Genomic DNA, 57,671 nt, shown 5'->3' with positions numbered 1-57,671 from the left:
ATCTTCGTTCCATTTTTGTATGGAACGGACATAGGGCTCGTCGCCGAAGGAAAGCACCAACGGGTTGCGGGAAAAAACGGTAGGGGTTAATTCCTGCACGGTCAGCCCCAAGGCCTCCGCATAAACCTGCGCAGCGGGCTCACCGTTTATCTCGATGATAAGTCGCTTCTCGGCATCGGCCTCGGTGATGACGAGCTCTACTTCGCCTGCTTCAAAATGCTGAACCTTGAACGAGGCGATGGGCGCATTGGTTTCGACAACGGCAAATACTGCCGCATCGGAAATGAATTTCCCATTGCCATCATAAACATAGGTTCTCTCGAATCGCAGATCATCGCCAGCGGAGCCGCCAATAATAGGTACATTACCTATCTGTTGGTAGAGGTTCGCAACAAGGCGCTCTTCTGCCATTGAGAGGCCATCAACTAACAGTAGGCTAAAACGCTGCAGATTGGGTCTGGTTACACTATCACGACGAATGGTTTCAGCAATTTCAGCCACCACTTCGGAGTACTCCGCCAAAGGTTGGATCATGAATGGCCGGGTGTGGAAGTCTGGACCCAAGCCAATACCGACCAATCCCGAATGTTGGAAGCCTTCGCTGCCAATCTGACCAGATGAAGTGCAACCTATACAGGCGCAGTTGAAGGTATTTTTCAGCTCCTGCCCCAGTATTTCTAAGTTGTAGTCTGGGGAGCAGAAAAAAATAACAGTATTGATGCCTTCGGTGCCTATTTGACGAGCAAATTCGGCAACGGCCGTGACCGGATCTGTCGACTCACTACTTGCATAATGGGGGTGAAAATTCACGACGTGTTCTCCCTTTTTTCAGTAGAAATCTTTGAGCGCGATCGTGCTAGGTCAACGTCGGTTATGGGCTCAACGCCGTGGCACACATTCTTAAAAAAGACTAGGCGTATGTGGCGCAAATGGCAAATAGAGCGTCTATGAAACAAGCTAACAGGGCTGGCTATGGTTGTTGTGTGACGGGAAATCAATAAATGAGTTTTTGTTGATTAATGGGATTGAAGAGAAAAGCTTTTAACAGTCGACATCAAGGCATGATGAATTCACTTGAAATATTGGCTTATTTCGTTGCAATTCATATTACCCAGAAAATGGAATAGATAATCACTATCATTAATATCTAAGTGAGAATACTATTTATGCCGTTATACCTCTCCGCGTCTAACACCCCATTTCGATCTCCTCGTTTTGCTAGCAGTGCGATGACGGCAGCGATGCTCAATGTGCTATCAGGTACTGCGATGGCAGCAGATTCGCCGGAGATAAAAGCCGATAAGAAAATGGCAGTTGTTGAAGTCTCCGATGACTGGATCCGTAGCGGAACATTAACAAAAAGACATGTTTCTCTGATTTATTTTTGCGGCAGATGAGCAGAGACTAAAAATTCAACAATCACGCTGCAGTGAGGTTGCTAGAGGCTATTGGTCAACATGATGCGCTTCATTGCCGTATTTTATGGAGGAGTTATGTTCACCCGCGCAACTTTAATCGGGCTGTCACCGCTACTACTGGTGAGTATGTTAGCAGGCTGCAGCAACGATAAAGGCCCATTTACCGATGCCGAGATCTGTCGTGCTTCTGTGGCAACTGCATTGAATAAAAACCCATCGATTTTTAGTGTGGATGATGTTAACGGCAAGCTGGTTTATGTTTCTTATCATGAGCAAGATAGTTGGAAGCATGATATTTACCGCTGCAAAATTGAAGGTGCCCAGGCGATCTGGGCAACCGCAAAAGGCCCGTGGAAGACCCGTGATACTGATGATCAGCTTACCTTTGTTATCAACGACGATAAGTTGACTGTTGTGGATACTGACGCTGCAGGTAAGCAAAGTAAAAAGCGCTATAAGTTTGCCCAGTTGAAAGTGGATACGCCCAACAAGAGCAGTATTACCAGCTGAGTATTGCACTAGCACATTGCTTTTCTTGTCTTGCCACGATGCAGTGGTAACACAACGGCAAGTGGGTTTGTATTTCACAACTCTTTCACTTGCTTGCTCTTTTTGTGATGAGTGTGAGTGACTGAGACTCGACAAAAATTATCGTCCTAGGCACAAACCGCCGACAAATGGCCGTTGTGTCTGATTAGTTATACCACTCAAACGGGCAGCTTGAGTGCAACTATTGCGTTTGAACGGCGAGCGCATTCGCTGCGGTTTACCGACAAAAAAGTCACGGTTTCTCATGAGACATTTTGGTTACCACTGCAACGTCATAACGAATAAGTCCCAAGGTATCTGTAGACGCGTGGTTGTCTAGCTTACTGATGCCAGAGGTGGTGCTCACTTAAGTTTCAGAATGTGACTTTTTTAAATAAACCATCAGGCAAAAGCCGTTAGATTAGCTAGCACATTGGTTGATGATGACAAGGCGTCGATATGAAATCTTGGTTAACAGGCTGCCTGCTTTTTTGGGCAATGCTAACTCCAGCAATGGCGGCGACAGTTACGCAAGAAGCGACCATAATCGCCCATGAACAAGCGGCTCTGGCTTTATGGGAAAGTGGTGATCCATCTGGATTCCTGCAACTGGCGGCTGACGATGTGGTGTACTTCGATCCCTTTTTATCGCAGCGGCTGGATGGTAAAGCGGCGCTGACCACTTACTATGAAAAGCTGCGCGGCAAAATACATGCTGATCATTATCAGATGCTCAATCCCAAAGTGCAGTTGCTTGGCGCTGCCGCCGTGCTGACTTTTAACTTCATCTCAACCAATGCCAAAGGTAGCCATTATTGGAACTGTACTGAAGTTTATCGACAAACAGCCAGTGGCTGGCAGATCATTCAGACACACTGGTCGTTTGCCAAAGCGCCGTAGTAATCGACTATGGCTCGAGGCGGTACCCGTCAATCAATACTGATGACAGTTTAGGTATCACTTCTTCACTGGCTTGAGTTGGCAATGGCTGCTTGCTAAGTTCGTTTGCTCTAAAGGTGAGAAATACTTGGCTCGTATTTTGGGAAACATTACATCGGCGAGAGACTTTAAGCGTTGATTATTAATCTGTGTTCTTTTATAAATAGGGATCTTAATTGGATCGAAACTAGATAGTAAGGATAATTCTTCGGTAATATTATAATTTTTTAAAAGAACCTCAGTCATATGTTTGCGAATTAATTCATTCCACTGTGATTTATTACCCCAATAATGTAAAACATACTTATCTGCAAATTTGCAGTCTAATTTTGTTTGGGCGACAGCAGAAATAGCCAATTGTTCTACAACTCCTTTTTTTTGCAAGTTGCGACACATTTGATCGCATGCAGTAATGGCCTGATGCAAGATGTCGTTGGCCTGTGATGCGGGAAGCCCAACGACGCCTGAATTATACATATAAGTTTTGTCGTTAATTTCAATGTTGGCGAATTTTTTATATTTTAAAGGCGACCAAAGTGAATTATCACGGTTTTTTGCCAGTAAACCTTCATTACAGTGAAAAATAGCATGTCCTTGTCGCAGTGCTGTAATTAATGTATCAGGTGCGGCGTAATGGAAAGTATCCGAATCAAAGAACAGAATATCTGTATCGGGGGATACCTCTGTTAATAGTTTTAATGCTTTTAGTTTAATCCGGAAATGATAGTCATATTGACCACTCCAGTCGGTAATGTTCTGTGAGGTCATAACAGTAATATGACAATATCCCGAAAGTCTAACAAAATATTCTGGGCTATCCGTTAAAATATGAATATCAAATTTTCGGGTGTCATATTTTAGTAAAGATAAAATTGAAAAGTATAGTTGTTGACATATTTCAAGTTTCTTTCCATATGCAACATAGCAGATACTAACTTTGTTATTCACAAAAATCTCCATATAAAACAATCAAATCCATGTATAATTGCTAATCTTCCATCATAAGAAAATGGTGGGTCTGTGTTCTCCCCCATTTTTATGTATGTCTGAATATCTCGTTGAACGATATTATTGACAACAAATCTTAGCGAATGCTTACCCTCAGAACTTTTCTAGGGTCACAGTTGTACTGGTATAACAACCGCACGATTGTGAGGTTGCCACCCTTGGGTTTGGCCGCTAGCATACTTAACGAATTGTGGTTTATCAAGACGTTATCTGCCTGAGTTCAAAATCATGGCGTGCATACATGTCGCTTATTAAAGGTAAATATTTGCTGGTGGCAGCACGGTAGAGGCTTTATCGCCAGTAATTCTGCCGTGAGTAAGGTAATGGCTATTGGGTCATTGCTGTCGTGTTTTTTGTAGCAACATTGGTGGTAACTCACTGTATTGCTTTGGCGTTTATCAGATGATCGGATCAAAGATAACCGCGAACAATGATAATCGAGGTGGTAGTTGGACGATATTCTAAATGCGCAGCGGCAACACTGGGACAATAGCTTTAGCCGCAACAGCGATATGTTTGGCGGTGCCGCTAGCGCACCGGCACAGTGGGCGGCGGTACGCTTGCAGCATGAAGGGAAGTCGCAGTTGCTGGAACTGGGCGCAGGTCAGGGGCGTGATACTTTGTTTTTTGCCGCTAATGGCTTTGCTGTCAGTGTGCTGGATTACTCTGCCAGTGGTGTCGCAGCCATCAATGCCAAGGCTGAGCAAAATGGGTTGGCGTCACGGATTAACCTGACATGTCATGATGTACGCCTGCCATTACCGTTAGCCGATAATAGTGTCGATGCATGTTTTTCGCATATGCTGTTTTGTATGGCACTGACAACGGGGGAGCTGCAACAGTTATCCCGTGAAGTCTTGCGGGTGCTGCGTCCAGGCGGTTTGCACATTTATACCGTGCGCCACACTGGCGATGCTGATTACGGCCGAGGCATCCATCGCGGTGATGATATGTATGAAAACAATGGTTTTATTGTGCACTTCTTCAGTCGCGACAAGGTCGCGCTGCTGGCGCAGGGATACCAGGCAGCGGCAGTAGAGGAGTTTACTGAAGGACGTTTGCCGCGGCGTTTGTTTAGGGTGACGCAGCGTAAAACCTGATCATAGCGTTAACCGTTTGCCACCATTGAGATACGTGGTGCAAGCAACACGCAACAGTGACGTGAAATTCCCTATGTCGCCGCGTTTCAGTAGTACTTCCCGGTGGATGCGGGTGAGAAATTCTGCCACCGAAATGCTGGCGTCTTTGGCAATATCTTCAATCACTTTCCAAAATACTGCTTCGAGGCGAATGCTCGTGACCACGCCATCAATCCGCACTGAGCGGGATTGCAGTTCAAACAGTTCGGCTTCTGTGCCGGAATAGATTTCACACATATTGCGCCCCCAAACTGGCCGGAAGCTCCAGCCTAATCTGGGGGCGGCAAATGTCATTACCCCTTTAGTCTAAGCTAGCAGTTTGTTGAACTGCGCTAGCCAAGCGGGATGCGCAGGCCAGGCTGGCGCGGTCACAAATAAACCGTCAGTAACGGCCTGATCGACTTCGATGTTGGCATATTCGGCACCAGCTAATGCCACTTCTGGCGCACAGGCGGGATAGGCGGAGATTTTCTTGTCTTTAATGACCTTGGCAGCCGCCAATAATTGCGCGCCGTGACAGATGGCGGCAATCGGTTTCTGCTGCTGGGCAAATGCTTGCACCAGCGCGATGACTTGTGGATTGAGCCGCAGATATTCAGGTGCACGACCGCCTGGCAGTAATAGTGCATCAAAATTATCGGCGTTAGTGCCAGCAAAATCGGCATTCAGTGCAAACAGGTGGCCCGGTTTCTCCGTATAGGTCTGGTCGCCTTCAAAATCATGGATAGCCGTTTTTATCTTGTCGCCGGCTGATTTCTCGGGACAGACCACACTCACCTGATGGCCCACCATGCCAAGTGCCTGAAATGGCACCATAAGTTCATAGTCTTCTACAAAATCACCGGCAATAATTAATACCTTAGCCATGTCGTTCTCTCCTTGTCGTTACGATTGTATCAACTTACCAAGTTCTATGGCATCCGTGGTAGTAAGAGGTTACTACAGATATTTTACTTTGGGTGACATTTTGTCCTGCGACTTTGCTCTGGCTGTAGCCATCTAAAATAAGTCTCAGTGGATATGTCATCAGCAAACCACATTGGCGGCAGATGCATTAGTCGGTGGCGGCGCACGCTCTGGCGTTCCATCGTTCCCAACAAAGAGTTGATGCAGGGTATTTGCTGGCTTTATCGCTGTTATTACCTGGCGATGGCGACTTGCGGGGCGCGGAGCTTCCTAGTGGCGCTGGTCTTGAACTGGCAGCAGAAAGGTACAGCAAAACTCGCTGACTTTTATCAGCAGCACCTTGAAAATGGCCAAATAATACCCAGATTTATAATGTTACAGCCAGTCTTCACAATGACTGAAGTTGACTGCATTTATTCACTTCAAACAGGCTTGGAGCATTATGGCGTTCAAAGATTATTATCAGATCCTGGGCGTCGCCCGTGACGCCACAGATAAAGACATCAAGCGGGCGTACCATCGCCTTGCCCGTAAATTTCACCCTGATGTCAGCAAGGAAACCGATGCAGAGTCGCGCTTCAAAGAGGTAAAAGAAGCCTACGACGTGTTGCACGATGCCCAGAAACGTGAGGCTTATGACCAATATGGCGCCGACTGGCAGGCTGCACAGCAGGCAGAAGCACAAGGTTTTCACCACTATCAGTATCAGGGCAATAATAGCGCAGGTGAGCAGCCGTTCGATTTTGATGATATTTTCCAGTCGATGTTTGGTGGCCGCGCGCGCACCCAAAGTGGCGGTCGTCATTCTCGGGCTCATTTTGATTTTCCTGGCGAGGATCTGCGAGCACGGATCCAGATCGATCTGGAAGACAGTTATCGTGGTACAACCCGTACTATTACTCTCGGCAGTGACAGCGGCGGTCAGGCTCGTACCCTGAACGTGCGTATTCCTCGCGGTGTCATGCCGGGGCAACACATCCGGCTGGCGGGGCAGGGCAATCCCGGCATGGGGAGCGGTGCTAATGGTGACCTGTTGCTGGAAGTTTCCTTCCGACCCCATCCGTTGTATCGAGTAGAAGGTCGCGATGTTTACCTGACTTTGCCGGTAGCGCCTTGGGAAGCTGCGTTGGGGGCAAGTGTTACTGTGCCATTACCGGAAGGCAGTATCGACTTGAAAATCCCGGCCAACTCGGCCAATGGTCGGCGCTTACGTTTGAAAGGCAAAGGGATCCCCGGCAAAGTGCCTGGTGACTTTTATGTGGAGTTGAGTGTGGTATTGCCAGCATCCAATAGCACTGCGGCCAAACAGGCCTACAACACTTTCAAGGAGACATTGGATTTTGATCCTCGGGCAAATTGGGGGAGCAGGGCATGAGCAAGGAATTATTGACACTATATGCGGCTGAAGTATTGGATGAGCATTGTAAATTGACGCTGGCGCAGCTATGTCGCGCCAGCCATTTGGCCCCAGAACAGATTTTCGAACTGGTGGAATACGGTGTGGTTGAGCCTTATGGCAAGCGACCAACGCACTGGCGTTTTAGCGGTGTGGCGTTAACGCGGATCCATCGGGCACGCCGTCTAGAACAGGATTTAGGCTTAAATACCGCTGGGGCGGCATTGGCGCTGGATCTGCTAGATGAACTGCAGCAGTTGCGGGCGCGCATTCGGCGGTTGGAGGGCCAGGATGATTGATCCAGTACGCTGGCAGCAGCATTCACAACGTAATTTCTGGCATTCGGCGTTGCTGTTATTGGGAATGGCGGGATTTATAGCGCTGCTGGGCTGGTTATTGGCTGGCAGCGGCGGCTTATTGCTGTTGCTGTTGGGTGGGCTGCTGTTGTGGGGGCTTCGTCGTTCGATATCGCCGTTGACCGTGATGCGACTGTACCGCGCTCGTCCGTTAATGCCTCAGCAATTCCCAGCACTGTGGCAGCTGTTGCAGCAGTTGTCTCAACGTGCTGGATTAACGCAGGTGCCGCAACTTTTTCTGCTCCCTGGGCCGTTATTGAATGCTTTTGCCATCGGTAGCCAGCAACGGCCGTTGATTGCCATTACTGAAGGTGCCTTGCAACAGCTTGACTGGCGTGAGTTAGCCGGCGTGTTAGCGCATGAGATCAGCCATATTCGTAGCAATGATCTGCAAGTGATGGCACTGGCGGATACATTGAGCCGTGGGACATCGCTGCTAGCAACCATGGGACAGCTATTACTGCTGCTCAATTTGCCACTGATTATGCTGGGGTTTGCCAGCATTAATTGGTGGACAATCTTGTTACTACTGGTGGCGCCGATGCTTAGCGTGCTGGCGCAACTGGCGTTATCCCGCACTCGTGAGTATGAAGCGGATTTGAATGCGGTGCAGTTGACAGGTGATGCCGATGGGCTCGCCAGTGCTCTGGTGCAAATTGAGCAGCAACAGCAAAACTGGTTGCAGCGGTTGTTGCTGCCAGAATCGGTAATGTCCTTGCCATCGGCGCTACGCACCCATCCGCAGACTCGCGAACGGATCTTACGTTTACAGGCACTCAAACAGCAGCCTTGGTTTTACCAGCATAGGGTGTTACCGCCTTTGTTTCACCGCCCCTATGATTAAGTGTTATCGGCACTGCCGTGGTGAGTGGTGACTCAATCAATCGTATTTTTCTAATTAAATATGTAACAAATTTGATACAAATCAGATAAACGACATATTTATCGTGCAAGACTCTACCTTCACATCTGTGTTACGCAAAACGGCCTGTGGAGGATACAACATGAGTTATAGGCATTGGCTAACCATGTCAGCATGTGCATTGCTGGCAGCTTGTGGTGGTAGCAGCAGCGATCCGGCCCCAACCCCGCAACCCTCGGAAACTGGTACATTATCATTGGCAGTCTCTGATGCACCAATGAGCGGAGTTACTGCCGTTGGGCTACATCTGCACGAATTGGTGATGACCGACAGCAATGGCGTGGAACACCGTTTTTCATTAGGTGATATGACCATGAATTTGCTGGATTATCCTGGCAAACTCAGTCACACCGTGGTTGATAATATGGCGTTGCCTGTCGGTAGCTACCATAACGTTTACATGACCGTGGTTCAGGGCGATGGCAACAACGGTTGTTATGTGGAAGATGGGCAGGGGCGTCATGCCTTACAGGTACAAGACGGTCAATTACCACTGATGGACTTCAGCGTGGCGTCTGGTCAGCACTACGGTTACACCATGGAAGTGGATCTGTATCTGGGGCTGCAACACGACAACCAGTATGACTACAGCTTGAACCACGATGGCATGTGGGCGGTCAACAACATGTCAATGGGGCATTTATTAGGTGAGATGGACCCTCAATGGGTGGCGCAATGCGAGGCCGACAATGCCGCATTGGCACCCGTGGGCAGCGTATTTACTCATCTGGCATATCTTTACCCGGCAACTGTGACTAGCATGAGCCAGATGGCGGATGTGTCTGCAACCCCGGCAACTGGCCGTACTGCGCCGATTGCGGTGGCACCGCTGCGCCAGGATGACCAGGGCAATTGGTACTTTGGCATGGGCTTTTTACCTGCTGGGACTTACCGGGTCGGTTATAGCTGTTTAGGCCATTTGGATGATCCACAAGTGGATGATACGACGAACGGCTCCTTTAGCATGTATGCCGATGCTGGCAGTGTCACCATCGATGCCGGAACAACTGGCGGTACCGAAACCGTCCATCGCTGTGGTATGGGCAATGGCGGGCACCACGGCGGATAACCTTTGCAGTTACGCTGGAAGCACAGCATTAGCTGTGCTTTTTTGTGCAAAGTACGCTCAGAAGTTGTTGTCGTTATATACCAGCAACTGATGGATGGTGTGCAGGGCTGCATCCAGTTTTACCAGACGGGTTTGTTGTTGCAGTAAGCTGAGAAATGCCTGCGCGTCTTCTAGCCCTAGCGGGCAAGGGACATTGGCAAAATCGCTGTCGGCCACCGTTAGACACAACTCGGCTTGCGAGTTGAACTCCAGATTGAGCTTACGCAGTTTTTGCCCTAACTGCTGAAGTTGTTCGACCACGGCGGGTTTGAAAAATTTGGCCGCTGTCATTTCTGACCCGGCTAACACTTTGAATTGTTTTCGAAACTCCAGCGATGCCGGTTCCCATTTTATGCCACGTTGGCCACTATTGCTGTAACCGAGGATGTTGAGATCGCGGGTAAAACCAAAGGACATTATGACGCCATATCGGTGGTAATGGCTGTAGGTGGTACGGGTGTGACTGCGGCCTTTGCTATCAGTGGTGGTCGTCGTGTGTTTATCCACGTAATGAAAATCGAACAGCTGATAGTCAAACTGATGCTGTTCGCCCTGATAATGCCCTTGGCATAACCAGTCAATGCTGCGCTTATGGTTGCCGCGATTGAACTCACAAAAACGCCGCTCAAATTCACGGGCTTTGGTTTCTGGCTGACAGGATAATTCTTGTAATTGATTATCTAACAACAGATTTTTATGCCAGATGGCATCAACCAGCCCTTTGAGCCGTTGATAGCGGGAGAGCAACAACCAGATACCGATAACTGTTAGCAGTACAAATGGTGACCAAGGGCCAAAGGGGAGTTGATATAGCGGACGAATGAGCCACCACAGGCCATTTAACATGTCAGGCGGCAAGGCATTGAGCTGACCACTGTCCAGCAGCCATAGTAGCAGCATGAGCAGCAGTCCGCCAAGCGTCATGCTCCAGGGCCAACGGTTGTTGTAGCGGATCGGCCCGTGAAAATTGAGTGCAGGTTGCAAGAGGGCATACAGGCTAGTTTCATCATCAACGCCAGCGAGTGATTGCTTCATGCTCCGTAGTAGCTGATCGATTTTTTGGTTATTAGAGGTGGTCATGGTGGTGATTAGTCAGACGTATGGCCTGATCCTGCAGATAAGCGAAACACTGGCCAGCACAGCGCTGGCCACAGGATAACGATGGGAAAATCATCACAATCTCAAAAATTGGGCTTATATTCGAATCCAGCTGATGCTTCGCTGTCATCGAAAGTGTCTAGCCGATGCTTGTGCGTAAACATGTTGTTTACCATGCTGTTGGGAAACACCTCAATGCCGGTGTTGAACAGTTCCACATTACGGTTAAAGATGCGTACTGCCGCGCCGATGTTTTCTTGCTGCTCGGTGATTTCATGCATCAGTTTGCTAAACAGTTCATTGGCCTTTAACTCCGGGTAGGCCTCAACAGCAATATTTAATCCCTTCACGACCTCGCTCATATGGCCTTCAGCTTTAGCCAAGCTTTTAGTGTCAATGGTGTCACTGGAAAGCGCTGCCAAGGAACTGCGCAGTGCGGTGACTTTTTCCAGCAAGCTTTTTTCATATTCACTGTACTGCGCCGCAACTTGCTCCAGCGATGGCAGAATCTTGTTCTTTTGTCGCTCTTGCGCAATGACATCGCTCCAAGCGCGCTGCGTGGCGTTATAACGGCCAATAATACTATTGTGGATCACGATAACTGCCAGCACTGCTGCCGCAAGTAAAATGACTAACACGAGCAGAGAACTCATTTTCTTTCCTTAAAAATGTGGATGTCGTAACTGCGGCTTACTGTAACAGATTGCACGTCAATTATTGAATCCGTATTCACTAACATATTGAATCTCTTCTGTTGTAGCGATAGTTTAAGCAAGAGAAGCCGTTACAGCACAAAATATCAGGGAGTCGATACCATGTTAACTACTGTGCCGTCAAAGACGCCGGGAGCCGAAATCTTACTGGTGCAGTCGCGTTGGCAAAATATCTGTTATCGCGGTGCATGGCTGCTGGAAAAGTTCTGGCTAATGTTATTCGGGGCAGTGACTGTCGTGTGTTGGCATTACCCGCTGTTTTTGTTGCTAACATGGGTGCTCCCAGTAGCCAGCATGCTGGTGCTGTTTGGCGTCATCACGCTCTGGCTGATGCTGTTTAACCGCGGTGATGGCAAGCTGATAGAGTTTGGCGTGCGTCTGGATAATGCCGGTATCTGTATTATTCGCTATGGTGAACCGCAATTTATTGCCTGGTCGGAACTGCAAGCATATCGCCTCGAACCCGGCTTATGCTGGCCTCGGAAATTTCAACTTAAACTCCGCGATGATAGCGTGGTGGAATTTGGTTACTTGTGCTTGTCTAAACGCCAACGCCAGCAGTTGTGTCACGAGTTGTCTTGCCGCTTGGGGCAACCACTAGACAGTTTATCTTAGGTTAGATTGAACCCAGTTACGAGCCAATGGTCAGACACTTCAACAACCGTTAATGGTACTGCCTGCCAATTGACTGAAGGAACTACACTATGCGCAATTTTGTCGGTAAATTGCTACGCGAGAATCGCTCGTTACTACTGTTCATTTTACTGATGTCGGTGTTCCGCAGTGCGGTGGCCGACTGGAATACCGTACCCACAGGGTCAATGAAACCCACTATTGTTGAGGGCGATAGAATCTTAGTGGACAAAGCTGCCTATGATATCCGCCTGCCCTTTACCCATATCTCGCTGGTAAAACTGGCCGACCCGCAGCGTGGTGACATTATTGTGTTTGACTCGGCGGCCGCAGATAAAAAGCTGGTTAAGCGCGTGGTTGCTGTTCCGGGGGATGTAGTCGCGATGGATCATAACCGTGTGTACCTTAACGGTAAGGCACTCAGTTATCATGCGCTCAATGGCGATAACACCACCACTGATGTGCAAGAAGACTTGGCAGGCATTAAACATCTGATCCGCATTCACAATGATGGCTCTACACTGTCTAGCTTCCCTGCGGTGACTGTGCCAGTTGGCTATTATCTAGCGCTCGGTGATAACCGCGATAACAGCGCTGATTCCCGGGTTATCGGTTTTATTCCGCGACAGGAGATTGTTGGACGTAGCCGTAGCGTGGTGATGTCACTGAACTACGACAATTACTATCTGCCACGGCCAGAGCGCTTCTGGCATACGCTTTGAGGCATTGGTGGTTTCAGTCAATGCCTGATAAATTACACAGGTGCCACGCCAACACTATGTTTTTAGACGTTGATGGTGATTCAGTGGCGTTATCATCACCAACGTTGAGCTTTAAACCTTGTGTCGGGAGCCTGTGTCAGCCACTGCGGCGTGGTGTCTCAGGCGGTATCAACCGTTAAAACTTGTACTTAAGCGACAAGGTCACATTCCTTGGCTCCGCGTAGGCGAGTTGGGTGTAGAAACCAATCTGGCTGTAATAGGTTTTATCGAACAGGTTGTCGATATTTAACTGGGCTGATAGATTCGAATTGATGTCATAGCGTGCCATCAAATTTACCAGCGCGTAGGCACCCTGAGTTACACGTTCGTTCATTCCCGTGCCTTCATTCGTAACATCGGTATAGCTCTCACCTTCCCAGTTAACACCGCCACCGACAGTTAAACCTTGCCAGTGATAGGTTGTAAATAGACGGAATAGTTTGTTAGGGAAGCGGGTGTTTACCGCATTGGATTCACCATCGCCATTTTGTTCAGACGCGTCGAACTGGGTGTAATTGGCGCTGATTTTCCAGTTGTCGGTGATATCGCCCACCATCTCCAGCTCGAAGCCTTTGCTGGTAACCCCTTTCGCTGCTCGGTAGGCAATGAGTTGTTCGTCAGTGGGGATAAAATCAGTGTCTTCGACAGCGTAATTTTCCTGCTCGGTGCGAAACAGCGTGACAGTAAAATGTAAGGCATCATCAAAAAACTGACTTTTAACGCCGACCTCGTAGTTAATGCCTGTCAGCGGATCCAAATAACTGCCTTTGGCATCCTTGGCGTCCTGAGGCTGAAATATTTCGGTGTAACTGGCGTACAGTGTATAGTTTTCCGTCAAATCGTAGAGGGCACCAAAATAAGGCACCACCACTCCGTTGTTGCCGTAACTATCATCTGTCAGATGGTCAACACGTTCCCAGTCGGCGATACGGCTACCCGCAATGACCTTGAAATCGTCAGTGAGCCATAGCCTAGTCGCCAAATAATATCCGGTTTGCTTGGTCGATTCTTTTTGAAAAGGCGCACGATTATCCCAACTCGGTTCCGCGTAACTACCATCCCATTCGAAAAAATTGCCCACATCGGCAGCTTCGCTGTGAGTGTAATTGTAGTAGTCAAAATCCTGCTTACTGTGGGTGATACCCAACACCAGCTCGTGCTCGCGGCCCAAGAGTGCGTACTGCCCGGTTAAACGGACACCAAAATCATCCTGCACACGTTTATTATCATAGCGGGCAGGCGATGCTCCCATCCCCATGCCGGTTTCACGGTCTGGTAAGCCATACAGGTACAGCAGCTTCATATCTGAGCTACTTTGCGTGCGATTGTAATTGAAGCGGGCGGCCCAATGGTCATTGAATTGATGTTTAAGATTCACAAAGTAGGTTTTATGCTTGGTTGCCCATGAGGTCCAGTTGGCCCCCACGGTTTTAGAACGATCCCAATCGGTACGACTGCCATCACTAAAGAAAATCGGCAGTCCACCCCATTGTGACGCGGTGGGATCGTTATCTTGATAACTGGCCCCCACACTCAGCAGTGTCTGCTCGGTTATATCCGCATCCACCACACCATAAAGCACCGATTTTTTATTACCAGCGTAGTCCACGTAAGAATCGCCGTCTTCATAGACCATCACGGTACGGCCGCGAATGGAGCCGGATTCATTCAGTGCATTACTTAAATCTACTTCCGCGTGATAGGTATTCCAGCGGCTGGCACTGACTGATGCGTAACCATCAAACACTGCACTATCGGCATGTTTACGTACTAGATTAATGGATGCCGACGGTTGCCCGGCACCGGTTAACAAGCCGGTGGCGCCACGCACAATTTCTACACGCTCATAAAGTGCGGTATCGGTTTGGGTTTCACCTGCACTTGAACCACCTGACCAGTTCACCGGAATACCATCAATTTGATAGTTATCAATGTCAAAACCGCGTGAGGAAAAGGAGTTGCGGGAACTGTCAAAGGCTCGCGATGAAACACCAGCGGCACTATTGACAACATCGGTGAGTGAACCCAGTCCTAAATCAATAATCTGCTGATCGGTGATAATACTAACGGACTGTGGGGTTTCCTGTAGCGTCAGTCCTAACCCGGTAGCGGTATCCAATTTATCATTAACGATGTATTTCCCTTCCACCAGAACCACTTCAATATCTTTCTTTTTATCCTCCCGTTGCTCCTTATCTGGCTCTTGTCCAACCGCCAGATTACTGCTGAGCAATAGCGAAATGGCAAACGAAACAAGAGAAAGCTTATGGGGGCATTTGCATGTAATAGAATGAGGACTCATAGCAGCTGGTGTTTTAGTACAAGTTTTATCCATCGGAACTTTCCTTTCATTACCTGTTTCGTCTGGGTTCATATCCAAATCAATCAAAGAGCAAAATGTGCATTCAACTCATTCACTTGGATTATCAAGGAGCAAATCATACACAATATTAAATAAATATTAATGATAATTATTATCATTTGTGATCATTGTCCAGGTTATCGCATCTGAGGTGTCACAAGGGCGTTGGCTAGGTCTTATGGCGGTAATGATTCATGACCAGCGGACGAATAACACTGTCGGGTGATGGTGGACAGATCAACGCGCCACGAGATCTGTCGCGGCCCTCAAAGCTGATAGATATGTTTTGCGCTAAGGGCTTGAGGTTTTGCCTGATGGTGAAAAAGAATGAATGCTTTCATATCGGCTGTGGGGTAAATAAAAAGCCGCCGATTGATGATGCGGCGGCTTTGCTATTGTCAGTGAGTTTGGTGTTTTAAAAGGTATATTTAACGCTAATTGTGGCGGTTCTTGGCTCGCCGGGTTGTGTCCATAACGCGGCGTAAGAGCTGACAAAGTAGTGCTTATCCAATAAGTTGTTGATTGAGGCATTCACTTGCCAGTTTGCCCCGAGGTGTTGTGTGGCAAAGATACGCACCAAGGTGTATTCCGGCAGTTCATAGTCTGGCGATACACTATCACCTAACCGTTTATCCACATAGGTGGCGTTGATGCCAGCTTTAGCACTATGACTAAACAGGGTAAATTCCTGTGTCAGTGTTAGGTTCAGTTTGTGTTTGGGAATATTCACTAAACGGCTCCCGGCCGGAATATTCACGCCCCAGTCAGGGTTGATAACATCGTTTTCAGTTTCTGCGTCGGTGTAGGCATAAGCCAGTGCTAATTGGGTGCTGTCTGACAACCAGGCATTGAGGTCGAGTTCTATGCCGCGGCTGTGGGCTTTACCTAAGGCGGCGGTGTATCCGGTGTTGACGGGATCTGCCGCCAGAATGTTAGATTTTTCAGCGCGGAACAACGCCAAGGTGCCAGTTACATTGTTGTCAAGGAGTGCGAATTTGACCCCGGTCTCCCACGATTTACTGTTTTCCGGATCAAACGGGATACCGTTAACATCGGTCCCGGAGTTAGGGCTGAAGCCTTCGGCATAACTGACATACAAACTGAGGTTATCGTCAGCCTGAAACACCAGCCCTGCGCGGGGATTGGTGGTGTTTTGGCTTTGGTGGGTCACGCTGCCATTCAGACTATTGGCAATGCGCTGTTCGAAGTGATCAAAGCGCATGCCCAACAGCATTTTCCATTGCGTCGTCAAATCCAGTTGGTCTTGCAGATAAACGCCAAACGCGCGCTGTTTTTCGTGGTCATCATTTGATATTGGCATTGCAGGTGGCGTCTGTCCGTAAACGGGGTGGTGAACGTCGATACTGTAAGTGTCGTCGCCAGGGGCCACGCGCCAGCGTCGTAAGAAGGAGTCTAACTGATAATGGTAGCCATCGGCTCCCATCAGCACATGGTGCTTAACACCTGCCTGAAACGTACCACTTAATTCAACTCTGGCTGACAGATCTTTGGCATCGTAGTCGCGCCAGCGCCGTTGTCTTGAAAGTGTGGTGCCGTCTTGGTATAGCAGTTGTCTTGAGGCCGACAATTCGGTATCTGAGGAATAGCCTTCCAGTGAAGAGTCTCGGTACCCCACACCTGTTAGTAATTGCCAGTTGTCAGCCAGTTCGTGCGTCAGACTTAACTGGTGGCCGATTGCCTGCACATGCATCGGGCCGTCAGCGGGCTCGCCATAGAAGGTTTTCCGATTGACTTGACTAAAGTCGTTATTCAGGACTACAACGCCACGATCAAACGGGATCTTTTGATCCAGCAGTTCCAGTTCGTAACTCAGCTTGGTGTGGTCGCTGATCACATAATCAATCGAAGGGGAAAAGAACCATTTCTTGGCATGGATGGTATCGCGAAAACTTCCATTATCTTCATAGGCCCCGTTAACCCTGAATGCCAACTGGTCGGTGATGGCATTGGTGTAATCGGCCTCAGCCCGATAATGGTCATAGCTGCCAGCGGAAACCTGCAGGTAACCTGCGGGAGAAAATTGGGGCTTTTTGGTGATGATGTTGATAGTGCCTCCCGGTTCACTGCGACCATAGAGCGCCGAACCTGGACCTTTCAGAATTTCGATGCTCTGAATATTTACCGTATCGCGTCTGCCACTGTAGCCGCGACCGGCACTATAACCATTGATCAGATATGCGCCTGGCAGATTCTCGCCCCCAGCAAATCCGCGTATAGCAAAACTGTCCCATAAGCCACCCAGCGTATTTTGGCGGACAATGCTGCTCGCCAGATCAATGGTGTTTTGGAAATCGGTTATTGCTTGGTCTTCCAGAGTGTCCGCCGAGATCACGGCCACGGATTGTGGCAGGGCATTCAGAGGCACATCACCCCGAAAAGGCATGCGCTGCGAGACCACACTGATGCGTTCAATATTGCTGTTGTCTGCGGCAGTCTGTGCCGTAGCACTATTGGCGGCTGTGTCCGCATGACTGATGACCGGCAGGCAACACAGCAGTATCGCGCTGCTGATGGTGCCAGATAAACGAGGGGTATTAGTCGCAGTGATTGATGACATTTTCACGGGCGTAATCCTGAAGATAGATAATCTGGTCGCAGACTTTTTTGAGCTGTGTTTCATCGTGACTTATCAGTAGCAATGCACACTGTTGCTGGCGGGCGGCCTTGACCAACAACTGAATTATTTGTTTGGCAGTAATGGGATCGAGCCTAGAAGTTGGCTCGTCGGCCACTAACAGTTTTGGTGACAGCAGCATTGCTCTCAATAACGCAATGCGTTGTAACTCGCCACCGCTAACATCGTGGCTGCTGCGTGTGAGTAGGCTGGGCGACAGCGCTAGCGCTTGCAATAATGGCGGGATCTGTTCGGCCTGTAGTCCATGGCGGCGCACCACATCCGCCAACAATGTCTGTAACGATGCGGCGGGGCTGAAGCTGCTGGGGGGATCTTGGTACAGTTTCAGCTTCTGGTGCCTTGGAATATCGGCATGCCACTCAATGTTGCCCGAGTTGGGGGCTAACAAGCCCAGCAGCGTGTCGCCCAGCGTACTTTTGCCACAGCCACTATCACCATAAAGGCCGATGATTTCGCCGTGATGGACGGTGAAAGACAGATGACGAAACAGTGTTTTGCCATTGCGTTGTTGGGCCAGATTGCGAATAGTCAGCAAGGGCTGATGACACTGCTGAGGGAGAACGTCAGACCAGTAGCAAGGGGCCGCCGCAATCAGTTCTTGGGTGTATGCGGCAGTTGGTGTCGTTAACACTGCACTGGCACTTCCTTGTTCTACAACTTTGCCATGGCGCATGACGATAATGCGTCCACCTAACTGCTGTGCAACCGCGACATCGTGGGTAATGGTCAGTAAACCACCATTCTCTGTCTGCGATTTCAGTAATTGCACAATGCCGTCGCGCTGACCGGTATCCAACCCTTTGGTGGGTTCATCGGCAATAATCATGCGGGCGCCAGCAGCCGTGGCGGCAGCAAACGCTAAACGCTGGGCCATGCCGCCGGATAACTGTGATGGCAATTTATGTTGAATGTCGGCTAATCCCAACTGCTGCAGCTGAGTTTGTGTGGCTTTTTGCGCTGCTGCCGCTGAATATGCCAGTACTTCCCGGTAGACTTCGGCAACCTGTTCGCGGCCTTGCATCACCGGATCGAGTGATTGCCACGGTTCCTGCGGCAGCATTGACAGCTGGCGCCCCCAGTAGTGTCGGCGTTCCTTTGCTGTCATACATTGGCCGTTAAGCGCAATGTCGCCTTGGCAGCTCAGCCCCGCCGGTAATATGCCCATAATCGCTTGCGCTAACAGACTCTTACCTGATCCTGTTTCGCCAAGAATGGTCAGTGGTTCCCCTTGTATTAGTGTCAGTGACAGTGAATCTACCAGCGTTTCGCTGGCTGAGCGGATACTCAGGTTCTTAATGGATATCAGTTCATTCATGCTTTTTGACCCGCCAGCAGATTAAAGCCAAGCACCATTAGCAGCAGGATGCACAGCGGTTGTAACAACACCCAAGTGGCGTCTGCAAAATAGGGGAATAGCTCGACAATCATCAGCCCTAGCTCAGCTGTAGGTGGCTTAAGTCCGGCATAAACAAAACCGGTGGACGCAATCATCAAAATGGAGGTTGCGGCACCGAAGGCGGCCAGTGTCAGCACATTCCCGGAAATTGCCGGCCAGATATGGCGACGAAACTGATACCAGCGACCAAAACCTAACATCATTGAGGATTGCAATTCTGGCCCGTTGACAAGGGGTTGGACGGTCGCACGGACCACGCGGAAATATTCCACCCAGAGCGTTAAAGAAATCCCTAGATACAGCATGGTAAATGACCCAGGGGCTAATCCTGCCACTAACAGCACCAGCACCAATCCGGGCAATGACATGACGGTATTGGCGATAAAATTGATAACAGCATCAATCCGTTGGCTGCTCCAAGCCGCCATGACACCCAATGAAATCCCCAGGAATGCTGACGAGGCGACACACAACAAACTCAAGCCAAATGACAACCTTACGGCGGCCGCCAGCCGAGCTAACATATCGCGACCGAATTGATCGGAACCGAGCGGCAGTTGGGCGCTCGCGGGCGCAAAGCTGTGCTGAAGATGTTGTAGATTGGGTTGTCCATGTCCGAATAACGGTGCCATCCAGGCACTCAGCAGTAACAGTATTAAGATGGCCGCACCAGTCCATTGCCCTGGGCTCATCTGCTTTAGACGATTCTTCAGCATGTCATCTTGCTCCTTGGATCCAGCAGATAGCAGCAACCATCTACCAAGGTGTTAATCACGACAAACAGCACGCCACAGGTTAGCGCCGTGCCTTGTAGCATCGGGATATCGCGAGAGAACACGGCATGTGAAAGCCCGTGACCGATCCCCGGCCAAGCAAACAGGCTTTCGACCATGATGACGCCTTCAATAAGTCCCACCAGTTGGATCCCCATGAAGGCAACTACTGGCAACGCAATATTACGGATGCCGTGACGCCGAAAGGTCTGCTGGCGGCTAAGCCCTTTGATTCTGGAAAACAGATAGTAATCGCTGCGGATTACTCGTAGCGTGCTGTTTCTTATCACTCGGCTAGAAAGTGCTGCCAAGCTAAGTGCTAACGTCAAGGCTGGTAAAAACAGGTGGGGCAGGGAATCAAAACCGGCAACCGGGAACCATTTTAGCTGCAGGGAAAACAGTAAAATCAGGATGAGCCCTAAGCAAAATACCGGCTGTGAACGCAGAAAGGTTGAGATAAGTAGGCCGCAACGGTCAATCCATTTATTGGCCTGAAAACCACAGATAAGCCCCAGTGGCAGCGCAATCACTGCCGACAACAATATGGCCGCTGCGGCGAGTATCAGCGTATACCCTAACTGGTGTTGCAGTTCTGCCGTGATCGGATTGCCACTCACCAGACTGCTACCTAAATTGCACTGCAGTAATTCTCCCAACCAATGCAGATATTGTAGCCACACTGGATCATTCAGCCCTAGCTCTTGGCGCACGGCACTGGCGGCTGCTGCGGTCACTGCGTCGTCGCCATAGCGGCCAGCGGCAATTCTGTAGGCCATGTCTCCTGGCAACATCCGGCTGAGAATAAAAGTGATAGTGCCGACACTCCAGGCCATCATCAGCAGTTGCACGAGTCGTTTAATTAATATGCCTTTCATGGTTGTAACTCCATGTTGGCAATACGAAACGAACGTTCATAGGGGTCAAAGCTGAAGCCTTTGACGCGTTTGGCAACCGCAGATTGTTGCACGTAGTAGAGTACTGGAATTAACGGCAACGCCTCAGCCAGATGGGTACTCAGTTGCTGCACATCACGTTCATAATCAGCCCCCGTGGCATGCGTGGTTTGCTGTAATAAGTGGAAAAAAGCCGGGTCGTTCCAGTTCATCGCGCCCCAGTCACCGCCTTGGGGGGTACTAAAATCCGCGAGCAAGACCGTTAAGGGATCTGGAATATTGGCAAAATTGCGAGCCATCAGAGCCGTCTGTAATGAGCCATCGTTGTGCCCTAATGGGATGGCGCTGGCATTTTCCATCTGCACGTCAAGTGTTATGCCCAGTTTGGCCCACTGCGCTTGGATGGCGGTGGCAATCACAATCAGTTCAGGCCGGTTGGCATAAGTCACCATGTTTAATGTGAAGCGTTTGCCCTGTTTTTGTAGCATGCCGTTGCTGTCGCGTTGCCATCCTGCGGCGGCTAGCAGTGCTTGGGCCTGCTTCAGATCTGCAGCCGGTGCCGGCAACGATGCCACATGCCAAATGCCCATGGACGGACCAAAAATCTGATTAGCTTCGGCGCCGGGTTGGTGCATGATCCCTTCGGCGATGCCTTGGCGATCCAATGCCAGACTCAACGCCTGGCGTACTTCCAATGACGACAGTAACGGATCGGCGATATTGAGTTTGATAATAATGGTGCGCGGAATGGCTGTTGAGTTAACCCGTACTTCTGCTGAATTTTGCAGCAATTGCACACTGGCGGGATCAAGATTGTACACAATGTCGGCACTGCTACCTTGGACCATCAGTGCCCGGCTTTCAGGCCGATGACCGGTGATGTAGTCAACGTAAGGAATGTGGGCTTTAGCGCCATAATAGTCAGCAAAGCGACTAACACTGACCATATGTGGCGGGTCAAATTCTGTCAATTGGTAGGGCCCAGAGCCCACTAAGTTGACTATCTTGTCGCTGTGGTCAAATGACGCGGGTGCCAGAATTGCCATCGTGTAGTTTGTGAGTATGGCGGCAAAAGGGCGATAACTGGATTGCAAGCGGAACTCGACGGTATGAGCGTCAACGGCGGTTACCGCAGCAATGAGCTGTTTATCAAACGGGGTGGGTTTACTGAGGGCGATGCGTAAGCTTTTTACCACCGCGTTGGCATCCATCATCGAGCCATCGTGAAACGTTACATCGGGTCTGAGGTGAAAACGCCAAACCGTAGCATCTTGGTGACTTTCCCACGAGGTGGCGAGTCCAGGTTGTAACTGCCCGTCATTGTTTATATCCACCAAGGTTTCAACAATTTGTAAGCGACTGAAAATATATCCGGCTCTGGCCAGATCGAGGCTGATTGGCTCGAATGGCCCGCTAATGGTCAAGCGATCGGCTTGCGGTGGTTGGCTGCAGCCATAAATCACGCAGAGCAGCAGAAGAGTAATAAAACGTTTAATTAATTTAGCCATGGTCTCAGGTTAAATGGCTTGAAAACCTGAGTGTTATTTTTCTCTAAAAAGTCATACCGTGGCTATCGATTGGATCACATTATTTTTATAAAAGTATTATCACTGACAATCATAAATAATGGATGCATCTTATCTTGCTGATTTTATGGAATTAAATGTGTCATTAATGTTACGTATTTTACATTTAGTCATATCTTGTGCTTTGCCCCGCCGCCTAAATGGGGCAGGCGTACGGGGCCATTACCACGGTTTTAAAAGCGATAATCAAAGCTCAGCTTGTATTCGCGGGGGGCACCATAATAGCCAATTTCCCACAGACTGCTGATGTATTTCTCATTGGTCAGGTTGTCGACGTTTAAGCGCAATGTGGCGTTATCAGAGAGCTCCCAAGCGGTGAACAGGTTGAGTTTCGCATAGCTTTCCTGCGTTACTGTGTAGCCAGTGTAGCTTTCAACTTTGGCGGTTTTACTCTGCCATTTACCAGAAAGTCCAAATGTCAGTTGTGGCAGTAATTCCAGTGTGTGGCGCATGGAAAAATTCACCACGGTATGCGGTACCCAAGCATGGCTTCTAGCGCCGTCTTTATCTTCAATATCTGTGTAGGTCACGCCGACATTCAGCACGGTTTGTTCGTCAAGCTTGCCGGTGAGTTCCAGTTCTGCACCTTCGGAGTAAGTATCTTCTCCCACATAATAATACTGGCCAGTTTCCATATTCAGGCCCGCATAAACACCCAAGCCAAGTTGTTTAGCTTTAAACACCGCAACGTTAGCGGCCAGACGATCGTTTAACCAATTGGTTTTGATTCCCACCTCATAGTTTTCTCCCTTGGTGGGTGCCAGAAAATCACCACTTTCATCATAATAATCTTGTGGTTCGTATATGTCGGAATAGCTGGTGTAAAACATAATGGCTGGCGTGACATGGTAGGCGACCCCTGCGTAGGGGCTGATCTCAGACTCATTTAATGATGTTGCCAGAGAAGTCGCGTGACGCTCGAATTCGATGGCATTCATACCCAGAGTGAATGCCCAATCATCGAAGTTTAACTGGGTAGCAAGAAAGTAGCGGGTGAGGGTATCTTCGGTGGTTGAGTCAAGGGCTTTGGCGCCCCAAAGTGGCTCTGGAATGGCATCGAATGCATAGGGAAAGGCCGGTAATGTACCAAACGCTGGCTCTGTAGCATCTACGTCATAGTGGTATTCATCGTTGGTATTTTTTGCACGAGAGATACCAGCCAGCAGTTGGTGTTCAAAACCAAACAGATCAAAATATCCGGTTAAGTTGGCTTCAAAAATATCGGCGTTAGACTCGCTGGGAAAGCGCCCAGGCCAACCCACTAATCCTGCCCCCGTTTCTGTATCTAGTCCGGTGTTGGTATAGGCAAAAAGCAGTTTAGTGTCAGAGTCAGATTGCCGATAGTTGTAACTTAGCTGTAGCTGCCAATCTTCGGATAGCTGATTGTTATATTCGATAAAACCGTTGATATTCTTGGTGTTCCAGAAGGTCCAGTCTTGCGCGGTCGAGGCACTGACATCAAACTCTGCCATGGTGCCATCTGAGTTGACTAGTGTGAGTCCGCCCCACATGGTGCCATCGGTATCGTCTCGTTGATAAGAAAGTCCAAAGGCGATGTTGCTGTCTTCAGTTAACTGTCCATCTACTGTGCCATATACGTATTTCCGGTCGGAGGAATAGCCGCGTAGATAGGAGTTTGCGCTTTCTGCAGCGACTACGGCACGGCCAGCCCAGGATTTGTCTTCGGTTAACGGCGTGGAATAGTCCGCTTGAACGCGGTAATTTGCGTAAGAGCCGACACTGGCACCAAACTGCCCCTTGCTGTCGTTAGTCGGGCGTTTACGGATATAATTGATAGTGCCGGAACTGTTACCCACACCGGTTAACAGACCATTAGCTCCCCGAATGACCTCAATCTGGTCGTAGCCATAGGTGTCTACTTGACCCTCCACAATTCCCCAGCTGTTTGGCAAGCCGACGCCATCAATCTGGGTGCTTTTAATTTCAAAACCCCGCGACAGGTAATTGGTGCGATTGGTTTCCCAGCGCTCGACACTTACCCCAGTCACTAAGTCCAAGGCGTCATTGATGTTATCTGCGCCAAATAGCGACATGGTATCGCTATCAATCACACTGATAGACTGAGGTGTATCCTGTATGCCCAGCATCAGCCCGGTTGCACCAGCGCTGACGCGATTGTCACGGGTGCCGGTAATACTGATGCGTTCAATGTCTGTATCTGCACTATCGGCGCTAGCAACGGTACTCGCGATGGCGGTTGAAAGTAGAAGGGTGGCGGTAATGGTATTGAGTTTGAACATAAGCCTTAAGGCCTCATGGCGTAGTTAAACATGAATTTTGCGCAAATATAAATGATATTGATTATCAATTACAAACAAACTGTGAAAATTATGTGATGTTAGGTGAAAAACTGTGCTATCGAGCAAAGCTGCTGTTGTTACCGTTGTCGCAGCAGCGCAGGTTAGTGCGTTTATTGTTGCTGGCTGTCGATAGCCGTGAATTCTGACAGCATGTGGTCTGGTCAACACCGCCGCAGGTGCCTAGGCGCGGATGGACATAAAGGTAGTAAAGACAAGTACTATTGGTGGCTGACTTACTGGCCATTGTTGGCTATGATCGGCCCTCCAACTCGCTGCACTTGAGTCGCAAGTCGGGCAGGCTTGGCACAATATCACCATAACCGCCGTATAAATAAGCCGACAGCTCTCAGTTTGTTAGCAGTCACAGAGATGATGACGGTTCAAACATTTAATCCATTTAAAATCAATTTGTTATATTTGATATGTTATTGGTTATCGATAATTACGATTCATTTACCTACAACCTGGTGCAATATTTCCAGCAGCTCGGCGCATCGCCGGTGGTTTACCGTAATGACGCGCTCACGGTGGCAGAGGCATTGGCGTTGCAGCCGACGCGTTTGGTGATCTCACCCGGCCCTTGCACCCCTGATGATGCGGGCATTTCATTGGCATTAATTGAACAACTGGCGGGAAAAATTCCATTGCTGGGGGTGTGTCTCGGTCATCAAGCCATCGCGCAGGTATTCGGTGCTCGGGTCATCCGCGCTCAGCGCGTGATGCATGGTAAAACATCCACTATTCAGCACAGTGGGCAACGACTATTTCGCAACCTGCAAAAACCACTTACCGTCACCCGTTACCACTCTTTGCTGGTGCAGTCATTGCCCGCGGGCTTTGTGCTGGACGCTTGGTTTGATGACCCACAATGGGGACGGGAAATTATGGCAATTAGTCAGCCGCAGCAGGCATTGTTTGGTGTGCAGTTTCATCCTGAATCGATAATGACCCAGCAAGGGCATGAGCTATTGGCCAATTTTCTGGAAGCGACGGTTGCCTGACAAGAGCGTTGTTCGCTAACAAGCCTTTACAAGTTTCCCTGCGCGTAGCGCTCACTCATCGCTATCAATGTGATATAACTGGCGCTGTTAATAAGTCCTGTTCCGGTTGCCAACACCGGAAAATCTCACAATAAAAAGGAATGCGAATGAAAACCCTCGTGCGTCATGTAGGGCTCAGCGCCTTGGCTCTGGCGGTACTCAGCGGCTGCGCCGCCACTCAGAGCAGTGCCCCTGCGCCAGCTATTACCAATACTGTAATCAGCCAGCCATTGTTGGCTCCCCCCAGTGCCGACAAACCGCTGACATTAGAACAGATCATGGCGGATCCTGATTGGATGGGTGTCAGTGCCGCTGGTGCCTATTGGAGCGATGATGCTAAATCGGTGCTGTTTTATCGGCAGCCGAGTGCGTCACCTTTGCGGAGTTATTATCGCCTTGGCATAGCCGACGGCGTGACCGAGGAACTGCAGCTGAGCCAGCTACATCTGGCATCGCAACGCGGTGGCGTGCTGAGTCAAGATAAAAGCCGCAAAGCCTATATTTATCAGAACAACCTGTTTGTGAAACAGCTCGATAGCGGCAAGATTACGCAGCTCACCCGTCAAAGCAATAACATTGACGGTGTGCGTTTTCTGACTAACGGCGATTTGGTGTATTGGCAAAACACTCGGGTTTTCCGCATCCATCAGGGCTCCGGCATGGTGGAACAGTTGGCTGACATCCAGTTTGCTAAAGCTCCGGACGGCGTGAAAGACCCAGACACTTTTTTGGCAAAACAGAATCAGCGCTTGATCAAATTTGTTGCCAAACAGCATGACAATGCCAAGGCGCTGGAGCAATACAAAGCGCAACTGCAACAGCAAGATCCTACGCTGGCGGCCAAGCCGTTTTATCTGGGTGAAAAAGATACCTTGGCAGAACTGAGTGTGTCACCCGATGGCCGTTATCTGTTTTTGGTATTGCAGGATAAAAGTTACAAAGGGCGCACTGATGCTGACGTGATGCCTAATTACCTCGATGCTCAGGGGCACATCGGCATGGTGCCGGTGCGCGCGCGGGTGGCAGAAGACAAACTGCCGGGGCAGCGGTTTGTGGTGTTGGATCTGCAGACTCATAACCAGAAAGATGTGACGCTCGAAGGACTGACTGGCTACAACGAGGATGTGCTGGCAGCCGTGAAGGCAGAAAACGCCAAAGCGCAAGGTAAGGATTACCACAGCGAACCTAAGGTCCGTAACATCCGCTTGATTGAAGATTGGGGCTGGGAGCAAAGTGCTATTCAGTGGCAAGCCGACAAAAATACCCTAGCCGTGATGCTGGAAGCCACAGACAACAAGGACCGTTGGATTGCAACAGTCGATCTCAACAACGGCCAATTCCACACCCAGGAGCGGCTGCACGATGATGCTTGGATCAACTATGACCACAATCAGTATGGTTGGTTACCGGGCACAGATACCTTGTTTTATCTGTCAGAAAAGACTGGTTATTCACAGCTTTACTTGAAACCGCTAGGCGGCAAGGAGAAAGCGCTTACCCAGGGTAAGTTTGTGGTGAGTGATATCACCCTAAGCCCCGATAATCAGTACCTCTATTACAAGGCCAATAAGGCGCATCCCGGCAAGTACAATGTCTATCGGGTGAACTTGAACAGCGATAAAGACGAACAACTGACCCATTGGACCGGTACACTGGATTATCAACTGAGTCCCAAAGGCGATGCCTTGCTGCTGACAGCTTCGGCACTAACACAGCCGAATGAGTTATATCTGCAACCTATTGGCGGTGAACTGAAACAACTGACTCACGATACCAGCAAAGCGTTTGCCGATTATCCATGGCAGGCGCCACAGATTATTGCAGTTCCCTCAAATCATGGTGCTGGTAAGGTCTATGCAAGGCTGTATTTGCCCCAGGGGTTTGATGCTAAGCGGGCTGATAAATATCCGGCCGTGATTTTCAACCATGGTGCCGGTTATCTGCAGGAAGTGCACTATGGCTTCTCTGATTACTTCCGCGAATTCATGTTCAACAATTTGTTGGCGCAGCACGGCTATGTGGTGCTGGATATGGATTATCGTGGTTCCAAAGGTTACGGTCGCGATTGGCGAACGGCTATCTATCGTAACATGGGGCACCCGGAAGTTGATGATCTCAAAGATGGTGTGGCCTGGATGGCCCAACATGCCAATATCGACACCAAACGAGTCGGCACTTACGGCGGCTCCTATGGGGGGTTCTTGACCTTTATGTCGCTATTTACCGCGCCGGATCTATTCCAATGTGGTGCCGCATTAAGACCGGTTGCCGACTGGGCACACTACAATGCGCCCTATACCTCCAATATTCTCAACACCCCTGACGATGATCCGTTGGCTTATAGCCGCAGTTCGCCGATTGAACATGCACAGGGTTTGAAAAATCATCTGCTTATTCTAGGCGGTATTGAAGACGATAACGTGTTCTTCCAAGATAGTGTGCGGATGGTGCAGCATCTGATTGAGTTAGAGAATCCTCACTTCGATATGGCCTACTATCCAGTAGAGCACCATGGTTTCCGTCAGCCTTCCAGTTGGTTGGATGAATACCGCCGCATTTTGCGGTTGTTTGAAACTGATCTGAAGCGCTAACTGAGACAAAAAGCACATGCTGACAAACAGGCTCCTTAGGGGGCCTGTTTTTTTTCGTTCATATCCGTTGTTATCGCAATATCACTGGCGTTTCTTGGTAGGAATACATATAAAATGTATTAATGATTCGGATTTTCATTGGCTGCAGCCAAGGGGACCATTACACAGGTGGTAGCGTCGATTTCCGGCGGGCTAAAACCCGCGCCAGTGGCGGCACTGGAACAGAAGTTCCTGCAACAGCTGATTATGGGAACATCAACTAACACCCCGGTGTGGGATGACCCAGAACCGGAACTGGAAGCCGTTGCGTTTAAACTGGAAATCGAGCGGGAAGCCGCACTGGCACGCATCGCTAAGAAACAGCAGAGCAAGCTGCTCGCGCAGCAAATTAACGGCCAGTTGCACATGAGTTTGAAAGCCGAGCTGGCAAACCAACTGGCGTCAGCGGAGGTGATCCAACATTTGAGCCCGGTTTCAGATAAGCATCTGTTGTTACTGGAGTTGCTACATTCCTCAAAACTGGATCTTAGCCGCTTACGGCCGATCATCGACGGTCAGGTTTGGTTGGCCCGTGATCTGACCAACATGGTTAACAGCCCGGTATTTGGTGCCAGAAAACCTCAAAATAGCGACCTGCAGGTGACTGATCTAAAACTGGTTCTTGGTTATATCGGCTTGGATAATCTGCGTTTACTGATCCCCTTCTACCTCTGTCGACACTGGTTGCCGCTCGGCCATACCAGCCTGTTGTGGATTAATCGTAAATTATGGCGTTATGCGCAGATCCAAGGGGTGGCAGTCAGAGCACTGGCAGCGCTGCACGAACAGGATGGTGCACTGTTGTATTCCTTAGCACTGATGCGGCAACTGGGGGCTTCGGTAATCTTAGGGATCGGGGCTGCAATTTTTGAACAACTGCGTGGTAACTGGTTGCGTGAAGCCAGCAAAGCGCGGGATAAAGAGTTGTATGATGCGGTGGCGGTCAGTGAGTTCCCGGCAGCAGAGATTTGCCAGCAAGTCGCCGAGTTAGGCATGCAACTGAACTGGCAGTTACCGCAATGGCTAGGATTTGCTGACAGTGAACTGGTATTGCAATTACGGGCGTTGCAGGATCTCGCCGGATTTGAACAGATGTCGCTGACAGCGCAATTAGTCGCCAAAGCTAGCTGTTATGCACAGGGTTTGCTGCTCGAGGAAGCAAACCAATTAAGTTTCCGAGATAAACAGTTACTGCATAGTTATTATGAAATGAGCGAACAGGAACTTATCCGGCTGCAGGGGCAGAACTATCGCAAATTGACGCTGTTCTGAAATAGATGGCCGCTGGCAAGCAGGATTGACGTTTTGCTCACTCAACGCCCCAAATTTCTTTATTTTTTCATTCGGCAGCAACTTCTACCGCATAGTAACTGCTGTTATTATTATGGTTAACTATTCACTTAAAACGAATAGTTAACCATTTGTGGCTCGGCTGGTTTTTTTTGTGACTAATTATGCCTGGAAATATCGGTTAACTGCCTTTTTACTTCCTGAAATCAGATCTTTATGCACTTACCCTTCGAAGAGTTAAGCGCTGACCCTGATCAATCTGGTATTTTGATCACAATTTCGCTATTAATGTCACATACCTAAAACACCGAACCGCAGTAATACTAAACGACAAAGAGAGATTAACTGCGAAGGGACAGCGATTACAGCGCTGTCTGAAATCATAAAGGATATTCAGGAATGAGTGTGAAAATGAATCTGACCCGTGCTCAGTTTGATGAAGTTATGGTGCCTAATTATGCACCGTCTCCGGTAATCCCTGTGCGTGGTCAGGGCAGTCGGGTGTGGGATCAGCAAGATAAAGAGTATGTCGACTTTGCCGGTGGTATTGCGGTGACTTGTCTGGGGCATTGTCATCCGGCACTGGTTGGGGCACTGAAAGAACAGGGCGAAAAGCTGTGGCATTTGTCCAATGTGATGACCAACGAACCGGCACTGGCGCTGGCAACTAAGTTGGTTAATGCGACCTTTGCTGAAAAAGTTTATTTTGCCAACTCCGGTGCTGAGGCCAACGAGGCGGCACTGAAATTGGCTCGTCGTTATGCTGTAGACAACTATGGTCCAGAGAAAGACGAGATCATTGCCTTTGATAAAGCTTTCCACGGCCGCACATTCTTCACCGTCAGCGTGGGTGGTCAGGCCGCGTATTCCGATGGTTTTGGTCCTAAACCTCAGGCGATTACTCACATTCCCTACAACGATATTGATGCTCTGGAAGCGACAGTGTCAGAAAAGACCTGCGCCATCATGTTAGAGCCGTTGCAGGGCGAAGGCGGCATCATTAACGGCGATCCCGCGTTTTTGCGTAAAGTGCGTGAGTTGGCTGATAAGTACAATGCGCTGGTGGTGTTTGACGAAGTACAAAGCGGTATGGGGCGTACTGGCGATCTGTATGCTTATATGGGCACTGATATTGTGCCGGACATTCTGACCACCGCCAAAGCGCTCGGAGGCGGCTTCCCAATTGCCGCGATGCTGACGACCACTGAAATTGCCTCACACTTCAAGGTGGGTACTCACGGCTCTACCTATGGTGGTAATCCATTGGCGTGCGCTATTGGCAACGCGGTGATGGATATCGTTAATACCCCAGAAGTGCTGGACGGTGTTAAACGTCGCGAACAGTTGTTCCGCGATGGACTCAATAGCATCAATGACAAATACCATGTGTTTTCTCAGGTGCGCGGTAAAGGGCTACTGCTTGGCGGCGTACTGAATGAAAAATATCAAGGCCGTAGCCGCGACTTCCTGTTGGCCGCGATTGATAATGGCCTGATGGTACTGGTTGCCGGTGCGAATGTGCTGCGGTTTGCCCCTTCACTTATCATCCCAGAGGAAGACATTGCCGAAGGCATGGCTCGCCTGGAAAAAGCTGTCGCCCAGATAGTCGAAGCTTAAAAAGCGTTCAGGACGCAGTTACACCCTGACCTTTACGCTTTCCCCGTATCCGGCGTGCTTGTACGCCGGATATTCAGTGGGGACACAGGAGAGTTAACCATGTTGATAATCCGGCCTATTTGCCAGTCTGATTTTGCTGCTCTGCGCTATATTGCCGAAGCCTCCGGCCACGGCTTTACCTCTTTGCCCGTCAACGACGAGGTGCTGGCTGCCAAAATTCGTCGTGCCGAAGTCTCGTTCAATAAGTCTGTCAGCAAACCCTATGATGAAAGCTATCTGTTTGTCATGGAAGATACTGACAGCGGTGAAGTTGTTGGCACTTGCGGTATTGAAGGTGCCGTGGGAATGGAAGATGCCTTTTACCACTACCGTATTGGCACCGAAGTCTATCATTCGGCACAAATTGGCGTACGCAATGAAGTCGAAACGCTAACTTTGTGCCATGACTACACTGGTGCGGCAGAACTGTGCACCTTATTTCTGCGCAAGGATTACCGTAAGAGTACCAATGGCCGCTTACTGTCTCGCTGTCGTTTTTTGTTTCTGGCACAGCATCCGTCGCGTTTTGGTGACACGGTGATTGCCGAGATGCGGGGCGTCAGTGATGGGGCGGGTAATTCCCCTTTTTATGGCTGGTTACAACAGCATTTTCTCGGTATTGATTTTATTGAGGCGGACTATCTGTCTGGCCTTGGGCAAAAAGCTTTCATGGCCGAGATGATGCCCCGTAGTCCAGTGTATCTCTGTCTGTTGCCAGAGGCGGCTCAGCGGGTGATTGGCGAAGTACACACCAATACCCGTCCAGCCCTGAGTTTGCTTCAGGCGGAAGGTTTCCGTTGCCGTGGTTATGTCGACATTTTTGATGGCGGTCCAACGGTTGAGTGCAACCTGCAGGAGATCCGCGCAGTACGCGACAGCCGCTTACTGACCGTCACAGTTGGCGCGATGGCCGAAAGTGGCGATAAATACATTGTTGCCAACACCCAAGTGGCCGATTTTCGTGCGACGGCATTGTCGCTTAATCTGACAGCTGAAAGTAATCAGGTCACACTGTCCCCCCAGTTAGCCCAAGCATTGCGAGTTCAGTCCGGGCAGCAGGTACGGATTTTACCCATTTAGGAGGAACCTCATGACTCAGTTTATCAATGGTAACTGGATTAACGGTGAGGGCCAGCAGATGGTCTCTTGCAATCCAGCCAACGGCGAGCAGCTTTGGCAAGGTAATGCCGCCACTTCATCACAGGTTGATACCGCAGTTGCGGCAGCTAGGGCCGCTCAGTTTGACTGGTTCATGTTGGGATTTGAGGGGCGTTTGCGCCATGTTGAAGCATACCGGCAACAGCTGGAAGCCAACCGTGAGCTGCTGGCGACAACCATTGCTGAGGAAACCGGTAAGCCGTTGTGGGAAACCGCCACTGAGGCGGCGGCAATGATTGGCAAAATTGCGCTGTCAGCCAAGGCTTATCAGCAGCGTACCGGTGTCAGCGAGAGTGAATTGCCCGTCGCCAGAGCTGTATTACGTCATAAGCCGCACGGCGTAGTTGCGGTATTCGGCCCATACAATTTTCCGGGACATCTACCTAATGGTCATATTGTGCCGGCATTGTTGGCTGGTAACACAGTGGTGTTCAAACCTTCAGAGCTGACACCCAAAGTGGCGCAACTGATGGTGCAGTTGTGGCAGCAATCCGGTTTGCCTGCAGGCGTTATCAACCTAGTGCAAGGAGAAGTGGAAACTGGCAAAGCGCTGGCGGGGCACGACGGTATTGATGGCCTATTCTTCACTGGCAGCAGCCGTACTGGACAGCTCTTACATCAACAGTTTGGCGGCCGTCCTGGCAAGATTTTGGCGTTGGAGATGGGCGGCAATAACCCACTGATAGTCAAAGACGTTGCCGATATTAAAGCCGCGGTGCATGAGATTATTCAGTCGGCCTATATCTCATCTGGACAACGTTGCACCTGTGCCCGCCGCTTGTATGTGCAGCAGGGGGCTCAGGGCGATAAGCTCATCGACGCTCTGGTCACGGCGGTAAAAGCCATAAAAGTCGGGCCGTGGAATGCCCAACCTCAGCCGTTTATGGGGGCGATGGTGTCGGAAAAAGCTGCACAGGGCATGTTGGCGGCGCAGCAGCAGTTACAGCAGTTGGGCGGTAAGTCGCTGGTGGTGATGCAACAGTTGCAAGCTGGCACTGGGCTGGTGTCTCCTGGGCTTATTGATGTTACGGCGGTCAATGTATTGCCGGACGAAGAATATTTCGGTCCTTTGTTACAGTTGGTACGTTATCAGCATTTTGATGACGCTATCGCCATGGCAAATAACACTCGCTACGGATTATCTGCTGGATTGCTGGCCGACAGTCGCGCTGATTTTGACTACTTTTTCGCTCGCAGCCGTGCTGGGATTGTTAACTGGAATAAGCAAATCACCGGCGCTGCGGGTTCGGCGCCATTTGGCGGCATCGGTGATTCTGGCAACCATCGCCCCAGTGCGTTCTATGCGGCCGATTATTGCGCGTATCCAGTGGCATCCATGGAAGCCGATGTCTTGAGCCTACCTGCAACGCTGAGTCCAGGATTAACGCTGTAAATTTGCGAGGAAGCCATTTGTTGCTTCCTTTTTATATGTCGTCGCGGGGGCGCTATACAGCGGCGGCAGGTCAACATCAGGAGGATTTTATGCATCAGGATATCGATAACCTGTTTGCTGCCATGTGGCAGGACTATATCTCCATGACACCCTCGGCGGCAAAGGTGCATCAGCTGCTGGGGCATGGCAAGGCGATTATCAATGATCATATTGCGCTACGTACCTTTAATCTGCCGAAAGTGAAGTTGGAAGTACTGGCAGCGCATTTTGAGGCGTTGGGTTACCAGGCTTGTGGCGACTATGTGTTTGAGCAGAAAAAGCTGCGCGCCAAGCATTTTGAACATCCTGATGACACCCAACCTAAGGTGTTTATCTCCGAACTGCTGGTGGAGCAATTTAGCCCTTGGCTGCAGCAGACAGTGGCGCAACTGGTGGCGCAGATCCCTGAAGATGCCACTAGCGCCGATGATTTTCTGTATTCTGGCCGTCATTGGTCGATGGATTACGCCACCTATTCGCGTCTCCTTGAAGAAAGCGAATATGCCGCTTGGGTCGCGGCTTTTGGTTATCGTGCCAACCATTTTACCGTGTCGGTAAATCATTTGGCTGGATTCACTACGCTGCAGGCCGTGAATGATGCGTTAAAGCATGCGGGATTTGTGCTCAACAGTGCTGGTGGCGAGATTAAAGGCTCTGCAGCGGTGTTGCTGGAACAATCGTCCACCATGGCCGACCGTATTCCTGTGTCCTTTGGTGAGCGTACGATGGAAATCCCTAGCTGTTTTTATGAATTTGCCCTGCGTTATCCTAAAGCGGACGGCAAGCTTTACACTGGTTTTGTTGCGGCATCAGCAGACAAAATCTTTGAAAGTACCAACGCTAAAAGCTGACTTTAAACAGTGCTTACAAGCCTTCCATTAGGAGGGCTTTAAGCCTGTGACATACACCATAGTGCGACTACAACGGTTACCTGTTTTGAGTTGCACTTGTTATGCGTGCAGCAATTGACGCTGCTTGTTACGCTAAAAAGCGTTAATCACATACACAAAAGATGACCGCGACATCTGCTCGAGGAAAAACAGCTATACAATGCTTTCTTTGTGCTTGGGCACCTGCAAGAGTACCTTCAACCCGCCCAATGATGGACTGCGCTCAAAGGATACCTGTAACTGGTACTGTTCACAGATATCCTTAACAATGGATAGCCCCAGGCCATGACCCGCCACCTCTTCGTCCAGACGTTTACCGCGGCGGGTGAGTTTAGGCAGGTCTGTTGGTGGCACGCCGGGACCATCGTCCTCAATGGTGATCTGGATATCGCCCTGTTGCAGCCAGATACGGATCAGTACCGTTTCGTTAGCCCATTTGGAGGCGTTGTCCAATAGATTGCCAAATAACTCCATACCGTCCTCTCGGTGGATTGGCAGTCGTGGCACCTGTTCACTGATATCAAACTTATAGTTGACCTGCTTTTGGTGGTGTACCTTACCCATGGTCACACATAAGCTGTCCAAATCACGGGGGATAACCATTTGTGCTGCGGGTAACATATCGCCAGTAATGCGGGCTGCGGCCAACTTGCGCTCGATCATCTTGTGGATCTGATCCAGTTGTTGTTCCAGTGCGGCTGCGGTTTCTGGATCTTTTAAGCCTAGCACTTCCACCTGCTGTCGCATAACCGCCAGCGGGGTTTTCAGTCCATGACTGAGATTACCAAGGTTATTACGGCTGCGTTGGATCTGATTGCTGGTGTATTCCAACAGTTCATTATAGGTTTCCGCTAGTGGCTTGATCTCAGCGGGTACGCTTGCTAGCGACAACGATGAGCTCTGGCCTTCACGCAGTTTTGCCAAGGCATGCTTCATCTTGGTCACTGGTTTGAAGGACTGACGCAGGATCAAAAAGATGCCGAGGATCATCACCAGCAACGTTGTCAGATTGACGGTTAATTTAGCTCCGTAGACCTCCGTGAATACCTTGCGGCCAATACTGAGATCCTGAGCCACGGTGATCGTTGGGTTACCATGCGCGCCAGCAATGGCGGGTAGCCCTCTGGATAACAGTTGAATATCATGATGTTGCGGTCCCTTTGCCTGCCATACTCGGCTTTCCCCCGGTGCCAGCGGCGTAATATCCAGATGTTTGTCCCAAAGTGAACGGGAGCGAACTTCAATGTCGCCCAAGTTGAGCTGATAATAACGGCCGGAATAGGCGGGATTATAGAAGCCAGACAGCTGGCTTTTGTCCACCAACACTTCATCATGCCTGATGTCGCTGGCAAGTATGACTTGCTCCAGATCTTCATGGAGGCGATCGATGATGGAGTCGTGGAACGCTTGGCGTAACATCGATTCAATAAAACCAAGGCCAATAAGCGAACTGAGCAGTACAAGAGCGGTCAGCCATAAAGTGAGCTTGGTTTTTATCGACATCATGACAATTGCGTACCGTGGAAGATATAACCTTGGCCGCGGCGGGTTTCAATGGCGCTTTTGCCAAGTTTTTTACGCAGATGGGTCACGTAGACTTCAACGACGTTACTCTCTTTTTCGTCGTCAAATTGATACAGCTTATCGCTCAGTTGCGCCTTGGATAACAGTTTTTTAGGTGACATTAGAAATATCCGCAACAGCCGGAACTCCATTGCGGTCAGTTCAAAACACTGTTCATTGACGGTCACAGTCTGCTCGGTTTCATCCAAGACTACACCGCCAAAGCTCAGTTGTTTACTGGGGGTGGTTGCACGACCGTGGGTTCGGTGAATAACTGCTTGTAAACGTGCCAGCAGTTCCTGGGTATGAAAAGGTTTACCGAGATAGTCATCTGCACCAGCATTAAAACCTTCAACTTTTTCATGCCATTGGCTACGGGCCGTCAACATAATCACCGGCGTGTTAACGCCACGCTGGCGCCAACTCTGCAATAGTGCCAGTCCGTTGCCATCGGGCAGACCAATATCCAAAATGACACAATCATACTGGGTTTCTTTGATCAGATAGTCGGCATCGACTGCTTTGGCAGCCACATCAGTCACATAGCCAGCAACTTTCAACTGTTTCACCAGTTCGTTTACCAGCAAATCATTGTCTTCAACGAGGAGCAGTTTCATAAGGATGGCACTCTTCAGGTAACGGTTGACCATCATGTTCACCGGTACTGGCATTCAGATCCAGCCGCAGCAGGGTGTCCTGGTCAATTCTAATCAGTAAATCATAACGCCATTTGTCGTCTCGCTGGTAGATATGTGCGTCAACCAATTGCCCATAACAGAAATGTTGCAGTTTGGATAAGGTGGTATCGAGGGAGAGTATTTCGCCGGTGCGGACGAGTTCTTTGGCAATGTTGTGATCTGCTTGCAGGTGTAAACTGGCGACATTGGCTTGGGTGATAACAGGTAATAGCCCTGCCCAGCACAGTTGATTCAGCCAGCTCATCAACACTCCTGAAAAACAAAAAAGTGACCAAGATTTACACCTCGGCCACTTTAATAAATCAGGATTAAATCAATCTGAATCAGCGATTAACGGGTACCGTACACCACGATGGTTTTACCGTGAGCCTGGATAAGATTCTGTTCTTCCAGCATCTTTAAAATGCGGCCAACGGTTTCGCGGGAACAACCCACAATCTGACCAATTTCCTGACGGGTAATCTTGATCTGCATGCCGTCTGGGTGGGTCATCGCATCGGGTTGTTTTGCCAGATGCAACAACGTCTGGGCAATACGTCCGGCCACATCAAGAAACGCCAGATTGCCTACTTTTTGGCTGGTATTCTGCAGACGGTGTGCCATCTGCGCCGCCAGTTTCATCAGAATTTCAGGATTAACCTGAATCAATTGCTTGAATTTCTTGTAGGAAATTTCAGCAATTTCACAAGCTTGTTTCGCTCGAACCCAGGCAGTACGCTCCGCTTGTTCTTCGAACAACCCCAGCTCACCGATAAAATCACCCTGGTTCAGATAAGACAGGATCATCTCCTTGCCTTCGTCGTCTTTAATCAGAACTGCAACGGAACCCTTCACGATGTAATAGAGGGTATCAGAACCTTCACCGGCGTGGATCAATGTGCTCTTGGCTGGATATTTATGAATGTGACAGTGAGATAAAAACCATTCCAAAGTCGGATCCGGTTTTGGCTTACCAATCAGAGCCATGCCTTTGTTCCTCAATTGTTTAATGTAAAGTTAGAGTATGCTAAATAAGGATCTTGAGTCAATCGGCCCAAGTGTATCCTGTGACCCACTCTGTGCTGCAATTCCCTGCGCACTCTAAAAATTAATAACTGCTTAATAAATACAACATTCTGATACTTTAGTGACATAAGTCAATAAATACCTCTGCTTAGCCGGGTATCAGATGCCAGTCTTGTAGGGCAAATCACAACTTGTTGTCGGGATTTGACTGGGCACGAATATCTGAATGGTATACCGTTTATCTTTTACACAGATGATGGCGCTTAATACTCGACTTTGCCACCCAATTCTGGCTAACTTTGAAATCAGTTTGATATACGCAGGGATACTGCCGTGAGATATCCGCATTTATTACTTGGGCTTTTTTCAGGGCTGGCGCTGACCTTGTCGGCAAACGGTTGGGCATTTTCTATCCCGCAGCCACAGCAAGAGCTGATTGCCAGTAAAGTGGCCTATGTTCAACTTAATGCCGAAGAGGGGTCTGCAGACGCGCAATATTTGTTGGGACTGATGTATGTCTCTGGGCGGTTTGTTAAAACAGACAAGGCGCTGGGTATTTCATGGCTCAAGCAAGCGGCGGACGGTGGTGATATTAATGCACAGAAAACGCTGGCAGATTTGGCCTTTGAAGGCAAATTGATCAAGCGTGACCTGTCGCTGGCTGAACATTGGTATCTGCGCTTAGCAGAGAAAGATGATCGGTGGGCGCGTTTTCGTCTCGGATTTATTTATGCCGCAGGTGGTGATGGTGTTAGCCGTCATTGCGGTAAAGCCGTTAAATACTTCACTGAAGCGGGTGACAAAGTATCTATGGGCAATGCCGCCTGGATCTTGGCCACCTGTCCAGAGAAACAGTATCGCGATGGCGAAAAAGCGCTGCAATTGGCAACTGATTTACTGAAGCATAATCAGCAGGACCCGACCAATCTGGATAATTTGGCAGCGGCTTACGCTGAAATGGGAAACTTCACTGCTGCCGTAAAAACGCAGCGTAGGGCGATTGCGGCACTCCAGGCCAATAAAAGTAAAATCCATGATAAGGAAGGTGAATTTCAGTCGCGTCTGCAGGATTATCTGCAACAAAAACCTTATCGCGAAATCTTACCGTTGGACTGATGGCAAAAAAAATGCCCATAACGGGCGAAATATGAGAGAAAAAAGAGTCATCCACACATATGAATCGGGTTGCCGACATATCAGAGCAGAAATAAACAGATCATGATGGGGGAATCTATTTCCACCTTGACTGCCGGCTATCAGAATTTCGTCTGAAATCCCGATGGCAGACAATATAGCGGTAAGTGATTAAAGCAAACTTAATCGAGTTGAGTGGCAGGATTATTCCAGTTCCTGCTCTAAGGTGGCAATCCGCCGGTCCATCAGCGCTTTGATCAGTGGGGTGAGGATCAATTCCATCGCCAGTGACATCTTGCCACCAGGCACTACCAGTGTGTTCACTCGTGACATAAATGAGCCTTGGATCATCTGCAGATAAAAGGGAAAGTCCACTTTGTCCACACCGCGGAAGCGGATCACCACAAAGCTTTCATCAAGACTCGGAATATCCTTGGCACTGAAGGGATTGGAGGTATCTACGGTGGGAACGCGCTGGAAGTTGATATGGGTCCGGGAAAACTGCGGTGTCATATGGTTAATGTAGTCTTCCATTGAGCGCACGATTGACCCCATCACTTTCTCTTTGGTGTGGCCGCGCTCACTGGTGTCACGAATAATTTTCTGGATCCATTCCAAGTTAACAATCGGAACCATGCCAATCAGCAAATCTACGTGCTGTGCCACATTATTTTCCGGTGTTACCACCGCACCGTGCAGCCCTTCGTAATAAAGCATATCGGTGTTATCTGGAAGCGGCTGCCACTGGGTAAAGGTTCCAGGCATCTGGTTATATGGCACGGCTTCATCAAACGTGTGGAGATAAGAACGGGTTTCTCCCTGGCCACTGGCCGAGTAATCAGCAAAGCACTTTTCTAAGCGGTCGAAGTCGTTCGCTTCTGGTCCGAAATAGCTGATATTGCGATTCTCCGCTTTAGCCTTGCGGATCATCACTTCCATTTCTGCGCGGGTATAGTGATGAAAACTGTCACCTTCTACCATGGCGGCATTAATCCCCAACTGCCTGAAAATATGGCTAAAGGCAGTTGTTGTCGTGGTAGTTCCAGCGCCGGAGGAGCCTGTTACTGCGATAATGGGATGTTTTGCTGACATGATTGCTACCTGTATCTGAAGCGGTGACTGCCGGAACTACGTCGCCAAATGTTATGATACTGTAACGGCAGGCAGTTACTTATACGGCACTGGGCCGGTTCGGTCAATCTTCGCTGTTGGTGGTTCGCTGAATAATCTGTTCTCGGGAACGGATAGCGATAGATTCATCTTCCTCGCTATATTCAACGAGCAGCTCGCCTTTTTTTAACGCTTGGCGGCATCGGTCTATTGCCCGCTGAATAACGGTTTCATCAAGATCGCTAAAACTGCCATCCTCCACATGAGACAGCAGATATTCACGGATCAGGTTGTCCAGGGTGGCTGTCGGCAACTGTAGTAGCGCTTCATAGGGTACCAGCATTTTCATCCTCCAGCAGATACTGCAGCAGGCGTCGTTCTAGAAAATATTGTGGGCGCCAAGGGGTACCGCCATCGATAAAACCAACATGGCCACCATGAGGATACAACTCGTATTGTACACAGGTGGGTAAGCTCGTGGTATCTGGGATCACTGAATGGCTCATAAAGGGATCATCCGCGGCATGAATGAACAAGGTCGGTCGTGTGATATGGCCAATTAATGGCAAGGCACTGGCACGGCGATAATAATCGTCGGCACCTGCGAAACCGTGCATTGGCCCGGTAAGTTGGTCATCAAATTTATAGAAAGTGTTCAGTTGCCGTACGCGGTTACCATCCTGCAGTACTGGCAACGGAGAAAGCGCTATCTTAGCCAGCATCTTTTGCTGCAGTTGCCGCAGCAGGTAGCGTTGATACAACCGAGAAAAACCACGTTCCAGTTTGCGCGAACAGCCTGCCAGTTCAAGCGGTGCCGACACCACTGCCGCGCGGCTAAGTAGGCTGGCATTACCTTGTTCACCTTGATACTTTGCCAGTACATTGCCGCCTAGACTGTAGCCCACTGCCAATAGCGGCGACTGTGGATAACGTTGTCTGAGAAGTTTTAGCGTATGACCAATATCCGCTGTATCTCCACTGTGATAGCTACGGTTAAGCCGGTTAGGCTCGCCAGAACAGCCTCGATGATGATGCACTACCGCCGCCAGTTGTTGCCGGGCACATGCTGTTAACATACGTCTGGCATAGTGTGAGTCAGCGCTGCCTTCTAGACCGTGTAATAGCACCAGTAACGGTTGGCCGCTTGGTGGTGTTGATAGCCAGTCCAGGTCGATAAAATCCCCATCTTCTAGCTCCACCCGTTCGCGTTGTAAGGCGACCTTGGCGATTTTTGTCAGCACTGGCAAAATGGTTTGGAGATGTGGATTGCTGCCCCACCAAGGAGGCGAAAATAACGGTTGCATAATAGCTCGTGAATTACAGACTCACTGCGAGTTTACCATAGAGGTGATCCTGCTGTGCGAGCATCGGGTAATCCCGCAAATCAAGTTGCAATAGCGTCAGATAATCCCGCAAGTTAGATTGCCCCGTAGTTTGTGGTTCGGGGGTTTCATTCCATAACTGCTGCAAGATAAATTGCTGACACTTGTGTTCCAGCAGTAACTCTAATTGCAACATCTGTTGGTAGACGTCTTGGTCAACATGTGTTTTGGATAGTCGTCTGAGTTGCCGATAGGGCACCAGTATACGTTGCTGCCACTGGCTGACAACATCGTGCAGTTGCTGCCAGCGTTGCGGTGCTAGACGCAGCTGTTGATTATCCAGCTCCAGTGCCAATAACAGCAGATTGATGATAACCCCGTGCCGGTCCTGCAACTGCAAGGCTGTGACTTCTACAGCCGGATAATACTGTTCACATGCCTGCCACAATGACGACGTAAAAATGCTTTGTGATGACACGTTTTGCTCCTTGCTTAACAATAACCATCCTCAATGGCTTTATACAGAGGTGGAGGTTTGCTCTATGCCGTCAATCTGTTCCTGTAACTCTAGCCAGCTCAATTCACTCTGTTCCAACTGCTGGTTGAGTTGGGTGCGTTCAGCCAATACTTCGGTCAGTTTGGCCTTATGTTGCTCTTCATATAATTCAGTATCCGCCAGCAGGTTTTCCAGTTCAGCCAATCGTTCAGTCACTTTTTGCTGCTCATCTTCCAGCTTGCCCTGCTGCTTTTTCAGCGGTGATAGCTTTTGCCGTAACTCCGCCTCTTGGCGTTTCTGCAATTTTTTATCCTGTTGCGGTTTACTATCAGCCTGTGGTTGTGGCCTAGCGGCTTTGGCGGCGTCTAATAACCACTGGTGATAGTCTTCCAAATCGCCAGCGAAATGCTCAACTTTACCGTTGTCTACCAGATAGTAATCGTCACAGGTGAGGCGTAGCAGGTGGCGGTCGTGAGAGACAATCACCATGGCGCCTTCAAAATCCTGTAAGGCGAGTGTTAGCGCGTGGCGCATCTCCAAATCCAGATGGTTGGTGGGTTCGTCTAGCAGTAGCAGATTTGGTCGTTGCCACACCAGCAAGGCTAGTACCAAGCGCGCTTTCTCTCCGCCGGAAAACGGACGTACTGGCGACAGCGCCATATCACCCTGAAAGCCAAAACCACCGAGGAAGTCCCGCAGTTCCTGCTCTCGCTGCTCTGGTGCCAGCCGTTGCAGATGTTGCAGCGGTGAATCATCCAGGCGCAGATATTCCACTTGATGCTGCGCAAAATAACCGATATTGAGGCCGGGATTCGGCTGGTACTTACCACGCTGTGGCTCAAGTTGTCCGGCCAGCAGTTTAATAAAAGTCGATTTCCCGGCACCGTTGCGTCCCAGCAAACCGATGCGGGCTCCCGGCACCAGGTTAAGATGCACCGAGTTGAGAATAGTGGTTTCGCCGTAACCAACCGCGACGTTTTCCATCATCACCAAAGGATTGGGCAGTGCCGAAGGTGGACGGAATGCCATCTGGAACGGATTATCGACCGCCGCAGGTAGCAATTCTGTCATTTTCTCCAGTGCCTTGAGGCGGCTTTGTGCCTGTCGCGCTTTACTGGCTTTATAACGGAAACGGTCGACGTAAGACTGCATGTGCGCCCGCTCGCGTTGTTGCTTTTCATAAGCAACTTGCTGCTGTGCCATGCGCTCGGCGCGTACGGCTTCAAATGCGGTGTAGTTGCCGCGGTAGAAATTCAGCTTCTGATTTTCAACATGGATAATCTCTTCCACAATCGCATCGACGAAATCACGATCGTGACTGATCAGCACCAGCGTGCCCTGATAACTCTTGAGCCAACCTTCCAGCCAGAACATAGTATCCAGATCCAAGTGGTTGGTGGGTTCGTCCAGCAGCAGTAATTCAGAGCGGCACAGCAGTGCTTGCGCTAAGTTGAGACGCATGCGCCAGCCACCAGAAAAGCTCTTTACCGGCTGACTTTGCTGTGGGTCACTAAATCCGAGTCCTGCTAGCAGACTGCCAGCGCGGGCGCGAATACTGTAGGCACCAATGGCATCAAGCTTGCCGTGCAACTCGGCGATGGCATTGCCGTCATTACGCTGTTCCGCCAGTTTTAACTGATTTTCCAGCTCGCGAAATTCACGGTCACCATCGAGGACATATTCCAGCGCTGCCATATCCAGTGCTGGGGTTTCTTGCGCTACGGTGGCAATGCGCCATTGGGCCGGAACGCTGATATCGCCTTTATCAAGGTGCAGTTTGCCCATGATCAGTGCCAGCAGTGAAGATTTGCCGGTGCCGTTGGCGCCGACTAACCCCACTTTGTGGCCGGGGTAAAGGGTGACGGAGGCATCATCCAGCAATACTTTACTGCCGCGGATGAGTTGCGCGTGAGAAATGGTGATCATGGGTTAACGCAATAGTGATACAAGTGAAAACGCCGATGATAGCCCACATGCAGCGGCTTTCGCTATAGCGCAGATGCGGCAAACTTACGTTGACGCCACAGAATGTGGCAAAATAGCCATTAAACTCTCTGTAATTGAATAGAAAATGAGCAAATCCAGAAAACGTTTTGTTGCCGGTGCCCGTTGCCCTAAATGTCAGGCGCTCGATAGCATCGTCCTCTATAAAGATAACGGTGTGGAAACGGTCGAGTGTATTGAATGCGGTTACCATGAACAGCAAACCGACGCCAAGGTAGCTGACAAGGCCCAAGGTCAGGTTATCGGCCTGTTTAAGCCCGAGTAATCGCGGTCACGCCGCCACCGCTCTGGCGTTGCCAACATCAGGGCTTTCCTTTACTTTAGTGGCCTCATTGACGAGCTAAGATAAAGCGGCCAGACGCTGCCTGCGTGAACGGTATTGCCGTGAGTCACCGTTCTCTCTGTATAACAAGGATAACTATGCCAAGCCTTACCCGAATCCTGTTGATTGACACCCATCTACCGGGCGTGGTGGAACTGCGTCTCGACGGTCATACCAATATCTGTGGTACCAACGCCTCCGGTAAAACCACCTTGCAGCGCTTAGTGCCGGTGTTTTATGGCGAATATCCGAGCCGTGTGGTGCCATCAACCCGTGATAGTTTTGAACGTTGGTATCTGCCGCGAGAATCCAGTTACATCATCTATGAATATCAGAAAGCCGACGGCTTGCTGTATCAGGCTGTGCTGGCCTCGGCGGGTGATGGCAAGGGTGTCAATTACCGGTTTATCGCCAAGGGCTTTGAGCTTGAGGATTACATCAAGTCGCAGAATGGCGACACCATCCTGTGTCATACCATGGCGGAATTGGGACGCGAGATGAAACGGCTCGGCATCGAATACTCCAATCTGCTTAATACCCGTGAATATCGCGCCATTATTCAGAATGATCGCAGCCTGTTGAATACCGGCAGCAACCGCAGCGAGCTGCGTAACTATGCGCGGCTGTTCTCGCTGTGCGAGGCCGATCATTCGCTACGCCATATTGAGAAACTGGCCAAGGCGGTGCACTCGAAAGAGGGCAAAATGGAAACCGTCAAATCGATGATTGCCGCTATTTTGGAAGAGGACGGAGTAAATCCGCCAACTTCCAGCATCAATCCGCAGCGGGTTGAGTCTTGGATCCGCGAAAGCCAACTGATTGCTGGTTTTGAAAAAATCCGTCCGGAATTCGACAAACTGGATCTGGAATATAATGAATTGCAGGCGGCCGAGTTGCGTTTAGCCAGTTTATCGCAGGGCTACCGACATGACGAAGTGCTGGAAAGCCAACGCCAAGAGCAACAGCAAACCCTATCGCAGGAGTGTAATTTCCGCCTGAAAACACTGGATGAACAGTGGAAAGAGCAGCGCGATGAGCTGAACCAAGAATTGTCGGCCGCCAAAGGTGATGCCAACAAGCTGGAAGATGAACTCGACAGCATCGAAAATCAGCAAAACGCCTATCTGGATGCGGATATTGAACAGGCAAAAGCGCATCTGGAACAGTTGCCGCTATGGCGTGCCGATCTGGAAAATCTCAGTGAGCGCCACAAACTGTTGACTGAAAAGCATCAGGACGTTGAAGCCGCCTATAACGCCAGACGCAGCAAAATTGGCGAACAGCTCAACCGTGAACTGGAAAAACTGCATCAACAGCAGGACGAACAACGGGAGCAACTGGACAAACAAAAACTGCTCGCCAGCGAAGATACCACCAAACTCGACAACGAATGGCGTGAACGCATTGACGCGGGCAAAGCCAAGTTTCAGGAACAACAATATCAACTGAAGTTGTCGGCAGCCGAGCAACAACTGCAGGTAAACAATGTCAGTTACACCGAAGAGGAAAAACTGGCGTTGGCGGTATTTGACGAACGTATTGAACGAGCGGATACCGAGCAGGAAGCCGCTAGCGTTGGTGTGGAGCGCTTGAGCGGCGAAGAACGCAAACTCCGAGCACAACGCGATCAGGCAACCGAAGCCTTGCGACTAGCAGCACTGCGAGTCAATGAGCGCCAAGGCGAATTGGACGATATTCGGCAAATGCTGTTTCCGCAGTCGCATACCTTGCTGGAGTTCCTGCGGCGTGAATTGCCGGGATGGGAGCAACATCTGGGTAAAGTAGTGAATCCAGAACTGCTGCATCGTAGCGATCTGCACCCCGGTTATCTGAGTGACAGCGATAGTTTTTATGGCCTGACGCTGGATTTGAAAGCGCTGGATATTCCGGCCTATGCCGCCAGTGAACCAGAGTTGCGGGCGCGCTTGGCACAGGCAGAAGATGCGCTGCAACACGCCGAAGGGTTAAAACAGCAGGCGGAAGAGCAACTGGTTGCCGCCAATACAGCGCTGGATAATCTGGGGCGTGAATTGACCATGGCACGCACCAGTTACAAGAATTTACGGGAAGATTTACGGCGATTGATGGAAGAGCGCCGCAATGCCCAGAGCGAAATCAATCGGGCGTTGGCGGCTCGCAAAACCGAGGCCGGAAAACGGCTGACACAGCTCGAACATGAGATGAAACTGCTCAATAACCAGCATCTTGAATGGGTCGATGAGCAAAAATCGCTGGCGCTGGAAGCACGCATGGAAAACCAGGTGTACTGGCAGGATGTCATCGGAGCCATTGAACAGCAGCTACAAACCATCCGTGACAGCATTGGGCAACGCCGTGAGCGTGCCAAAGAGGAACAGAAAGCCTGCGATAGCTGGTACCGCAATGAGCTCAAATCCCGCGGCATTAACGAAGATGAAATTGTGGCGCTGAAACGGCAGATGCGCGAACTGGAGGGGCAGATTGCCAATGCTGAGCAGCGCCGTAGCGAGGTGTTGCGTTATGAAGATTGGTACCAGCATACTTGGTTGCAGCGTAAGCCGAAGCTGGTGAGTGAACTGGCAAAGGTGAAGCAGGCACTCTCGGCACTCGATCAACAATTGAAAAACCGTGCCAGCGACGTGAAACAACAGCGGCAACAGCTGGAAAATAGCTTGCGTCAGTCTAATGCGGCGCAGGTAGAAGCCTCGGAAAATCTCAGTAAATTGCGCGGACTGTTGCGCAAACTCAGCGACCTGAAACTGCCAAAAAATAATGAAGAAACCCCTGGCAGCATCAGCGAACGCATGCGTCAGGGCGAAGAGTTATTGCTCAAGCGCGACTATCTGTTGGGTTCAGTGAAACAGTATGTCGATCATTTCGATCAGGTGATTGCGGCCAAATCTGGCTCTAGCCTGTCAGAAACCTGGGAGCGCGCCCGCGAAGAATGCAGCTATGTCACCGATAAAGGCATTCGCCTGCTGGATTACCACAAATTGGTGCCCGCACTGGCGCAACTGCTGAACGTGATGGTGCCGCAATCGATCACGGCATTGCGTGAACAAGGCCGTATCTTTGGTATTGATCTGACTTCGTTTTACGATGTGCTGGCCGATATTGACCGCCGCATTGCCTCGCAAAGTGCGCGTATTACCCGCGAAGTGGGTGAAGAGTTGTTCCTCGAAGGGGTTTCGGAGTCTGCGGTGAAGATCCGTTCCCGCATCAGTGAACTGGAGTTTTGGCCGGAGTTGGAAACCTTTGTCAAAGCCTTCCGAGCTTGGAAAGCTGATGGTTTCAGTAAGTTGCCGGATGAACACTATACCGACAGTATGCGCCGGGCGCTGGACATCATCGGCCGTGCGGCGCTCACTGGCGGCATTGCCAAGCTGCTGGAGATTGAGTTGCGGCTGAAAGAAGGCAACTCAGACCTGATTATCCGCACCGACCGTCAGCTCAATGAGTCGTCAAGCCACGGTATGGCCTATCTGATCCTGTGTAAGTTTCTGTTGGCTTTTACCCGGCTGTTACGAGGTAAAGCGGATGTCACCATCCACTGGCCGATTGATGAACTGGGTACCTTACATCACAGCAATGTGAAGAAAATTTTTGATGCTTGCGAGAACAATAATATCTGTGTGCTCGGGGCATTTCCCAATCCAGAATCGGAAGTGCTTAATCTGTTTGTTAACCGTTACATCATCAATAAACAGACCAAGCGCTTGCAGCTGGTGAAACCCAAACTGGACCCGATTGCCCAAAAACTCAGTGAACGTCTGGCGAAGGAGACAGTGTAATGAGCGAAATCATAGCCCACGGTGAACTGATTGAACGCTTACTGCGTGGTGAATTTATCTGTCGTACTACCTGTGAAGAAGGCTGGCGGGCATTGAAAAATCCGGCTACCCGCGATCGGGTGGAAGCCTATCTGAACCAGATCAATCGCACGGTGGCTCACGCCGCTGAAGGTGAAGTGTTCTTTTGCGGCTACGTTAATCTCGGCGATAACGAACGCAAGCTGATTTCGGCGCAGTTCCGCGAAATTTGCCAGTCGCTGATCCCGTTAGTGGAATGGCTGGTATTGGTGCAGGAAGCCAGTGGACAGGACGCGCCGTTGACGGAAGGGGCACCAGTGCGCTTAACCGAATTACAAAGCCGCATTGAAGATACGCCTGCATTTCGTGAACAACTGGCGAAACTGAGCCAATATCGACTATTTGGTTCCAGCTCCAGCAGCGTTGACGGACAGATTAAACTGGTATTCAAACGGCTGGTGGAACTGGGTTACTTGTTACGACCAAACCCGGAAAAGCAGATATATCTCGCCACCGGTAAACTGGATTATCTGTATGAAGTGATCCGTTTTATCGATGAAACAGAGAGCCTGAGTCTGGAGGCGCAGGCTGAAACCGCCAGTCAGAGGGATCTGCTATGAGCAGCAACTTACATCAGGCCGGGGTCAAGCTGTTGCGCTTGCTTGGCCGCCATGCCGAGCTGGTGATGGATACCTATCTTGGCGGCAGCATCGATGAAGCAAAGCTGGAACCTGGTACGGTAAAAAAACTCACTGATAATGGCATTCTGTGGCGTCCGGAACCTGGAGAGCCGCTGCGTTTGTCCCGCAACGTCCGGGCCTTGCTGGAAGACGGACTAAAAGACGAGCGTAACCGGCAGATCAATGCCAATGTCGGTTCGGCGCTGGCGACTATCAAAACATTGGCGAGTCACTACCGTGAAGCCCGTGCCAGTGTTGACTACAGTGCTGCTGAAGCTTATCTGGCCGATTTATCTGAACAGGTATACAGCTTTACCGAAAATCTGCGCTACTCAATTCGGGTGTTGTGGGGCCGCATCAATAATGAATTCGGTTATGTGGGATCAATCAGCGCCAAGATCCGTGAAAATGAGCTGGCACAGAGCCAGGTCTCCGAATTGCTAAACGGTCTGGAGATGATTGAATTCCATGATCTGGGCGAGCTGGCGGGCGATATCCGCGAACTGCGGCGTTTGTTGGTCACCAGTTTACAGGAAACCCTCAGCTCTTGTGCACAAGAACTCAGTGTGGTGCAGGGGCGTTTGCTGGAGCTGCTGGGGCGTTTTCGTAAAATTCAGGGGCGCACTCGGCTGCTAAAAGGCTGGTTACTGTATACCGATCTGCATCCGGATTATGAAGTGGCCGACCATGTGGCCCACAAGCAGATCCCGTCGCTGTTTAACCAGGCGCAGTCCTTGCTGGCGCCCGCAGCGGTGGATGTACACAATCCGCAGCATGAACCGCAACTGTTGGCGCTGGTGGCCGGCATTAAAGCTATCAGCCGTGAAAATCTGCCACAGCATGCGGTGCCACAGGCGCAACCTGTGGCGGTCATTGCCGCTGAAGCCTTTGATATTCCTGATAATCCGTTGAAACAAGCGGTAGAAGAATATTTTTGTGCGGTTATCGATTCCGGCCGCAACCAATCGGCGTTGCAGTATCTTGAATCGCAACAGTTACCCTGGGATGCCGAAAGTTGGCTGTTTCAGGTGATCGGCGGTTTTGAAGGGCTGAGTGATGAACACAAACAGTTTTTTGAGCTGGAACCGCTGGGGGAGGTCCACCCTATTTATTCCGGTAATTTTATTATCCGCGATGTAGAAGTGGGATTGCGTTGACAGCAATCGACAAATAATGCAGATAAAATGCCTGTTGCAAATATCCCTGCGACGGGCAATCCACAAGCTTTTGTATTTTGTGAGCGAACGCTAATATTCTCGCGTCGTCGGGACAAAATGACTGTTTTCATTTTCAGCGGGCTGTGTATTGTAATGCACAGCCATTTGGTGTTGTCTGAAATAATAAACCTAATGTTGGAAGGCACTTGTTTGCTTGGTTGCGACATGATGAAGGCGCAGTTGCCACTGCGGTCGCACGGCTTGGCGGTAGCTTCTTGATGTAGGAAAAATAAAGGAACTCAACGATGCAAAGACGAGATTTTTTAAAGAATGCTGCCTTGTTATCTACTGCGGGGGTCATCAGCCCATTGCTGGCAACCTCGGTGCAGGCGAAACCTGCCATCGCGGCCGCTGAAGGGCACCGCCGTTTTACCGTAACGCAGAACTATGATGTAAAAGCGCCTGAAGGTTCCGCTGGCGTGGTGAAATTGTGGATACCGCTGCCGGTAGACATGACCTTTCAACATGTATGCAGTTTGCAATATCAGGGCAACTATCAAGAAGCTTATATCACCACAGGTAATGCTTATGGTGCCAAAACGCTGTTTGCCACTTGGCCAGATGCCAAAAGTAAACTGACCCTAACACTGGAGTTTGTGATTGAAACTCAGGATTGGGAACCGCGTAAAAACGGTGAGCTGGATAACTATAAAGTGCCTGACGTGATTCAATATCCCGCCGAAGTTAAACCTTATCTGCTGCCAACTACCCATATTCCGGTCGATGGGCTGGTAAAACAGACGGCAGATAAAATTGTCGGTTCTGAAACTAACCCGCTGAAAAAAGCCCATAAAATCTATCTGTGGGTGACCGACAATATGTTCCGCGACAACGATGTCATCGGTTGTGGTACCGGCGATGTGGCGACTATTTTGAAAACGGGCAATATGGGCGGCAAATGCACGGATATCAGTTCCGTATTTGTGGCACTGGCGCGAGCTGCGGGTATTCCAGCAAAAGAAGTATTCGGTATCCGCGTTGGACAAGCGATTAAACTGGGTAAGTATTCCCATAAAGCGTTTGGTAGTGCCGATGATAAAGGCGTTGCTAAAATCAGTGGCGGTCAGCATTGTCGCGCCATGTTCTATCTGGCGGGCTATGGTTGGTTGCCAGCCGATCCGGGAGATGTGACTAAATTGCGTTTGGTTGAGAAAAAGGATAAACAGGATCCAGCCTCTCAGGCCGTCAACGATTATCTGTTTGGCAACTGGGAAATGAACTGGATTGCCTTTAACTATGGCCGTGATTTTGATTTGTATCCGAGCGCGGAACAGACACCGATCAATGATTTTGCCTACCCCTATGCTGAAGTTGATGGCGATCCGGTGAATTTCTACGATCCCAAAGTATTCGCTTATGACTACCAGTCAACCGAACAGCGCTAACACCCAGCAAGGTTCCCACGGCTTTGTGGCTACTGTGGCTACGGCGGTTATCGCCGCGGTAGCCTCGAGTTTGTGTTGTATCGGACCCTTGTTGTATCTGGTGTTTGGCATTTCGGCGGCCAGTCTATCTGGAGTTGAACAGCTGACCTGGCTGCATTATCCGATGCTACTGCTGTCAACAGGGTTAATTGCACTGGGTTTTTGGCGGTTGTATTTTTCCCGCAGACCCTTGTGCAGCGGCACGTTCAGTCGCACTAAGCTGTTAATCCTGTATTGGCTCGCGGTGCCGCTGGTGCTAGCCTTTCAGCTTTACCCTTATGTGCTGCCCTGGATTCTGGAGTGGTTTGAATGAAACGTTTAATGCTGATAATACTGTTGCTTGGTAGTCCTGCGGTGTGGGCTGCCGATGAAACGGTGATTATCGATGTAGAAGCCATGACCTGTCCGCTTTGCGTTACTGTGGTCAATAAAGTGTTGCGGCAAACGGACGGAGTGATCAAAGCCAAGTCATCACTGAAAACCCGCCAGGCGGTGGTGGTAGTGCCCGAGGGTTTTGATACCAATAAATTGCTACAGGCGATTGATAAGACTGGCTATAAGGGCGTTATTCATCAGGTTGAAAAATCATCATAACGCTACGCAGTCAGTTCGACCTAAAAGCGATGCTTCGGCATCGCTTTTTTGTGTCGTTGGCTATTGGCCTTTCAGTAACTTACTGCATAATTTTACAAAATCAGAAGAAGTGACAATCCCCAAGACTTTGCGTTCACTGTCGATGACCGGCAGGCAACCATGTTTGTTACTGATAAAATAGTCCACCACGTCTGCCAGTGCTGTGTCGGCGGTCAATGGCGTAAAATCGGTTTCCATCAGTTCCACCAACGGGGTATAGCGTTCTCGTCTGTCCAGAGCCCCTGCACCGTAACGATTAAGCAGTCCCACGACCGTGGCGATCATTTTCTTGTGTGTCAGCAAACCTACTAAAGTGCCGTCGGCTTCTGAAATTACCGGCAGGTGTCTTACCCCTCGGCTCTGCATCAACAGGTGCGCATCCTTGATAGTGGCGCCGTCGCTGATACACACCACATTAGCTGTCATTATGTCCTGTACTTTCATGGTGTTTCCTTGTCTCAGTGTCGGCCTGGATGGGATTTGGCCGCAGCCATATCATACGCCAGCGCTGAAGATAAATGAATAATCAGCGGTTTCTTATAAACTTAATGATAAATTCACATACCAGTAACCGCCAGTACTGACAATTTGGGTCATTCAAGGATAGCTAAATAAGGAATGATTCATGACCCACTCGTTTTCCCGCCGTCGCTTTCTGGCACTGTCAGCTAAAGGCATAGGCGCTGCGGTAATCTCATACGGACTCATGGGCTGTAACAGCAATGATGATGACACCGACACTGTGGCCGCAACTTTTAAACATGGTGTTGCCAGTGGTGATCCGTTGAGTGATGCCGTGATCCTGTGGACTCGGGTGACCCCGGTCACTGATGCTCAGGTGAAAGTTTCCTGGCAAGTGGCGACTGACGCTGCTTTCTCACAGCTAGTCACTAATGGTGAGACACTGACCGATGCGTCACGGGATTACACGGTGAAAGTCGATGCCGTGGGACTAAAACCTGGGACGCGTTACTATTACCGCTTTGCTGTTGGTAACGTGCAATCATCGGTAGGTATTACCAAGACCCTGCCTCAGGGCCAGGTGGCATCAGTGAAACTGGCCGTCATGTCCTGCTCCAATTATCCTGCAGGTTATTTCAATGTATTCGCTCTGGCGGCCGAGCGTGACGATCTGGACGCTTTGTTGCATCTTGGCGACTATATCTATGAATATGGTCGAGGTCAGTACGCCAGTGAACATGCGGCAGAGCTGGGCCGTGAAGTTTTACCGGCTAATGAGTTGCTAACCCTTAGCGACTATCGCACTCGCTACGCCCAATACCGCAGTGATGCCAGCCTGCAGAAAATACATGCCAAGGTACCCTTTATTACCATCTGGGACGACCATGAAGTGGCGAATGATGCCTGGAAAGACGGTGCGGAAAATCATAACGATGGCGAAGGTGACTTCGAACTGCGTAAAGAGGCGGCGATGCAGGCGTATTTTGAATGGTTGCCGATCCGCCCTTGGCAAGCAGGGGATAATCAAGATATTTACCGCAGTTTCAGTTTTGGCGACCTGTTAGATCTGCACATGTTGGATACCCGTTTACTGGCTCGTGACAAACAGTTGGATTACGCGGATTATCTGGATGCCAATGGTAACTTTGATCAAGCAGGACTGATGGCGGCACTGACGGACAGCAGCCGCACCATGCTGGGACAAACACAATTGGCCTGGTTACAGCAACAGTTGCAAACATCGACGGCCACCTGGCAGGTCATTGGGCAGCAGGTACTGATGGGGCGCATGCTGTTACCTGCAGCGGTCGCCACCCAACAGATGTCCATCAGTGATTATGCGGAACTGGGGCAATTGGCGCAGTTGGCCGCCAGAGCCCAGGCCGGAGATCCAACACTGACGCAGGCCGAACTGGATTATCTGCTAGCAAATCAGGCCAGACTCACTCCAGAGGTGTTAGCATTGCTGCAATTACCCAATATTCCGTACAACTTGGATGCCTGGGACGGATACGGCTACGAGCGCGAGGTACTGTTACAGACGATTCGGACGCTGGGCAAAAATACCGTCGTGTTGGCAGGCGACACCCATAACGCTTGGGCCAATAATCTCAAAGATCAGGATGGCAATGCGGTGGCCGTGGAATTTGCCACCAGTTCCGTGACGTCACCCGGCATGGAAGACTATCTAGCGCTAGATCCCAGCCAAATCGATAGCTACGAACAAGCGGTGGTCAGCATGGTGACGGATTTGCAGTATACTAACTTGTTGCAACGCGGCTACTTACTGCTGGAACTCACAGCAGAACGGGCCGATGCCACCTGGTACTTTGTGGACACTATCTTGTCCAACAGTTTTGCGGAACTGTCCACCAGACGGCGTCAAGGGTATATGTTGGCTGGTACGCCAACAGTGGTAATGGTACCTTAGCGTTAAGCTCCCGAGCGACTGGACAAATGTGGCTGACAGCATAAGATGCAAATAGGGCCTTTTGCTGATAGCCACATTATGTTTGATGACTTTACGCTCGCAACCCTTAATCTCTACAACTTTGCCGCGCCACCGTTGGCCTACCATCAATTCGACAACATCTACACTCAGTTGCAATGGCTGCAAAAGTGCGACTGGATCACTCGCTGGATCCGTACCGCCAAACCACAACTATTGGCGATGCAGGAAGTGTTCAGTCCCGATGCGCTGCAAGCATTGTGTGAAAAATGTGGGCTACCTTATTTTGTCACGGTAGCGCAGCCGCAGATAGAAGGATTCGTGGCGCATCAGAGTGTGGTGGCACTCGCCAGCAGTTATCCACTCACCGATGTCAGCGACGTTGAGATTGACCGGCAACTGATTTCGGCGCTGGGGTTAATGGATGAGTTTGTGCCCAGTCGCCGTTTCCTGCGGGCAACCACAGTGTTGCCTGGAATTGGTAGCACCGATATTTATGTGGTGCATTTTAAGTCTCCTCGTTCACTGCTAACGGCAGAGGACAGCCGTCTGCAAGGGGTGCCTGCATTGTTGGCGGGCAGCGCCCTCGGTCGCTGGGCATCCATTGTCAAACGGGGTACCGAGGCCGCGTTGTTATACCAGGCAATGTTGCAACGCCGTAACCATAGTGGTCATGCGATGGTGCTGATGGGGGACTTTAATGCCACCATCGACAGCAGCGAAATGCGCGCCTTAATGACCGACAGTAGTCGCGTGTTTACCTCAGATATCCGGGCGGCAGGTTTGGCCGCATTGGACGCACTGCAATTGCAACAGCGCATTGGTTACTATCGCTTATATGATGCATGGGAGTTAGGGCAACAATATCAGCCAATGACCGATGCCCGCCCCGTCAGCCATTTTCACGGTGCTAGCGGCAGTGCGGTTGACCATATTCTGTTAAGTCAGGAGTTCAATGGCGCTAGCCAGCACAGCCTGGGTCAGGTAAAGGAATATCGGGTGTATGACGATCACTTGCTGCGACCAAATTATCAATTGGACGCTATGGCCAGCGATCATACGCCAGTGACCGTCACCATCAGTTTGCGATAGCCAGGCATCTGCCAGGCAATGCAGAATTAAGGTATGATGCGCGCCATAGCGCGATGGTGATAGATACCATTCGCGACCGTATCAGCGTTTTCATAGCCAAAGGGCATCGCATAGTGGACAGGATCAAACTTAAACCGGGGCGCGAAAAATCGCTCGATCGCCATCATCCTTGGATATTTTCCAGCGGTATTCACAACATCAAAGGCCAGCCACTTGCCGGTGCCACTGTCGATGTGGTGGCACACGATGGGCGTTGGCTGGGGCGTGGTGCCTGGTCACCAGAGTCGCAAATCCAAGTGCGTATCTGGAGTTTTGACCGCGAACAAGAGATTGACCGGGCATTTTTTCTGCGTCGTATTGAGCGGGCGCAAAAGGCAAGAGATGCGCTAATCGCCCGGCAAGGGCTAACGGGTTATCGTTTGATTGCCGCTGAGTCTGACGGACTGCCAGGGATTACCATCGACCGCTACGCCAATGTGCTGGTGTGTCAGCTGTTATCTGCTGGTGCTGACTATTGGCGTGACACTTTGGTATCGGTGCTGGCGGAACTGTATCCAGATTGTGCCATTTATGAACGCTCGGATGTGGATTCCCGTAAAAAAGAGGGGCTAGCGCTGACGACGGGTCTGCTGCATGGCGAGTTGCCGCCGATGCCCGTGGTAATTGAGGAAAATGGCGTCAAGATTGCGGTGGATGTTACCACCGGGCACAAGACCGGATTTTATCTGGATCAACGTGACAATCGAGTGGTTGCTGCGCGCGCCGTAGCGGGGAAATCTGTGCTTAACTGCTTCTGTTACACCGGCACCTTTGGCGTTTATGCCGCTAAAGGTGGTGCTGCCAGTATCGAAAATGTCGATGTCTCCTCGCAGGCTTTGGCAACGGCCAAAGCCAATATGGCCCTTAATGGCCTTGATGACAGCCAGGTGCAATACACTGAGGCCGATGTATTCAAATTGTTGCGGCAGTACCGGGATGAAGGGCGGAAATTTGATGTCGTAGTGCTGGATCCTCCTAAATTTGCGGACAACAAAGCCCAACTACCAGGTGCCTGCCGTGGCTACAAGGATATCAACATGCTGGCAATGCAGTTGTTGGTGCCTGGTGGCACTTTGCTGACATTTTCCTGCTCTGGTTTGATGCCTGCGGATCTGTTCCAAAAAATAGTGGCCGATGCGGCTTTGGATGCTAAACGCGAAGCGCAGTTTACCGAGCGTTTAAGTCAGGCGGCTGATCATCCGATTGCAGCTGCCTTCCCCGAAGGCTTTTACCTGAAAGGCCTGGTTGCTACGGTGTGGTAAGCGCCAATCGTGATTATCAAAATAATAAAGGGTGAAATTTTCACCCTTTATTATTCCTAAAATATGCCATCATCGATGCTGATAATTAATTAGATTTAATTGACATAATTAATTAATCATTTCACAGAGTAAACTGGTTTGATAGGGAACACTTTGTAAAATTAAAAGTGGCTCATGAAATGGGTTTTTATGTGATATTTCTCATCTAATTATTTATTTTGAATTAGCGAAATAATATCTAGATCTAACTCACTTCCTATTATTTTTATTATGTTTCAATTTTAATAATTACTTTCTCATTATGATAGTTAGCATTTTATTAATTTAATATTAATCGTTATATCCGACATTCCGCAGCTAATTTAGGAATAAACTACCTCATAGAGTCTACCGAGTAATTTGAGTAGTTGTGTTTGGTGCTCTTGAAGTCCAGTGATGAACCGATGGCCGTTAATCTCTAACGT

At 49.9% G+C, this 57,671-nt stretch carries 52 protein-coding genes (1 of these 52 running past the window's edge); 29 read left to right on the top strand and 23 right to left on the bottom strand.

Annotated features, from left to right (window positions below):
- Window positions 1-810 carry the 5' portion of an FIST N-terminal domain-containing protein gene (locus tag J3L11_RS10420; RefSeq protein WP_207570944.1) on the bottom strand. 315 nt of this gene lie to the left of the window's left edge, so 810 of the gene's 1,125 nt are visible here — the first part of the coding sequence; the start codon lies at window positions 808-810; its stop codon lies off the left edge, out of view.
- A 419-nt stretch (window positions 811-1,229) separates the two neighbouring features.
- On the opposite strand from J3L11_RS10420, the gene J3L11_RS10415 reads away from it, so the two are divergent.
- The 3 genes from J3L11_RS10415 (at window position 1,230) to J3L11_RS10405 (ending at window position 2,846) form a co-directional block, all read left to right on the top strand.
- The gene (locus tag J3L11_RS10415; protein ID WP_189616976.1) at window positions 1,230-1,397 is read left to right on the top strand and encodes a hypothetical protein; all 168 of its coding nucleotides are present in this window, start codon (window positions 1,230-1,232) and stop codon (window positions 1,395-1,397) included.
- Between the two features lie 96 nt (window positions 1,398-1,493).
- Window positions 1,494-1,928, top strand: coding sequence for a hypothetical protein (locus J3L11_RS10410; protein ID WP_207570943.1), 435 nt, complete (start codon window positions 1,494-1,496; stop codon window positions 1,926-1,928).
- A gap of 477 nt (window positions 1,929-2,405) precedes the next feature.
- The gene (locus J3L11_RS10405; protein WP_207570942.1) at window positions 2,406-2,846 is read left to right on the top strand and encodes a nuclear transport factor 2 family protein; all 441 of its coding nucleotides are present in this window, start codon (window positions 2,406-2,408) and stop codon (window positions 2,844-2,846) included.
- 57 nt (window positions 2,847-2,903) lie between these two features.
- Here J3L11_RS10405 and J3L11_RS10400 read toward each other — a convergent pair whose 3' ends face one another.
- Window positions 2,904-3,833 carry a hypothetical protein gene (locus J3L11_RS10400; protein ID WP_207570941.1) on the bottom strand — a complete coding sequence of 310 codons (930 nt, stop codon included), beginning with the start codon at window positions 3,831-3,833 and terminating at the stop codon, window positions 2,904-2,906.
- A gap of 509 nt (window positions 3,834-4,342) precedes the next feature.
- Here J3L11_RS10400 and J3L11_RS10395 point away from each other — a divergent pair.
- On the top strand, window positions 4,343-4,993 hold the full coding sequence (locus tag J3L11_RS10395) for a class I SAM-dependent methyltransferase (RefSeq protein ID WP_242695185.1): 651 nt from the start codon (window positions 4,343-4,345) through the stop codon (window positions 4,991-4,993).
- Here the strand turns inward: J3L11_RS10395 and J3L11_RS10390 are convergent, their stop codons facing one another.
- Window positions 4,994-5,326 (bottom strand): ribbon-helix-helix domain-containing protein, encoded by a 333-nt coding sequence (locus J3L11_RS10390; protein ID WP_242695184.1) that lies wholly within the window; start codon window positions 5,324-5,326, stop codon window positions 4,994-4,996.
- Between the two features lie 12 nt (window positions 5,327-5,338).
- Window positions 5,339-5,899, bottom strand: a complete 561-nt coding sequence (locus tag J3L11_RS10385) for a DJ-1/PfpI family protein (protein ID WP_207570940.1) — start codon at window positions 5,897-5,899, stop codon at window positions 5,339-5,341.
- 481 nt (window positions 5,900-6,380) lie between these two features.
- Here J3L11_RS10385 and J3L11_RS10380 point away from each other — a divergent pair, with 481 nt between their 5' ends.
- The 4 genes from J3L11_RS10380 to J3L11_RS10365 all read left to right on the top strand — a co-directional run bounded on the left by J3L11_RS10380 (window position 6,381) and on the right by J3L11_RS10365 (window position 9,681).
- Window positions 6,381-7,313, top strand: coding sequence for a DnaJ C-terminal domain-containing protein (locus tag J3L11_RS10380; RefSeq protein ID WP_207570939.1), 933 nt, complete (start codon window positions 6,381-6,383; stop codon window positions 7,311-7,313).
- Window positions 7,310-7,633 (top strand): chaperone modulator CbpM, encoded by a 324-nt coding sequence (locus tag J3L11_RS10375; protein ID WP_133039849.1) that lies wholly within the window; start codon window positions 7,310-7,312, stop codon window positions 7,631-7,633. The genes J3L11_RS10380 and J3L11_RS10375 overlap by 4 nt, the downstream gene beginning before the upstream one ends.
- Window positions 7,626-8,534, top strand: a complete 909-nt coding sequence (locus J3L11_RS10370; protein ID WP_207570938.1) for a zinc metalloprotease HtpX — start codon at window positions 7,626-7,628, stop codon at window positions 8,532-8,534. The genes J3L11_RS10375 and J3L11_RS10370 overlap by 8 nt, the downstream gene beginning before the upstream one ends.
- A 160-nt stretch (window positions 8,535-8,694) precedes the next feature.
- On the top strand, window positions 8,695-9,681 hold the full coding sequence (locus tag J3L11_RS10365) for a DUF4382 domain-containing protein (RefSeq protein ID WP_207570937.1): 987 nt from the start codon (window positions 8,695-8,697) through the stop codon (window positions 9,679-9,681).
- Window positions 9,682-9,738: 57 nt separating this feature from the next.
- Here J3L11_RS10365 and J3L11_RS10360 read toward each other — a convergent pair whose 3' ends face one another.
- Window positions 9,739-10,755 carry a hypothetical protein gene (locus J3L11_RS10360; protein WP_207570936.1) on the bottom strand — a complete coding sequence of 339 codons (1,017 nt, stop codon included), beginning with the start codon at window positions 10,753-10,755 and terminating at the stop codon, window positions 9,739-9,741.
- A 146-nt stretch (window positions 10,756-10,901) separates the two neighbouring features.
- Window positions 10,902-11,471, bottom strand: coding sequence for a LemA family protein (locus J3L11_RS10355; RefSeq protein WP_189616984.1), 570 nt, complete (start codon window positions 11,469-11,471; stop codon window positions 10,902-10,904).
- A 162-nt stretch (window positions 11,472-11,633) separates the two neighbouring features.
- On the opposite strand from J3L11_RS10355, the gene J3L11_RS10350 reads away from it, so the two are divergent.
- Both J3L11_RS10350 and lepB read left to right on the top strand, forming a co-directional pair.
- Window positions 11,634-12,146 carry a hypothetical protein gene (locus J3L11_RS10350; RefSeq protein WP_207570935.1) on the top strand — a complete coding sequence of 171 codons (513 nt, stop codon included), beginning with the start codon at window positions 11,634-11,636 and terminating at the stop codon, window positions 12,144-12,146.
- 89 nt (window positions 12,147-12,235) lie between these two features.
- Entirely contained in the window at window positions 12,236-12,886 is a 651-nt protein-coding gene (gene lepB / locus J3L11_RS10345; RefSeq protein ID WP_207570934.1) for a signal peptidase I, read from the top strand.
- 175 nt (window positions 12,887-13,061) lie between these two features.
- On the opposite strand, the gene J3L11_RS10340 is transcribed toward lepB, so the two are convergent.
- Window positions 13,062-15,260 (bottom strand): TonB-dependent siderophore receptor, encoded by a 2,199-nt coding sequence (locus J3L11_RS10340; protein ID WP_242695183.1) that lies wholly within the window; start codon window positions 15,258-15,260, stop codon window positions 13,062-13,064.
- A gap of 221 nt (window positions 15,261-15,481) precedes the next feature.
- On the opposite strand from J3L11_RS10340, the gene J3L11_RS10335 reads away from it, so the two are divergent.
- Complete coding sequence (locus J3L11_RS10335) at window positions 15,482-15,706, top strand: hypothetical protein (RefSeq protein WP_207570933.1); 225 nt, start codon at window positions 15,482-15,484, stop codon at window positions 15,704-15,706.
- On the opposite strand, the gene J3L11_RS10330 is transcribed toward J3L11_RS10335, so the two are convergent.
- The 6 genes from J3L11_RS10330 to J3L11_RS10305 all read right to left on the bottom strand — a co-directional run bounded on the left by J3L11_RS10330 (window position 15,703) and on the right by J3L11_RS10305 (window position 24,852).
- The gene (locus J3L11_RS10330) at window positions 15,703-17,865 is read right to left on the bottom strand and encodes a TonB-dependent siderophore receptor (protein WP_207570950.1); all 2,163 of its coding nucleotides are present in this window, start codon (window positions 17,863-17,865) and stop codon (window positions 15,703-15,705) included. The two genes, J3L11_RS10335 and J3L11_RS10330, sit on opposite strands and share 4 nt — an antisense overlap.
- The gene (locus J3L11_RS10325; RefSeq protein WP_207570932.1) at window positions 17,843-19,258 is read right to left on the bottom strand and encodes an ATP-binding cassette domain-containing protein; all 1,416 of its coding nucleotides are present in this window, start codon (window positions 19,256-19,258) and stop codon (window positions 17,843-17,845) included. The genes J3L11_RS10330 and J3L11_RS10325 overlap by 23 nt, the downstream gene beginning before the upstream one ends.
- Window positions 19,255-20,055 (bottom strand): ABC transporter permease, encoded by an 801-nt coding sequence (locus J3L11_RS10320; RefSeq protein ID WP_207570931.1) that lies wholly within the window; start codon window positions 20,053-20,055, stop codon window positions 19,255-19,257. The genes J3L11_RS10325 and J3L11_RS10320 overlap by 4 nt, the downstream gene beginning before the upstream one ends.
- Entirely contained in the window at window positions 20,049-20,987 is a 939-nt protein-coding gene (locus tag J3L11_RS10315) for an ABC transporter permease (RefSeq protein WP_189616989.1), read from the bottom strand. The genes J3L11_RS10320 and J3L11_RS10315 overlap by 7 nt, the downstream gene beginning before the upstream one ends.
- Window positions 20,984-22,513: an ABC transporter substrate-binding protein gene (locus J3L11_RS10310; RefSeq protein WP_207570930.1), complete on the bottom strand. Its 1,530-nt coding sequence runs from the start codon at window positions 22,511-22,513 to the stop codon at window positions 20,984-20,986. The genes J3L11_RS10315 and J3L11_RS10310 overlap by 4 nt, the downstream gene beginning before the upstream one ends.
- Before the next feature lie 251 nt (window positions 22,514-22,764).
- Window positions 22,765-24,852, bottom strand: a complete 2,088-nt coding sequence (locus J3L11_RS10305) for a TonB-dependent siderophore receptor (RefSeq protein ID WP_207570929.1) — start codon at window positions 24,850-24,852, stop codon at window positions 22,765-22,767.
- Window positions 24,853-25,334: 482 nt separating this feature from the next.
- On the opposite strand from J3L11_RS10305, the gene J3L11_RS10300 reads away from it, so the two are divergent.
- The 7 genes from J3L11_RS10300 (at window position 25,335) to J3L11_RS10270 (ending at window position 34,969) form a co-directional block, all read left to right on the top strand.
- Window positions 25,335-25,913 carry an aminodeoxychorismate/anthranilate synthase component II gene (locus J3L11_RS10300; protein ID WP_207570928.1) on the top strand — a complete coding sequence of 193 codons (579 nt, stop codon included), beginning with the start codon at window positions 25,335-25,337 and terminating at the stop codon, window positions 25,911-25,913.
- Window positions 25,914-26,059: 146 nt separating this feature from the next.
- Window positions 26,060-28,543: a prolyl oligopeptidase family serine peptidase gene (locus J3L11_RS10295; RefSeq protein ID WP_207570927.1), complete on the top strand. Its 2,484-nt coding sequence runs from the start codon at window positions 26,060-26,062 to the stop codon at window positions 28,541-28,543.
- Window positions 28,544-28,681: 138 nt separating this feature from the next.
- Complete coding sequence (locus tag J3L11_RS10290; RefSeq protein WP_207570926.1) at window positions 28,682-29,854, top strand: HDOD domain-containing protein; 1,173 nt, start codon at window positions 28,682-28,684, stop codon at window positions 29,852-29,854.
- A gap of 417 nt (window positions 29,855-30,271) precedes the next feature.
- On the top strand, window positions 30,272-31,489 hold the full coding sequence (locus J3L11_RS10285; protein WP_207570925.1) for an aspartate aminotransferase family protein: 1,218 nt from the start codon (window positions 30,272-30,274) through the stop codon (window positions 31,487-31,489).
- A 99-nt stretch (window positions 31,490-31,588) separates the two neighbouring features.
- Complete coding sequence (gene astA / locus J3L11_RS10280) at window positions 31,589-32,608, top strand: arginine N-succinyltransferase (protein ID WP_189616995.1); 1,020 nt, start codon at window positions 31,589-31,591, stop codon at window positions 32,606-32,608.
- 10 nt (window positions 32,609-32,618) lie between these two features.
- Entirely contained in the window at window positions 32,619-34,079 is a 1,461-nt protein-coding gene (astD, locus tag J3L11_RS10275; RefSeq protein ID WP_207570924.1) for a succinylglutamate-semialdehyde dehydrogenase, read from the top strand.
- Between the two features lie 89 nt (window positions 34,080-34,168).
- Complete coding sequence (locus J3L11_RS10270) at window positions 34,169-34,969, top strand: DUF1338 domain-containing protein (protein WP_189616997.1); 801 nt, start codon at window positions 34,169-34,171, stop codon at window positions 34,967-34,969.
- A 192-nt stretch (window positions 34,970-35,161) separates the two neighbouring features.
- Here the strand turns inward: J3L11_RS10270 and J3L11_RS10265 are convergent, their stop codons facing one another.
- From J3L11_RS10265 to crp, 4 genes are all read right to left on the bottom strand, one after another.
- A complete protein-coding gene (locus tag J3L11_RS10265) occupies window positions 35,162-36,514 on the bottom strand; it encodes an ATP-binding protein (protein ID WP_207570923.1) in 1,353 nt (450 codons plus the stop codon).
- A complete protein-coding gene (locus J3L11_RS10260) occupies window positions 36,511-37,188 on the bottom strand; it encodes a response regulator transcription factor (RefSeq protein WP_207570922.1) in 678 nt (225 codons plus the stop codon). Before J3L11_RS10260 ends, J3L11_RS10265 begins: the two co-directional genes overlap by 4 nt.
- Window positions 37,169-37,513 (bottom strand): hypothetical protein, encoded by a 345-nt coding sequence (locus J3L11_RS10255; RefSeq protein WP_133039870.1) that lies wholly within the window; start codon window positions 37,511-37,513, stop codon window positions 37,169-37,171. The genes J3L11_RS10260 and J3L11_RS10255 overlap by 20 nt, the downstream gene beginning before the upstream one ends.
- A gap of 86 nt (window positions 37,514-37,599) precedes the next feature.
- Window positions 37,600-38,235: a cAMP-activated global transcriptional regulator CRP gene (crp, locus tag J3L11_RS10250; protein WP_133039871.1), complete on the bottom strand. Its 636-nt coding sequence runs from the start codon at window positions 38,233-38,235 to the stop codon at window positions 37,600-37,602.
- A 372-nt stretch (window positions 38,236-38,607) separates the two neighbouring features.
- Between crp and J3L11_RS10245 the strand changes: the two genes are divergently transcribed.
- Complete coding sequence (locus J3L11_RS10245; RefSeq protein ID WP_229799868.1) at window positions 38,608-39,390, top strand: tetratricopeptide repeat protein; 783 nt, start codon at window positions 38,608-38,610, stop codon at window positions 39,388-39,390.
- A 222-nt stretch (window positions 39,391-39,612) separates the two neighbouring features.
- Here the strand turns inward: J3L11_RS10245 and J3L11_RS10240 are convergent, their stop codons facing one another.
- From J3L11_RS10240 to J3L11_RS10220, 5 genes are all read right to left on the bottom strand, one after another.
- Window positions 39,613-40,500 carry a phosphoribulokinase gene (locus J3L11_RS10240; RefSeq protein ID WP_133039872.1) on the bottom strand — a complete coding sequence of 296 codons (888 nt, stop codon included), beginning with the start codon at window positions 40,498-40,500 and terminating at the stop codon, window positions 39,613-39,615.
- 103 nt (window positions 40,501-40,603) lie between these two features.
- Window positions 40,604-40,861, bottom strand: coding sequence for a YheU family protein (locus J3L11_RS10235; RefSeq protein ID WP_133039873.1), 258 nt, complete (start codon window positions 40,859-40,861; stop codon window positions 40,604-40,606).
- Entirely contained in the window at window positions 40,845-41,822 is a 978-nt protein-coding gene (locus tag J3L11_RS10230; protein ID WP_207570921.1) for a hydrolase, read from the bottom strand. The genes J3L11_RS10235 and J3L11_RS10230 overlap by 17 nt, the downstream gene beginning before the upstream one ends.
- A gap of 13 nt (window positions 41,823-41,835) precedes the next feature.
- Window positions 41,836-42,318, bottom strand: a complete 483-nt coding sequence (locus J3L11_RS10225; protein ID WP_207570920.1) for a TIGR02444 family protein — start codon at window positions 42,316-42,318, stop codon at window positions 41,836-41,838.
- Window positions 42,319-42,357: 39 nt separating this feature from the next.
- Window positions 42,358-44,262 (bottom strand): ABC transporter ATP-binding protein, encoded by a 1,905-nt coding sequence (locus J3L11_RS10220; RefSeq protein WP_207570919.1) that lies wholly within the window; start codon window positions 44,260-44,262, stop codon window positions 42,358-42,360.
- A gap of 145 nt (window positions 44,263-44,407) precedes the next feature.
- On the opposite strand from J3L11_RS10220, the gene J3L11_RS10215 reads away from it, so the two are divergent.
- From J3L11_RS10215 to J3L11_RS10185, 7 genes are all read left to right on the top strand, one after another.
- Window positions 44,408-44,605 (top strand): YheV family putative zinc ribbon protein, encoded by a 198-nt coding sequence (locus J3L11_RS10215; RefSeq protein WP_133039877.1) that lies wholly within the window; start codon window positions 44,408-44,410, stop codon window positions 44,603-44,605.
- A gap of 155 nt (window positions 44,606-44,760) precedes the next feature.
- Complete coding sequence (locus tag J3L11_RS10210; protein WP_207570918.1) at window positions 44,761-48,432, top strand: ATP-binding protein; 3,672 nt, start codon at window positions 44,761-44,763, stop codon at window positions 48,430-48,432.
- Window positions 48,432-49,070: a hypothetical protein gene (locus J3L11_RS10205; protein WP_189617005.1), complete on the top strand. Its 639-nt coding sequence runs from the start codon at window positions 48,432-48,434 to the stop codon at window positions 49,068-49,070. Before J3L11_RS10210 ends, J3L11_RS10205 begins: the two co-directional genes overlap by 1 nt.
- Window positions 49,067-50,287 (top strand): phosphoenolpyruvate carboxylase, encoded by a 1,221-nt coding sequence (locus J3L11_RS10200; RefSeq protein ID WP_207570917.1) that lies wholly within the window; start codon window positions 49,067-49,069, stop codon window positions 50,285-50,287. Before J3L11_RS10205 ends, J3L11_RS10200 begins: the two co-directional genes overlap by 4 nt.
- A gap of 305 nt (window positions 50,288-50,592) precedes the next feature.
- Complete coding sequence (locus tag J3L11_RS10195) at window positions 50,593-51,732, top strand: transglutaminase domain-containing protein (protein ID WP_189617007.1); 1,140 nt, start codon at window positions 50,593-50,595, stop codon at window positions 51,730-51,732.
- A 34-nt stretch (window positions 51,733-51,766) separates the two neighbouring features.
- Entirely contained in the window at window positions 51,767-52,084 is a 318-nt protein-coding gene (locus tag J3L11_RS10190) for a mercuric transporter MerT family protein (RefSeq protein ID WP_133039892.1), read from the top strand.
- Window positions 52,081-52,365 (top strand): heavy metal-associated domain-containing protein, encoded by a 285-nt coding sequence (locus J3L11_RS10185; RefSeq protein WP_133039882.1) that lies wholly within the window; start codon window positions 52,081-52,083, stop codon window positions 52,363-52,365. Before J3L11_RS10190 ends, J3L11_RS10185 begins: the two co-directional genes overlap by 4 nt.
- Before the next feature lie 60 nt (window positions 52,366-52,425).
- Here the strand turns inward: J3L11_RS10185 and J3L11_RS10180 are convergent, their stop codons facing one another.
- Window positions 52,426-52,848 (bottom strand): CBS domain-containing protein, encoded by a 423-nt coding sequence (locus tag J3L11_RS10180; RefSeq protein WP_207570916.1) that lies wholly within the window; start codon window positions 52,846-52,848, stop codon window positions 52,426-52,428.
- 181 nt (window positions 52,849-53,029) lie between these two features.
- On the opposite strand from J3L11_RS10180, the gene J3L11_RS10175 reads away from it, so the two are divergent.
- The 3 genes from J3L11_RS10175 to J3L11_RS10165 all read left to right on the top strand — a co-directional run bounded on the left by J3L11_RS10175 (window position 53,030) and on the right by J3L11_RS10165 (window position 57,207).
- Window positions 53,030-54,796 (top strand): alkaline phosphatase D family protein, encoded by a 1,767-nt coding sequence (locus J3L11_RS10175; protein ID WP_207570915.1) that lies wholly within the window; start codon window positions 53,030-53,032, stop codon window positions 54,794-54,796.
- Window positions 54,797-54,841: 45 nt separating this feature from the next.
- Window positions 54,842-55,906: an endonuclease/exonuclease/phosphatase family protein gene (locus tag J3L11_RS10170; RefSeq protein ID WP_207570914.1), complete on the top strand. Its 1,065-nt coding sequence runs from the start codon at window positions 54,842-54,844 to the stop codon at window positions 55,904-55,906.
- A 110-nt stretch (window positions 55,907-56,016) separates the two neighbouring features.
- The gene (locus J3L11_RS10165) at window positions 56,017-57,207 is read left to right on the top strand and encodes a class I SAM-dependent methyltransferase (RefSeq protein ID WP_133039893.1); all 1,191 of its coding nucleotides are present in this window, start codon (window positions 56,017-56,019) and stop codon (window positions 57,205-57,207) included.
- Window positions 57,208-57,671: the final 464 nt, after the last annotated feature.

The organism is Shewanella sp. 4t3-1-2LB, from assembly GCF_017368415.1.
Classification (GTDB): Bacteria; Pseudomonadota; Gammaproteobacteria; order Enterobacterales; family Shewanellaceae; genus Shewanella; species Shewanella fodinae.
This window is presented reverse-complemented; position numbering and strand designations above follow the sequence as displayed.

Bases quoted from the DNA above. Each gene is read 5' to 3' on its own strand.
- J3L11_RS10415 (WP_189616976.1), top strand. From the start codon at position 1,230: ATGACGGCAGCGATGCTCAATGTGCTATCAGGTACTGCGATGGCAGCA.
- J3L11_RS10410 (WP_207570943.1), top strand. From the start codon at position 1,494: ATGTTCACCCGCGCAACTTTAATCGGGCTGTCACCGCTACTACTGGTG.
- J3L11_RS10405 (WP_207570942.1), top strand. From the start codon at position 2,406: ATGAAATCTTGGTTAACAGGCTGCCTGCTTTTTTGGGCAATGCTAACT.
- J3L11_RS10390 (WP_242695184.1), bottom strand. From the start codon at position 5,326: ATGACATTTGCCGCCCCCAGATTAGGCTGGAGCTTCCGGCCAGTTTGG.
- J3L11_RS10385 (WP_207570940.1), bottom strand. From the start codon at position 5,899: ATGGCTAAGGTATTAATTATTGCCGGTGATTTTGTAGAAGACTATGAA.
- J3L11_RS10380 (WP_207570939.1), top strand. From the start codon at position 6,381: ATGGCGTTCAAAGATTATTATCAGATCCTGGGCGTCGCCCGTGACGCC.
- J3L11_RS10375 (WP_133039849.1), top strand. From the start codon at position 7,310: ATGAGCAAGGAATTATTGACACTATATGCGGCTGAAGTATTGGATGAG.
- J3L11_RS10370 (WP_207570938.1), top strand. From the start codon at position 7,626: ATGATTGATCCAGTACGCTGGCAGCAGCATTCACAACGTAATTTCTGG.
- J3L11_RS10365 (WP_207570937.1), top strand. From the start codon at position 8,695: ATGAGTTATAGGCATTGGCTAACCATGTCAGCATGTGCATTGCTGGCA.
- J3L11_RS10360 (WP_207570936.1), bottom strand. From the start codon at position 10,755: ATGAAGCAATCACTCGCTGGCGTTGATGATGAAACTAGCCTGTATGCC.
- J3L11_RS10355 (WP_189616984.1), bottom strand. From the start codon at position 11,471: ATGAGTTCTCTGCTCGTGTTAGTCATTTTACTTGCGGCAGCAGTGCTG.
- J3L11_RS10350 (WP_207570935.1), top strand. From the start codon at position 11,634: ATGTTAACTACTGTGCCGTCAAAGACGCCGGGAGCCGAAATCTTACTG.
- lepB (WP_207570934.1), top strand. From the start codon at position 12,236: ATGCGCAATTTTGTCGGTAAATTGCTACGCGAGAATCGCTCGTTACTA.
- J3L11_RS10340 (WP_242695183.1), bottom strand. From the start codon at position 15,260: ATGGATAAAACTTGTACTAAAACACCAGCTGCTATGAGTCCTCATTCT.
- J3L11_RS10335 (WP_207570933.1), top strand. From the start codon at position 15,482: ATGACCAGCGGACGAATAACACTGTCGGGTGATGGTGGACAGATCAAC.
- J3L11_RS10330 (WP_207570950.1), bottom strand. From the start codon at position 17,865: ATGTCATCAATCACTGCGACTAATACCCCTCGTTTATCTGGCACCATC.
- J3L11_RS10325 (WP_207570932.1), bottom strand. From the start codon at position 19,258: ATGAATGAACTGATATCCATTAAGAACCTGAGTATCCGCTCAGCCAGC.
- J3L11_RS10320 (WP_207570931.1), bottom strand. From the start codon at position 20,055: ATGCTGAAGAATCGTCTAAAGCAGATGAGCCCAGGGCAATGGACTGGT.
- J3L11_RS10315 (WP_189616989.1), bottom strand. From the start codon at position 20,987: ATGAAAGGCATATTAATTAAACGACTCGTGCAACTGCTGATGATGGCC.
- J3L11_RS10310 (WP_207570930.1), bottom strand. From the start codon at position 22,513: ATGGCTAAATTAATTAAACGTTTTATTACTCTTCTGCTGCTCTGCGTG.
- J3L11_RS10305 (WP_207570929.1), bottom strand. From the start codon at position 24,852: ATGTTCAAACTCAATACCATTACCGCCACCCTTCTACTTTCAACCGCC.
- J3L11_RS10300 (WP_207570928.1), top strand. From the start codon at position 25,335: ATGTTATTGGTTATCGATAATTACGATTCATTTACCTACAACCTGGTG.
- J3L11_RS10295 (WP_207570927.1), top strand. From the start codon at position 26,060: ATGAAAACCCTCGTGCGTCATGTAGGGCTCAGCGCCTTGGCTCTGGCG.
- J3L11_RS10285 (WP_207570925.1), top strand. From the start codon at position 30,272: ATGAGTGTGAAAATGAATCTGACCCGTGCTCAGTTTGATGAAGTTATG.
- astA (WP_189616995.1), top strand. From the start codon at position 31,589: ATGTTGATAATCCGGCCTATTTGCCAGTCTGATTTTGCTGCTCTGCGC.
- astD (WP_207570924.1), top strand. From the start codon at position 32,619: ATGACTCAGTTTATCAATGGTAACTGGATTAACGGTGAGGGCCAGCAG.
- J3L11_RS10270 (WP_189616997.1), top strand. From the start codon at position 34,169: ATGCATCAGGATATCGATAACCTGTTTGCTGCCATGTGGCAGGACTAT.
- J3L11_RS10265 (WP_207570923.1), bottom strand. From the start codon at position 36,514: ATGATGTCGATAAAAACCAAGCTCACTTTATGGCTGACCGCTCTTGTA.
- J3L11_RS10260 (WP_207570922.1), bottom strand. From the start codon at position 37,188: ATGAAACTGCTCCTCGTTGAAGACAATGATTTGCTGGTAAACGAACTG.
- J3L11_RS10255 (WP_133039870.1), bottom strand. From the start codon at position 37,513: ATGAGCTGGCTGAATCAACTGTGCTGGGCAGGGCTATTACCTGTTATC.
- crp (WP_133039871.1), bottom strand. From the start codon at position 38,235: ATGGCTCTGATTGGTAAGCCAAAACCGGATCCGACTTTGGAATGGTTT.
- J3L11_RS10240 (WP_133039872.1), bottom strand. From the start codon at position 40,500: ATGTCAGCAAAACATCCCATTATCGCAGTAACAGGCTCCTCCGGCGCT.
- J3L11_RS10235 (WP_133039873.1), bottom strand. From the start codon at position 40,861: ATGCTGGTACCCTATGAAGCGCTACTACAGTTGCCGACAGCCACCCTG.
- J3L11_RS10230 (WP_207570921.1), bottom strand. From the start codon at position 41,822: ATGCAACCGTTATTTTCGCCTCCTTGGTGGGGCAGCAATCCACATCTC.
- J3L11_RS10220 (WP_207570919.1), bottom strand. From the start codon at position 44,262: ATGATCACCATTTCTCACGCGCAACTCATCCGCGGCAGTAAAGTATTG.
- J3L11_RS10215 (WP_133039877.1), top strand. From the start codon at position 44,408: ATGAGCAAATCCAGAAAACGTTTTGTTGCCGGTGCCCGTTGCCCTAAA.
- J3L11_RS10210 (WP_207570918.1), top strand. From the start codon at position 44,761: ATGCCAAGCCTTACCCGAATCCTGTTGATTGACACCCATCTACCGGGC.
- J3L11_RS10205 (WP_189617005.1), top strand. From the start codon at position 48,432: ATGAGCGAAATCATAGCCCACGGTGAACTGATTGAACGCTTACTGCGT.
- J3L11_RS10200 (WP_207570917.1), top strand. From the start codon at position 49,067: ATGAGCAGCAACTTACATCAGGCCGGGGTCAAGCTGTTGCGCTTGCTT.
- J3L11_RS10195 (WP_189617007.1), top strand. From the start codon at position 50,593: ATGCAAAGACGAGATTTTTTAAAGAATGCTGCCTTGTTATCTACTGCG.
- J3L11_RS10185 (WP_133039882.1), top strand. From the start codon at position 52,081: ATGAAACGTTTAATGCTGATAATACTGTTGCTTGGTAGTCCTGCGGTG.
- J3L11_RS10180 (WP_207570916.1), bottom strand. From the start codon at position 52,848: ATGAAAGTACAGGACATAATGACAGCTAATGTGGTGTGTATCAGCGAC.
- J3L11_RS10175 (WP_207570915.1), top strand. From the start codon at position 53,030: ATGACCCACTCGTTTTCCCGCCGTCGCTTTCTGGCACTGTCAGCTAAA.
- J3L11_RS10170 (WP_207570914.1), top strand. From the start codon at position 54,842: ATGCAAATAGGGCCTTTTGCTGATAGCCACATTATGTTTGATGACTTT.